This is a genomic window from Leptospira ilyithenensis (assembly GCF_004771005.1).
GTDB lineage: Bacteria > Spirochaetota > Leptospiria > Leptospirales > Leptospiraceae > Leptospira_A > Leptospira_A ilyithenensis.
In genome coordinates this window covers 115,343-173,013 of record NZ_RQHV01000043.1, presented here as the reverse complement: position 1 = coordinate 173,013, position 57,671 = coordinate 115,343, and the positions used below count along the sequence as shown (strand labels likewise).

Here is a 57,671-nt window from a genome sequence, read left to right as displayed (position 1 = left end):
AAGTAAACCGCAAACAATGGATCGAATCTGCGAATCACTTCTAGTTTTTTAGGAAGATCCAATTTATAAAAATCAGAATAGATGGAAGGTATGATTTTATCGGCTTCTCCCGGTTTGTTGGTGGTTCTCACCTTTAAACCCATTACCGTGAATGTTTCCGTAGAAACCAGAGGTTCGGAAAGATCTGTCATAAGAAAATATTTAAATTCCCCCGTTTCGCCTGCAATCATTTCCTGTATTTTTATTTGACAGATCCGTTCTCATGGGAAATCTGGTAAATACTCCTGGTGATAATGGAGAGAAGGCAATACCCGTTCCCATTCCGAACACGGAAGTCAAGCTTCTCATCGCCGATGGTACTATTGGGTTCGCTCAATGGGAGAGTAGGACATCGCCGGGTTAGCAATCATACCCATAAAAAGCCAGCCGAAAGGTTGGCTTTTTTATATCCAGATCGAATACCTGAGCGAACCCAATAGTAGTTATTGTAAAAAGTTGTTCGCGAAATGACAGACTTGCGACCCGTAGGGAGCAAGGCTCGGACACTCGCCCGCGGAGCGGAAAAGCGAGTGGGGGTGGAAGTAGGACATCGCCGGGTTCGTCATAATAGTTTAATAAAGCGAGATGTGAAAGTCTCGCTTTTTTTATGTCTAGAGGGCGGCAAGCTTTTCCGGCCGATGTCCTGGACTTTTCGCTATGTAAGCGAAGCTTACTCCGCGAAAGTCCTTTTCTCGCTCCCTATGGGTCGCTGCGAAATGTCGCCGGGTTAGCAATCATACCCATAAAAAAGCCAGCCGAAAGGTTGGCTTTTTTTATATCCAGATCGAATACCTGAGCGAACCCAATAGTAGTATTGTAAAAAGTTGTTCGCGAAATGACAGACTTGCGACCCATAGGGAGCAAGGCTCGGACACTCGCCCGCGGAGCGGAAAAGCGAGTGGGGTGGAAGTAGAACGAACTAAGGTTTGCTCTTTCACATAGAAAAAACTTTATGAATAATGAAATGGGTCTAGATCCGCAAGCGTTCGATGCTCCCCGCTTTTAGGATTGATTTGTTTATCCCCGCCCTGATTAGGGTGGGGTGTGAACCACCCGCCACCCAATGAGTCCCAACTAACATATTCAATCTGATAGGACAATCCTTCTTTGCTCTTTACCAAAAATTCTTAGGAAAAGTTCGCCTTTTTGCCAATGGACTTCTCCCCCGCGCAAGGCGACCAAAGGCCGCCGTCCGAAGGGCTGAAGCCGGCTAGGCTCCCGCCTGCGAAAGAGCCCGGTCGGTGCTACGGATCCAATGAATCTTCACCTAATAGATCCGACGCCTCCCAGCTTAATTTCTTTTTGCGATTTGTTCGAATTGTTTACGCATCATATGTATAAATTCGATTTCACCACTCATTCGATAGAGGCTAGCAGCGCCTTCGTAAATTACCATAACTTCCAATGCGAGTTTACCATGGTCTTCGGAAGAATTTTTACGTTTGGAGGAATGTTTTTTTAAAACGGAGATTACCGTTGCAAGCCAATGTTTTTTGATTAGGCGCAATTTGGATTCGAACACATTTCTGTCTTGTGTTGGTAATTGGGACGCAAAAGATCCGAAGGGACATCCGTAGTATTTTTTAGCACGCGCGGCTCGTTCTATCAAAGTTGTCCAATTGGTAAAAAAATCAGATAAAGATTCCGCCCGCTCTGACAAACGATCCAAAATCCCCAAAAATTCTTTTTCCTTAAAATCCAAGTAGGCCAAACCCAAAGCGGCTTTGGATTCAAAATGATAGTAGAGTGAAGGCTTTTTGATATCACAGGAAGTGATGATTTCTTCCACTCCCGTATTTACATAACCTTTGGAATAAAACAAATCCGCTGCTGAATCCAGAATTCTTTCTTTAGTATTTAACTTTGTCATAAATATTAAAAAATATCTTGCATAAAATATACCGAACGGTAGGTATAGTGTCAAGATAGTTTTTTGAATCTTGTAATAAAGGAAACAAAAATGGATCATCAAATATTGCCTGAATCGGTTAATAATCGTTATTATCTTGAAAAATCGATTTTCATAGAAGAGATAGAAGGTTTGGAACTCTGGAGATTGGGGAACGATCATTTTAACGAATTCAATGATTTTATCTTTCGGGTTTATGCGGAAGCTTTCGGTGAAAATGGAAATTTACCGTTTACCCGTTCCGATATTGTGGAACAAAGTTCGATCTATTTTCATCAAACGAAGGTTTGTGGGATCAAACATCCGAGCGGTGTGCTACTCGGAACATGGGGGTTGGTGTTAAAAAATCTTGAAAAAGATTTTTTTCCTCTTCCCATTGAGACAAGATATGGTTTGACACCGGAACAAATTTTGAAGAATGCAAATGCACCTTCTGCGCGTTATATATTCAACGGATGGAGAACTGCAATCGACAAGGAAGCCATTCAGAACTTAAATATACCCAAACAAAAATCCATTTTCATTTTTGATTTTTTACTCAGAGGCCTAACGAAAGATTTTGCGGGAGATGGCAGTTCGTATCTGGGGGTTTCTGAAATGGAAATGCTTGTTCTTAAATATCATCGTAGAGTGGGGATTCCTTGGATCATTCTGGGAGAACCGTTGCATTTTTGGGGTAGGGATAGATTCCCTTGCGCATTTCAATTGGGTCTTTTTGAAGATTATTTGAAAACAAATCATCCTGAGCGGTATAAATTCATTTATGGCAAATGAATGATGCGGATTTTTGCCTTTGTTTTTTGATTGAAAACAGAAAGGAAACTAACATCCTTTCTGTTATATGGATCTTGCGGTCGTTTTTTTCAAATCTAAAAAAATAATTCTTACCTTACTCGTTTTACTAGTTCTTTTTTCTGTTTCGGCATGCAAAAGTGAAAACGAAAAAGATGACGAGGATCTACTTTTAGGATTGGCTTCCCAGCAAAATACGAGCGTTAGTGGTCTTTGTAACAATTTTACCAACGGCACCTCTTTTTCTTTCGATGGAGTGAATCTCACTACCTCCTCGCAGAATTTGGTAGGAACCAGCAATGGGAATTTTTATGCAGGCGTTCTTGCCAAGGGATTAAAAGCAAACGAGAAGATCGTTTTTAATAATATCGCCGAAACAGCAACACCTTCCATCAATGTCTATTCCGGTTCTGTTTGCGAAATTTCCGATTCCAGCGCATCTGCTGCCGGAACATTTCTTTCTTCCGCAGAAGACAGCCTGACCGGAGTTCGCACTTATACTGTAGTTACCGCTGGAGATTATTTTTTCGTCGTGACGGGAACGACTGCGAATGTCAAAGCGATCACAGTAGTTCTCGAATAACATTATATAGCTTTTAGCATATTCCAAAACAGGGAACTTTTTTCTAAAAAAGAATATTTTTATCTATTTTCGTATAGTTGCATTCGCTATGAAACAAAAACTTTTCGGAGAATGGCTCGATCAACCTAAACCCTGTTACTAAATATCTCCACTTTGCTACTAGTACAAGTGGTACAAACTAAGGCACATCTTTTTATCCGTAGGATTCTATGAACGATGGCAGAAAATCGTCTTCGTTTTCACATCATATCAAGTGCAAGCTGCGACGGATCTATTTCAAAAATGAATAGATTATGATCTTTTTATATTTAGTTTGATTCTGAAAAAACAGAGGATATACCATGAAAAACTCACTTATCAAACTAGGAATCTGCGTTGCATTGATTTCTGTTCTAGTTGTAAATTGTAAGAAAAAGAAGAGGATGACAATTCTCCTGCAACTCTTTTGCTTCTTTACGTCAACGACCAAACTTCCGGAAATTGTACTACAATTACCAAAAGTACTTCAACTACCGGTTTATACTCAGTTAGTTTAACTCCGGTTCCAAAAGCAGGCTGCAGTTTGACTTCTCAAACAGCTGTAGACACTTCAGTAACTAACTCAAGATACACTTTGATATCGAATCTTGTAACAGAATCGGCGGCAACTTTAACAGCGATTAAAACAGCAAATTCTACTTTCCCTGCTATTACCGCTCTTAGCCCCGCTTCCTTGTCTGATTACCAAACCTATGTTAAAATGGCGTTCGCTGCTTCACTTTTGAGCGGAACATCTACAACGAACGTTACTTCCGGAGCAATTACTGCTGCTACCGTTACTACAACTAACAGATGCACTTCGTTATATGAAGCTTTCTAAGATTTTTTTAAAATCTTGAACGGAAAAGCCCGGGATACCTGGGCTTTTTTTGCTATTTACTATGATCATTTTCTATTTCTTTTATGATGAAAATAAAATTTATAATTATACTTTGTTTCTCTTTCTTCCTTTCTTCGCACTGAAAGAATTCAAAATTCCTTTCTTTGTTGTAACTGATGAATTTGAAACAGGCGTCCCTCGGGATTTTTTGTGGATACGGGGTAATGAAATGAATCCGAGTGAATCCATTTTGTTATTCAATGAATTCTGGAATGAAAAGGGGAAACAGCCAAATCGTAGGGTTTGGTTTGCTCCGGGAAACCTGAAACTTGTTGAAAAATTAGACGAGAACGATGACGAATTTTGGGAAACCACGATTTATTTCAATAAGTTTGCGATGCCAAAGATGCTCTCTGGAATTATTGCAAGAATTGAATATGATTTGAATGCAGATAAACTAATCGATGTTTGGATATTTCCTGGGGAAAGAATCGAATGGTCTACAGATCCTGCTAAAGAAATTCCGGGCAGGTTTGTCTTATTGAACACGATAGCAAACCAAGATTTAGCCTTGGAATTTTTTCGTAAAAAAAAATTTCTATTTTTGGAATCGGCAATGCGTTGAATCCGAGACAAAGTTGGTTTTTGCATCCGGAACAAGTTAAGAATGAAAGGAATCGTGCCATATTCAATTTAAAATAATTTTATTAGAGGAAGGAATTCAAGAGAATTCTTTTCTGTGAAGTAGTATGTATTGCTACGTTCTTAAGGTTGAATTTTATTTTTCTTTCTTTTCGGTATTCCTATTTTTCGTTTTTAATAGCATATCAAAACAGTCCAAATAGTAGTAAAATTTTCCTGATTCATTTGTTATGGAAAAGGGGGAGAATTTCTCCTAACAAGGAACATATATGAAATTTAACCGAAATCTAGCTTTCATAGCCTTAACGGCTATACTTTTTGGGGCAAATCTTTCTGCCCAAGGCAAGGTCGAAGGAAATGCATTTCGACTCAAAGGAGGTCTTTTTCTAGGATCTGTTCAGTCTGATTTGGAAAAACGTTACCAACTTGCAAATATCATTGGCGGTCAGCTTGATTTGGATTGGAAGAACCAAGGCGGCTTGGGACTTTTTAATCAATTCGGGGCCGAATATTATCATGGAATCAATGCGGGTGTTTTAACTCATATTGTAGCGGGAATTAACTTCAATAGGTTCCCGAAAAATTATGAATGGAATTCCGTGTATCAAACCGGAATAGGATTGAAGGAGGGAGAATATTATATGGGTTTCACTGACTTTACGTTTGGTGCCGTTCTTTCTCCGCAAACTAACTTGCGTATTGTGCCGAAGTATGTCATTCGAAACTATCGTCATTCATTACAAACATCGTCCATCTATCTGGGAAGCCCTCTGGGAATCGGCGATGAAACCTTATCTGCAAGAGGAACTTCCGGATTGCTCGGTGTTGGTTTGGAATACGATGTCAATCCGACTGTGACCGTATTTGCCGATGTGCTTGTATACGGGCCTTTTTTAATCCAAGGTTCGGGAGCTTATAATAGGGAAGGTCTTACTACGACAACGGGACTTGCTACTTACGAAACAGGAAGTGGTGGATTCCAGATGTCTAGCACTAAGATAGCTGCAGGAGCCACGGTACAGGTGCTAAGCGGTCTTCGTGTTTTTGCCAGCTTGGATAGCGAATCCATCAAAACTAAGTCTACTTCTCCTATCGGAGTTTCTGTTTCCGCAACGCCTTCGGGTGCCGCCTCCGCCGGAATCATTGTTCCTACCGTTGTGGAAGCAATTGCTTTTGGAAGTGAAAAGAAAACGGAAATCTTTGGTCTCAAATTTGGAGTCACTTACGACATCAATTTAAGCGGAAAATGAGAAACTTTTTTTATAAATGGAATTGACATAGGAGTATTATCCAGGCATCTGGTAAATACTCCTGGTGATAATGGAGAGAAGGCAATACCCGTTCCCATTCCGAACACGGAAGTCAAGCTTCTCATCGCCGATGGTACTATTGGGTTCGCTCAATGGGAGAGTAGGACATCGCCGGGTTAGCAATCATACTCGTAAAAAAGCCAGCCGAAAGGTTGGCTTTTTTTATGCCCAGATCGAATACCTGAGCGAACCCAATGGTATAGTAGAAGTTGTTCGCGAAATGACAGAGTTGCGACCCATAGGGAGCAAGGCTCGGACACTCGCCCGCGGAGCGGAAAAGCGAGTGGGGTGGAAGTAGGACGAACATGGGTTAGGCATTATAAGTTAAAAAAGACAAACTTATTTGTAAAAATTTTCTTGGAAAGGGAAATGGACTGGAAAAAGCACATAATATGTGCTAGTAGGAATGCATTAGGTGGCGGGTCTAGTTCCATTTATAAATACGTAACTTCCATATGATTGCCGCTGTTTGTAACTTGTAAAGTCCCTTAGCCAAAGCAAAACTCCAGCACAAGAAGTGCAAAAAAACAAATCTCCCTTATAAAAAAACTTGCTCTATCTAAATTGATTAGGTTGTAATGGCTGTTACTGTGGATTTCTTGCGGAAAATAACAAAACTATTATTGGTTAGAAATTCATTTTTGTTTCTCTTTTTATTTATAAGTCCTTCTTTTCTTTTTGCAAATTCGGATATAGTGGTCGCAAGCTTTGAGTGGGAATTGGAGCAGGAGGCTTTGGAATCCCGATCTTCCGGTATAAAAACAGATATTGTTGATTCTGTAAACTTCACTTCCGTCACAAAACAGACGTTTATCACAACTGAAGCGAAATGGGAAGACAAGGAGCAGGATTTTCTTTTGAATATGATCGTTCTTCAGAAGCAAGTCCTCAGGGATTTCCAGAGGGAAATGGTTGGTTTTAAATCAACTTATTCCATAAATCCCCTGCGCCTCCTAAAAACTAACCCTATTTAAACGACCCCCTCCCCCTGCAAGGGATCGAAGCGAGGCGACGTAAGGTCGCCGTCCGAAGGACCGAAGCCGAAAGGCGTAGTCGCGGAAGAGCCCGGTCGGGGGTCCGATCAAATCTGATTCATCTAACACATCCGATGCGCCACACCAAAAGCAATATGTCAATCTCTCCATTTTTCCATTAAAGCAAACGAATGTTTCGCGCAAAGGAGCGTGGAACTTAGAACGCATTACCTGGTAAAGACCCAATTCGGCGGAATCCCGATTCGAAATACATCACCGAGGATTAGAATTCCATTTTGCATCCGCCAAAGCTCTATCTTTTCTGCGGTTTCCTTTTTAACTTTTTTGTTAAATGCGGAGGAAACTTGGTCCAAATACCAATCTCCATTGATTCGCAGCAGTGAGAGAGTGCACCTTTCCGGGATTAAAATCCGATAGATATAATATTTTCCCGCCAAGATGTCCGAATCGTAACTGAAAACACAATTGTGTTGGGCTTTGGATTCATCAAACAACTGTTTTCTTGTGCCGACGGGAATCATCCAATTTTCTCCTTCGGTCGGTGGGGAAGGATAGATTTCGTCGTGACCTGTAAATTCGTTTTTTCCAATGAGATAGATCATCTTTTTTTCCAGTTCGTACAAATGGGCAAGGGAATGCACTTTCCACTCCGGACAAAACCGTTTCACTTCCTCATAAGTTTGAAATACAGACTGATATTTGTTATTCTTTGAAGAAGAGTCAGGAAACCGAAAAGAAAGATCCTTTAGAAAGAGGATGTCCCATTTTTCCTTCCATCCTCTTTTTTGAGCGAGCCCAAAAAAATCAAAGAGAAACCGATTGAGAAATACTAGATGATGGAATGCTTTTTGGTAAATGGAGATGCGATATAACTTCCGAAATGCGGGAAGGTAACCCTCCAGAATGGCAGTTTCCGTTATCTTCCCCAGAACATTCACTGAACTAGGCAGAAAGCCAAAATAAACTGCGATTTTTTTTCTTTTGTGAAAGGGTAAATTTTCCCTGGCCTTGGCAAAATCCTCAGGGACTGAACTGAGGATCAATTCAGGATGTTCCAGACAAAAAGCCAATGCAGGGATCATAGTCTGAATTTATATTATTTTTGCAGTATTGTCATGTTTTTATATTCTCCGTTTTAAAATTTTTTTGCTTTTTCCCATACAAGTGTTCGGAACGATGGGCATAACCAAAGGAGGATTATGTGATTAATTTTAACAAATCTACATATATTATTTTAGCACTCGTTATCGGACTTACCGTTAACTGTAGTACAACGGCAAAGCGAGTGGGTGATTTTCAGGCACCAAACTATAGTTCGGTTAAATTAGGCGACAAATTTGCGGTTTCTTATTTACCGGAAGCGGAAGCAGAAATAAAAAGTAACAATATTTTCAATGAAAATAGTTTTCTTGATTATTATAAATCCGCATTAAAAGAAAAAGGCGTAATTTCCGAAAAAGCGAAGGAAACGATCGAAATCAAAATCAATGATGCCAGATTTCGTTCCGAAGGAGTTGCTATTTGGATCGGTAGTCTTGCAGGTGCGGATTCCATCGATTTGGATCTGACAATCAAAGATGCAAAAGGAAAAGTGATCGACCAACATAAAATTGAGATCTCTTATGCTCTCGGCGGCCTTGTCGGCGGACAAAATACCGTTAGATCTGGTTATTTTTATAAGAAAATCACCAACCTAACATTGCAACAATTAGGTTATCCTGTAGATTAGTTCAATACTTTCTTTTTTTTGCAAAGCCCGAACTGTAACAGGTTCGGGCTTTGCCATAGGTAAAACCATGTTTGGCGGGAGCGAACGCTGGATCCCGGAACAGCCCGACCATTGACAGTTAACATGTGTGAAGTGGAGCCAATCGGGAGCGCTCACGTTCCGCATCAGAAAGTTTCCTTGATTTGTAAAAAAATCTTTTTTGTTTTCGTGAACAGTCGTTCATTCAAACTGATTATGTCAGTTTGATTTCACTTTGTGAACTCCGTTCATTCGATTTATGCGAGAATTCCGGTGTTTCAGCCTGTTTAGTCATTTGCCATATATCATTTGTTATGCTATATGAAATCAGTCAAAAAATTTCTTCTGATTTAAAATGATTATATTTTTTTTAATACTTGACCAATGCATTTGTTTAAGGAGAATTAAAACTTTTGTTAAGGAAACTATTTTTTACCCAGTTTCCAGAAATCATATTGTCGTTTTTATATATTTTATATTGTTAATTATAAATGATGAAAAGAATCTTTCTCCCGTTCCAAAAAATAAAGATCCGAACCAAGATGATTCTAATTGTTACAGGTGTTGTATTTTTATGCGTAGGTCCCCTTTCACTCATCATTCTCTATCGTAATCAAGCGATCTTGCTTGACAAAACATTTGAAGTTTGTTTGAACCTTGGAGACAATATTTCCAATCTCGCCACGGAAGAGTTGTTGATCAATGAAACGTTTGATGCAACAAGCACTGCCTTATCCCGTTTAAAAACATCCCAGCTTTCCGGGTTGTTGGATGCCTATGTAGTCAATATAGACGGACGTTATGTTGCAGAAATCAATGAAAACCATTTAGGCAAACCCGTTCCTCGGAATGAGTTGGATTATTATTTCAGTTTGAAAAAACTCGATTTCAAAGAGGTAGAATCCCCGAGCGGATCCATTCTTCGTTTCACTTATCCCATTTTTATCGAATACAGGGACAAAAAAATCCGCGTGGGTGCAGCTATATTCGAGTTTGATAAAGAAGAAGTTTACGCACCCGTAGTTCAGACAAGGACTACCATCATTTTAGGCGCAAGTATTTTGTTTTTTATCGGAATCATCATTGCGGTTTATAGTGCTATCTTTTTTTCAAGGCCCATCCAAGAACTCACCGCCGGAGCCAAATTGATCGGATCGGGGGATCTGAGTCATCGGATTTCCTTGCAAAATCAGGATGAAATCGGTGAACTTGCCAATACTTTCAATCGGATGACTTCGCAGATTCAGGACTTCACTCAAAATCTGGAGAGCAAAGTAGAACAAAGGACGGAGGAACTGAACCAGAGTTTGAAAGTGGTTCAGGATTTAAAGGAGAGACAGGACGGGGATTATTATCTCACCTCACTTTTGTTGCAACCTTTGCAGCCTAACAATAATAACTCAAAAACGGTCAAAACGGAATTTCTGATCGATCAGAAGAAAAAATTCAGTTTTAGGAAATGGAAGTCCGAGATCGGAGGAGATATTTGCATCACAGATACTATTTCATTGCAAGACCAGGAATATACAGTATTTATCAACGGTGATGCGATGGGCAAATCCATCCAGGGAGCGGGCGGTGCTCTCGTATTAGGTGTCGTATTCAATGCGGGACTTATGCGCTCGCGGATTACAAAAAATCAGAAGGTATATCCTGAAGTTTGGTTGAAAGAAAGATTTTTGGATCTTCAAAACGTATTTCGTTCCTTTGAAGGTTCGATGTTCATTTCTGTCTGTATGGGGCTTGTAGAAGCAAAAACAGGCGTTATGTATTATATCAATGCGGAACATCCCTGGACTGTGCTCTTACGAGATGGGAAAGCTTCCTTTTTGGAAGAGGAGCTTACGATTCGCAAATTGGGAACCCCGGATATAGAAGAGAAATTTTTCGTTCGGATGTTTCAACTGATGCCGGATGATGTTGTTATCACCGGATCCGATGGAAGGGATGATTTTGCGCAGGAGGAAGACGATCCGGGTTACGAGACTATCAATACGGATGAGATGCAGTTTTTGTACCGTGTGGAAGAAGCGGGAGGCGACCTGGAAGGAATTTTCAAAGGGATCAAGTCCAAAGGCTTTTTAATAGACGATCTTTCTCTTTTGAAGATTAGTTATGACCCTGACATAAGCGAGGCAAAATTTTTTCCGACACCGGAACTTCCTTCCGGTCTTACGGATACGCATCAATTGCTGAGCGGCGGAAATACGGAAGAAGCCATTCAATCCATTGAGGAGTTGTTCAAAGAAAATCCGAATTTCTCCGATCTGTTGAAACTGCTTGGAAAACTATATTTTGAAACAAAAGAATATTCCCGTGCGGTGGAATGTTTGAATCAATTCATTGATATCAATCCTGCAAATAACGAATCCGTTTATCTTCTTTCTTTGTCTTACAAAAATCTGAATTTAATGAATGAAGCCGCAGATGTGGGCGAAAGGTTGTACCTTCGAGAACCTCTCGATTTCAACAATCTGATCAGTCTGGCCGAAATCTATTTTGAGTTAGGTGTTTATCGAAGAGGGGAGTTTTTGATTCAGAAAGCTTTAGAGTCGAATCCGGATGATCAGGTCGCTTTACAAATCCAAACAAAAATCGAAAGTCTCAAAAACACTCTCACTCCCGAAGAGATTCAAAAAGTTCCGAAACCGCTTGTGGAAATCCGAAGTCTTACATCCGTGATTGAATCTGCGGACAATTTGTACGCAGAAAAAAAATACAAAGAAGCATTGAGCGAATACAAGGAGGCGTTAAAACGTTCCCGAGAAAATCCGTTTCTGCTTTTCAGAACTGCCAATTGTCTTTCTTTATTGGAGCGAATGGAAGAGGCGATCGAGTTTTATTCCACCTCTCTCGCACTGGTGCCGAACAATCACCATGCCAGAAATAATTTAGGAAGTATTTTCTTTCGTCTTCAAAGGTACTCCGAAGCGAGAAACGAATGGGAGATCGCTTTGCAGATGAAACCCGATTTCAAAACGGCACGCATCAATTTGGACAAATTGGAAAAGTTCATACAAGAAAATTTGATTCAGGTAGAATCATGAACTCATTCTTGCGTTTTAAAAAAATCAATCTATGCTTTGCCGTGTCCGCAATTTTTTTGTTTGTATTTTTATTCGAAAAAAAATCTCTTTTTTCGATTCCGGTCGCAAACAAGTCCGGCGGTTATGTGGAAGTTCTATTGTCTTTGGACAATACAATCTACGAACAGAGCTTATACGGAATTCAATCCGTAATTGATTCCGAAGTTCGGATCACTTACTTGAATATTTTAAATGAAGAACAGGGGGCCTTGGCAAAATATTTCCGTGAATTGGAATCTTCAGATGTTCCTCTTTTGATTGCAGTCGGTCCTTTGGCGGCAAAGACGGCGAAAGAAAATTTGAATAAGACACCGATTGTTTTTACCATGGTGAATTCTCCAAAATCTTTGGGTTTGGAATCGGGCAGGCTTTGCGGTGTAAGTATGGACGTATCGATCCAGGATTTTTTTCAAACCTTAAAAGAAATCAATCCCGATGCGAGAAATGTGTATTCCGCTTATTCTACAGAAGAGGGAGGATACTCTGCGACTGAAGGAGAATATGAGGATTTAAAAAACAAACTCCTGTTCAATGCCAAAAAGACTGCAAACGGCGCGGAGTTTTCAAAATATTTGGAAACGATTTCGGAAGAAACAGACGGATTCTATATGGTAAGCGATCCTATTTACGATCGCAAGAATTTTGAGATTCTTTCCGCGTTCTGCAAAAAACACAGGATCGTTTTGATGACACCTTTTCCATCACTTGTCAAAACGGGAGCGACTTTTGGGATTAGCCCCGATTATACGAAGATAGGTGTACTGACCGGTTCCATGGCGAATCGAATCTTATCGGGATCTTCCCATTGTAAAAAAGAAGGAGTGATCTGGTCGGATCAAACTTCCTTTTATCTTAATGAGGAATATGCAAACGAATCAGGTCTAAAAATTCCCCAATCCATTGCCGATCGTGCGAAACTTACCGGTTTACTTGCTGCGGGAGTCAATTTACTCAACGATGATAAATTGAAAGCCGCCAAATCCGTGTTTGAGTCTATTTTGAAAAAAGATGCAAAAAATCCATCAGCCATTTCCTATTTGAATCTGATTGTTGAAAAGATGACCGGAACCAAAACAAAGGAGCTCATGGCTTCCGCGAAAAAATATTTCGATGAGGGAAAATATTCCCAGGCAAGAACCGAATACCAGAAGGTATTGCAAATCAATCCGAATATCATTCCCGCTAGAGAAGGCATCCAGGCGACTCTGTTAACTCAAAGCGAACAGGAAAGAGCTCAGGCAAATTCTTTGTTCCGCAATGACAGACCTTACGATGCGATTAAAATGGCTCTTGCTTCCATCCGAACATTACCTTCCAATTTGAAGGCTGTTTCCGATCTTGCCGGCTTCAGAAACAACCAATTTTCCAAGATCCCTGAATACTTTAAAGAGGGCCTAACGGAATACAATAAAAGAGAATATGAACTCTCCATTAAGATATTTGAAGATATCCTGTTAGTCGATCCGGGTGACAAAAAGGCGATCGAATATCTTCGTCTCTCATACAAAAAAAGAGACGCGCTTCGTTTGATGACTGAGAAATCGAGGGATTAAAATGCAAATTAAGAATCTGGCCCTAGTTTCATTGTTTTTGTGTATTCTGACGCATTCCGTTCACTCACAAGATCCAAAGGTTACAAACACTTCCAAATTGATCCAGGTTTCCGAATTTGTTCCTTTGGAATCCACAAATCCGAATCAGAAATTGGCAACCCAGGTATTTGAAACTCTCTCTCAGGAATTACGTGAAAAAAATTATACTGTAGAAAAAAGTCAAGGTTCTACTTTAAAGGACCGCCTGACAAAGGCTAAGGAAGAAAATGTTTTGTTTCTTATCGAAGGTTTTTATGAAAAACAAAACGAATCTTCCAGTTTGAATCTTTATGCGCAAGCTTATGATCCTTCTACCGGCTTTGTGGTTGATGCTTTCAATGTAACGGATGAGATCTTTCAAACAAAAGAATTGAATATCAATTCGGCGGATTTGCTGGAACCTGATTCGCAAAGGATCCGGAAGTTTTCCAAAAAATTGGCGCAGCTTCTTCGCTCCAATTCCCGGAAAAAAGAAAATCGGGAAAATATAGAACAATATATTTTGAATTCCAAAATCAGTTCTAACAATAAATTTGCAATCACATCTGATGAAAAAGCATCCGAAGATGCAGCCGCACAAGTATTCGACCTGCTTGCAAACCAGGTCACTACCTCCGCGACGAAGATTGCCAGAAAAACGAGTGAAGCACCAAACATCGTTTCGGTGATCTCAGATAAGGAAATCAAAGATTACGGAAGGATCAGTCTCAACGATATATTATACCAGCTCCCCGGATTTTCTCCTTCCATGGACTATGACAGAAGGACTGTTTCCTCCCGGGGAATTTATGAAGGTTGGAATAACAACCACCTAATGCTACTTATGGATGGGGTCCAGTTCAATGACAATTTGTACGGATCCGCCTATACATCCGAGATTACTCCGGTCAGTCTGATCAAATCTTTGGAAGTGATCCGCGGTCCCGGTTCCGCTTTGTACGGTTCCAACGCAACGAATGGAGTCATCAATATCAATACCTACACGGGTAAAGATTTGAAAGGAGAAATCAGAACGCGTGTGCGGGCCGGCGATAATGGAACCAGGATTTATGATTTTACAACGGGAAATACAGGACAGATTTTTTCCTATGTAATGACATATAACAACTATTCTACGAATGGGAATGGTTACCAAAGTCATGACGGTTCCGGCAGAACGAATGAATTCGGATACCTCAAAAAATTCACGACCAACGATGCAAGAGGAAACGATTATGTGTTCCTTCGTCTGGATGGGGAAGGTGCATTAAAAGGTCTTTCCATTCAATACCATCGCCAAAATTGGAATTTTCAAACGGGACACGGATGGCTTTGGAGGATTCCTGATGTAAAGGAGAACATGTCCGAGTCGAGGCAAATGGCCTCCGTAAAATACACAAGCAACATCACTGACAAACTAACACAGGAATATGTGCTTCGTTACCAGGAACATAATATCAATTGGAATATGAGATTTGCCGAGAATGGAGCTTATGATGGTTTTTATCCTGCAGGGATGACGGAATATTTGAAAACGGGAGCAAAGGATATTTTGTCGAGGGGTCAGTGGACATATATTCTTCCCAACGGGGGGAGTCTACTCGGTGGTGTGGAAGGAACGATTTTCAAATACGGAGGAGACAAAGAACATTATAGCAATATCAATGTAAACAATTCCGTAGACGGATTTCCCCCTTTCAGTGCTGACAACGGACAAAGGAAACTTGGGTCTTGGTTGGAATGGATCAAAGACAAACCGATTCAAAAGGGAGCCGCCTTTGCTCAGTTAACTTCCGGAAAGGTATTCAATCGTTTGGTGGAATTCACATTAGGGATGCGGTATGATGAAACCGTCATCCATTACAGGGGAATCGACCAACCCAAACAGGACAGTTTGGGGAACCCTGCATCTCTTTTCATTAACCCCGCTGATCCTAATAATTCCCCCAATACACCTTACATCAATGAGGCGCTTGGTCCCCCGTTTATTCCGAATGAAAAAAGAGTATTCCGAAAAACGAACCCGAGGCTTGGGATTGTGTTTTTTCCTTCTTCCAATCTGACCATCAAAGCAATGACCGGGACTGCATACAGGGAACCTTCTGTAACGGAACTTTTCGGAGCGAATACATTCTCGCTTGCTTCCAATCCTAGAAAATTAAAACCCGAAATCATACGTACTTCAGAATTGGCAATAGACTGGCTTGCCTTCAAGTATTTGAACCTGAGAGCAAATTATTTTTTGACACGTTTTGAAAATCAAATCGCTTATAGCGTTGCCAATAACAATTTAAGCACGAATATTTATACCTTGGTCAATGACGGTGCGGAAATGGAAGCTCTGACCTCTTATAAAATGATTTCCGGGTTTGCCAATTTTTCCGTTGTTAGACGAAGGAACGAACACATCCAGGACAGTACTGTGGCAAAGGAACCGAATCAGGTAAGTTGGGTGCCTGCGCAAACTGCGAATGGCGGAATCAATGTTAAATGGGAAAAATTGACGTCTTCTTTTTCCATACACTGGCAGGGTAAAGTGAGAAGAAGGGCAAGTGATCTGGGTTCCATCGATCCGGTTTCGGGTTACGGGCCGTTCGACCCGAGTACGTTTGTGAAAAACGATGTAAGTACCTATCAGCCGATTTTTTACGGATCACAGTACCCCGTTCACCGTTCCAAATCCGTACCGGAATGGGTCAGTATAAATTTCAGAATAGGATATCAATTGATGGAGAATGTTAACTTTGCCTTTTTCATATCGAACCTTTTGAATCATTACCAACCTCTGATCAAGAACAATCTTTATCCGTTCGACTATATCAATGAAGGAAGAAGATTTATGTTTGATCTAAGTGCTACTTTCTAATAGGATAAGGACCGGGGATGGCAAACTCATGAGCATCAGTGAAAGACAATTGGAGTTGATCAAAGAATCCGCTCATTTATTGGTAAGGGAAATCAATCTGACAAATGAAGAAGCGATTCAGCTGATCTCCCGATGTATCAAAAAAGAATTAACCAAAAGAAATATCACTATGGAGATGTTAAACATCAGCCCGAAACCGGATAGAACTTCCTTTATCCGTGCGGTTGTGCAACACGTGCAAGATGCCATTCAGGAAAATCCTTATTGGAGAACCAAACATTTGAACAAATCGATCGAAAGTTTTTATAAAGTTTTGCACGATACCTGGACAAGGGAATAAAAAGATATAATCATTGTTATATGTATGGTGCCTATATTCGTTTTAAGCGCTCGGGAAGAGCGGAGTATTTTTCCAGTTCGTCATCTATCTGGTACCAATTAGGTTTGTTTTGAACGAATATATGTTGGGTAGGTAGATTTTCCGTTTTCAAATCCTGATCTAAAGTTCCTATCGTGATATCAATGTATTTGTTCTGGGTCGTTCTTCTGTAATACAAACTTGATCAGCAAACACTGCAAAACCCTCTTTCCCCATCCGTCCATACCGTAAGTTGCACCGTGAAATTTGCGGCATATGGAACAATGGCAATGGCTGGGATTTGTTTTGAATTTGGCGAATTCATATCTGATTTTGCCGCATAAACAGGATCTGCTGTAATTTGAGTCCATAAATTTTGATCGCCTTTTTTACTTATCTCTCGTTTTGTATTGAATTTCGATCATTAAGATATTGAGTTTTAAATTTGTCATTTTGTTTCCGTACTTCTGCTTCGGAAATAATCAGTTGAAAGATTGAAAAAACACTATTCAATGCCAATGAGCCAAAGGAGAAAGGAATGTTTCTGAAAAAAATAAATAAGAATTTTATCTTCTTATTGTTATTATTATTTCCATTGATGATTTACGGACAAGAAACTCAAACGAGTGTTATGCCGGAAGCGGCAGCACCGAGTCTGGATAAGGCTGATACCGTTTGGATGCTTGTATCTTCCGCTTTAGTATTTTTTATGATTCCGGGCCTTGCTTTGTTTTACGGCGGGATCGTCCGGTCCAAAAATATACTATCCACAATGATGCATAGTTTTGTGGCAATTCTAGTGATGACATTGCAATGGACTATCTTCGGATATAGTTTTGTGTTCTCAGGTTCCAGTCCTTATTTCGGTGATTTTAGTCTTGCTTTCCTTGAGGGAGTCGATCTCAACACTTTGGAAGGAAGCATTCCCAAATACGTTCATTTTTTATTCCAAGGCATGTTTGCACTTATCACACCTGCGTTGATTTCCGGTGCCATTGCGGAAAGGGTAAAACTTTCGGGATACGTAGTGTTTATATTAGTATGGGCGACTCTTGTTTATGATCCGGTCGCTCATTGGGTTTGGGCTTCAAACGGTTGGCTCTTCCAACTGGGGGCACTTGATTTTGCTGGAGGAACCGTGGTCCATTTGATTTCAGGGATTGCAGGCCTTGCCGCAGCTTTGGTCATTGGCAAAAGAAAAGGAGAACCCGGATCTCTGACTCATCCGAATAACATGACTTATACTTTGATCGGATCGGGACTATTGTGGTTCGGCTGGTTCGGATTCAACGCAGGCTCGGGCCTTGCAGTCAATGGGGTTGCTGCCCGTGCATTTTTAGTAACTTTGATCGCACCTGCGGCGGCAGGAACAGTGTGGCTACTCATTGAATGGTGGCACACTAGCAAAGCGACTGCATTAGGCGCCGCTTCCGGGATCGTTGCAGGACTTGTTGTCATTACTCCCGCTTCGGGATTTGTGGGAGTGCAGGGTGCTTTGATTATGGGTTTGCTAGTGTCTCCTGTCTGTTATGCGGCGATTTATTTGAAAGGTCGATTTGGATATGACGATACTTTGGACGCTTTCGGAATCCACGGTGTGGGCGGGGCTTTCGGAGCAATCCTTACAGGTGTATTCGCTTGTTCGCTTGCGGAAGGTGTAACCCGAGGTGGCCAAATCTACGTTCAATTTCTCAGTGTGATCTCGACAGGTGCTTATTCTTTTGTAGTTTCATATGTATTGGCACTTGTGATCGATAGAACCATCGGTTTTAGAATTGATGAAGAAAAGGAAATCTCCGGTTTAGATCAGGAAATCCACGGAGAAAAAGGATACGATATCTAAGGAGAATTTATGAAACTAATTATAGCAATCATTCAACCGCATAAATTGGAAGAAGTCAAAAATGAATTAACCAAGAGTGAAATTTACAGACTTACTGTCAGCGATGTCCAAGGATACGGGCAACAAAAAGGAAAAACTGAAATATTCAGAGGTCATGAATACCAAGTGAACCTACTCAGAAAAGTCCGTTTGGAAATCGCAGTCAATGATGAGTTCGTCAAACCGACCATAGACGCAATTTTGAAATCGGCAAAATCCGGAGAAGGCAAAATCGGAGATGGAAAGATTTTTGTAATGCCTGTGGAAGAAGTGATTCGAATCCGAAACGGAGAGAGGGGCGGAAAAGCGATTTAATCTTTTTTTATTTCAGGGCACAATCCAACTGTTAGGTTGTGCCCTTCCTTCAAGCTAGGAAAGTATTTACAAATTCCAAAGGAATTTCGGGCCGGGCAACATTTGAGTTTCCTCTGCCCCTATTTCTTTTTTGACCAAATCATTTGTCTTTTGGGACATTTTGAAAACCAAATCTTTGTTTTCCGGTAGATTCGCTATATTTTTTCTTTCCATCGGATCATTTTGGGTGTCGTAAAGTTCCAAATCATTGTAGTTTTTCAATTCTTCCCAAGTTTTGGGAACATGATGGTCTAACGGTCTAAAATACCTGGCAAATTTATATCTTCCGTCAAAACAACCCCGCATGGAATGCCTTTTTTCCATACCTTCCAGTATCGGACCATTTATCAATTTTAGTGTCCGCAAAATACCCGTTTGTTTATATGCATTTGCGACGTGTTTTGCGGTAGAAGCCGATCCGAATACCCTGCTGTCCCATTGATACAATGCAGCGTCTCTACCTGTGCTATCATGGGCATTCTTTGCGGAGGAAGTCATGACTTTAGCAAGATTGTGGCCTTTTAGATTCGGGTAGTATTCCTGGATTTCAGAGTCCTGTAATCCGGCAAAAGAAAGAAGAGTGGGAGCAATATCAATCTGCGAAGCAAGTCCGTGAATTTCTTTTCCGTTTTTGATATCAGGGTGCCAAACGGCAAACGGAAGTGAGGCGCTCTCTTTGTATATTGTGTTTCCCTTTCCTCTGAGTCCGTGAGCTCCCGATAGTTCTCCATGATCGGATGTAAATATAACAACGGTATCCGACCAGGAGGAAGTTTCGTCCAGAGTATCATAAACAGTCCCTATGTGATCATCCACATCCCTTAAACAATTGAGATAGTAATTTTCGTAATTAAGCCAAGCCTCTTTGTCATCCAAGTGGATTTTACCAAGTGTAACATCCATTACATCGCGGAATATGCGGTGAGCATCCGGTTTGTCTGTTTCTCCCTCAATACCGAAATTCGGTAATAATGGAAAACCCAGATTCCGATTATATAAAGGGGTATCCGGAGATTTTGCAATTCTTTCACCTAACATTTCATTGAATACATAGGTCTCCAATTGTTTTTCGGTTGCCAAATAATACATGATGTCATGCGGGTTTAAAAAATTTATACAGGCAAACCAAGGTTTTGTTTGATTTGATCTCGATCGGATAAATGAGGATGCCATTTGCGCAGTCGCTTTGTCTTTTTTGTGTCCGCCTTGAACTCCCTCCACTTCATAAGCCTGGTCGCTATACTCAAAGCCGTATGAAGAGAAAATGGATCTTATTTTGTCCCTTCCTACAGGCTCCATAAATGGAATATGAGTCAAGTGCCATTTCCCGAAATAAGCGGTCTCATATCCCAGGTCCGACATCATAGTTCCCAGGGTGGGAACATGATCATAAAGGTCGTGTGCAAAAGGGATGGGAACATTTTCATACACCCCGTTGTGTTGGTAATGAAGGCCGGTGTAAATATTTGCTCTAGCCATGGAGCAAAGGCCCGATACATTCTGCATGTTTGAAAAAAGACTGGCTCTTTCGTAGAGCCTTTCTCTGTGTCTCAAGCTCAAGCCTTGCGGCAGTAAATTGGAATGCCGTTCCTGGTCCGTGATGATCAGCAGGATATTTGGTTGTTTTGTTTTCCTTTCGGCTATTTTCGCACGGTATCGTCCGGTTTTTAGCAGAGAAGTGGTATTGCAATTTAAAATTTCCAGTGCAAGTAGTCCGGCTGTTCCCGTCAAAAACTCTTTCCTTGAAATCTCCATCTCACTTCCCTGGAGGCTCAAATAAAAATAGATCCCTCATAAATGAGAATGTTATCAAATATGAAATAAATATCAAATCATTTTTGTAAAAACATTCTAATCGATTTTGCCATTTTTTTATTCGAAGCGCAGATATTTTGAAATCAACAGATCTTCTTTGAAATGTTTCGGATAACAAATCGAGAGCAAATCAAATACCAATTTTGCGATGTTTTCCGAAGATATCTTTTCAACAGGAAAACTCACTATATCTAAAGTCTCGTCGGAAATAACTCCTTCTTCGATTTTCAAATCGGATGAAATGCAATTGATCAGACGCTCATGCCAATTTTCTATTGAAATTTCGTCTTCCCATATGCTGAAATGATAACAATACATATGCAATCCTTCTTCTTCATCAAATTCGAAATGAAAGAATAAATCTTCGTCTTCATTTGCTTTTAATAATATCTCTATCTGGTCGGTATTTTCCCAGTCGTTTTGTTTTAGTTTGTCTAATTGCAATTTTAAAGATGAGAGTGGGTTTCGAATTTCTTCAATCGGCTCCACTTCTTCAAAATCTTCCGTATTTTCATCATCATCATAATTGAAAGAACTCATAATTTTACTTATTTAATTTTTTTCAGGATAATAAGAAAAGAATAAAATCCTTATTTTTTTAGATTAGGCAGGATCTTACGGAGGACCAATGCAAAACAAATCGAAAACAATCGCGATGATCGGGGCGGGGATTATGGGAAGCGGAATGGCGGCAAGACTACTCATTCACGGGCATAAAGTCCGTCTTTACGCCCGGTCTCCTGAAAAACTGGATCTGCTTCCTGAGGATATTAAAACAATTGTTAAAGGTCCTAGTGCCGAAATTTTTGATTCCATTTCGAGCGCGGTAACAGGCGCGGATCTTGTTGTTCTTTGTCTTACCGAAGACGATGCTGTGCGTAATGCTTTTTTTAGGAACGGTTTATTGGATGTCCGACCGAATCATATCATTGATACTGGCACTACTTCTCCCGAACTTACATTGGAAATGTTCACATCGGCAAAATCCCAAGGGATTGTTTTTTTTGATTCTCCTATGACAGGAAGCAAGCTTGCGGCACAAAGCGGACAGATTTTATTTATGACGGGCGGTGATCGAAAGGGGATAGAAGAGTTGAATTATTTCTTTGAAGCTTGCGGTAAAAAGACGATTCACTGCGGGCCTGTCGGAAGTGCGCAAAGAGCGAAAATAGCATTGAACATGATACAGGCGGGAATGTTTCAGGTTTACATGGAAGGGTTTCAATTGGCGACAAAGGACGGGATTTCCGCTTCCACATTTTTTGATATCCTGAAACAATCGGCAGCGTCTTCTCCTTTATTGGAATTCAAACTGGGGAATGTTATGCGGAAAGACTACAGTGCTCATTTCACTTTGAAAAATATGAATAAGGACAGAAATCATGCCATGCAAAGGGCGAAAGAATTGAAGGCAGTGCTTCCTCTTTCTTCCGCGTTAAAATCCATTTATGAAGCGGGAATGGGACAGGGTTTGGAGGATGAGGATTTCTGCTCTTTGGCAAAAGTGAATGAGTTGTTAAACGGAAATGAGATCCGTCCGTAAAAATTATTTGACTGTTTTGTAGAATCTTATATTAATTTCTTCATATGAAACGACTTCAGAAAGTATTGCTTTTTTCGATCTTGATTCTAATCGTTGTTTTGCCGTTTATCAATGATAAGGAGCGGGTTTCGTTGGACGAGGCCTACCGCAAAAAAACAGGATCTACGTTTTTGGAAACACCTGACGGTTTCGTACATTATCAGTTAGGTGGAAATCCGAGCGGAGAAGTCATTGTATTTATTCATGGATTTTCCACACCTCTTTTTATCTTCGAACCTCTGGCAAAACTTTTGGAAAAGGAAGGATACCGTACTCTTCGGCTCGATTTGTTCGGAAGGGGTTTATCGGATAGACCGAATACAACTTACAATCCCGATTTATTCAAACGCCAGATTTTAAATACTCTCGACGGTTTGAAAATCCGGGCTCCTATTAATCTTGTAGGAACTTCCATGGGGGGAATTGTAGTCAGTCGATTCGTTTTGGATGAACCCGAGAGAGTGAAGCGACTTGTATTGATTGCACCTGCCGGTTTTCCAATGAATTTGCCGCTCGTCGGAAAGATCGCACGACTTCCTTGGATCGGAGAGTATTTGATGAAGACTTTGGGAGATAGAACCTTACTCAAAGGAACTAAAACCGGTTTTTACAATATGGAAAAGTTTCCTGATTTCAATCGGCAGTTTTCGGAACAGATGGAGTTCAAAGGTTTTAAGAGAGCGATACTTTCGAGCTTGAGAAATATGAAATTGGAATCCTTTCTTGAAGAATATAGACTGTTAGGTGGAATGAAAATTCCCAAACTGTTGATCTGGGGAAGGGAAGACAGAGTTGTTCCTTTCTCAAATAGCCGGCTGGCATTGGAAGTATTGCCGGATACTGTATTTTTTCCTCTGGATGCTTTGGGGCATGTTCCCCATTATGAAGCGCCTGAAGTTGTGGCAAAAGGACTTTTGGCATTCTTGAAAAAGAATTGAAAGCTCTAAACCAGGACCGATCGCATGGATAAGGACACAGATTGTTGTTTGTATCGGCAAAGGCCGTATTAGTTTTGTTTGCCTTCGACAACTTGCAACAATACTACGGCAGCCAAACCGAGTTTGCGATTGAGATGTTTCCCGCTATCCATTGAAAAGTCGACTTTCATTTGAGGCAAAAAAGGATTCCATGTTTGTTCAACAAAACCAACAGCCTTGTCGTTCAAATAGAATTGAAATTTTTGCGGAAGGAAATTGATCAGATAACGGCGTATCAATGCGAGGATCCAGTTGTCTTCTTCTATTTTTCCAATCACCGTATCGTTCGAATCTAAAATTTCCCAAGCGTCCATAACAAAGGAAGACATCATTCCTTTGCGTCGAAGTGCTCCTATTTTTCCTCCGCTGACGGAGTCGGTTACATCATAAGTTGCTCCGAAGTCTATTATGTTTCGGGCACTGATTTTCAGTAAAGATTTGGTTTCCGTTTCATCACTGAAGACGGTAATGTCTTCTTTGAATTTGAATGCTTTTTGTTTTACGAAAAGTAAGAGCGTGGTTTTCTTCTCGTCGAAAATACGGATTGTATTTCCAAAAAGTTTGAAAAACACCATCTTTGCAAAATATTTGTCGTTATTAAAAGCATCCATGCAAACTCTCCGAATGATTACTTAAAAATTCAATCTCCTATATTTGGCACTCATCGAATTCAATGTCAATCTTTTAGATCGGTATACCGGCGAAGGAGCGGTGGTTTTGCAAAATTATTTCTTTTTTAGAATATTCCTTCTCACATAAGCCGGATCGATTTCATCCAATGGTTTTGCCAACTCTTCCATATTCGGTTCGTACATCGTCATTGTATAAATTCCGTCTCCGACATAGGTTTTAAAATGATTGTCCCAATGAATGGTCAGGTATTTTTCTTTGTCTTGTGAGATTGCCCTGTCGATATCTTCGTTTAACGACTCAAAGCTTGTATTTTCTATTTCGATGGGAAAGTCCGTGTTGTGAAGAAGTGCAAGTAAAACTAAGAATTTTGCGGAGTGTTTTAGAATCTTCAGGCTAAAAAGCATATCTCTCAGTTTTAAAAGATATAGATAAGGTCGCGTATTTTTGGCTATGATCAGTTTTTGTTCGGCTTCGGACAGATCTCTGAGTGCAAGTCGTAGAAAGGCATTTGTTTCCGTTCTTTCTTTTCCTTTTGCAACCCTTGCCAATCGATTGATTTCGAAACGGATAAATAGAATGTTTTTGGTTAATATCCTTTCATAGAGAATCACCAAAAGCCTTTGAGTCGTTCGGACACTTTCGTATGCTCTTCCGTAATCACCGGCAGTGTGCAGACTTTGAAATTCTATATAATGTTGGATGCATCTTTTATAAAGTTTTTTTTCCTCTTCGTCGCCAAAGTTGGAAACGGAAGAATCGATTGATTTGAGGATAAGTTGGTTTTCTTCCGCACCGAATGCAACTTGTAGGTTTCCTTTGCTTGAATAATTTTCAGTTCCGGATATAAAAACTGAGATTAGAATCAAGATTTGAAAAACTTTTTGCATAGGAAAAACCGTATCATCTAATTTTCGGATGTACGGATGCTAAAAGATACAAATAAGAACTTCGGTTCTTTTCTTGCGGCTTATGTCTCTCGGAAAAGAACTGATTAGGATCAGCTTGCAAACTTTGCCGGAATCGATCCGACATTTAACAACCAAATTTGGCATCCCCAATGCAATTGAGAAATCCTTTCTATGCTTCTGAATAGATTTTCTCTCTTTGAACAGTAAAGAGTGTAAGCGACAAATACCAGAAATATTAACCCTGATAAGATTGTAATTGTTTGAATCGAAGAGGGAAGATTGCTTTTGTAAATCCATGTATAATGGATTTCGGTGATTGAAAAGACGGAGAGAAGGATGCAAAGTATTGATTTTTTAGTCAAACTCCCGTTAAATGTATCTGCATCGACAGTTATATTTTTTCGAACCAAGTTGCGGATTTGTATTCCTTTTTGTTTTGAAAAATCGTATATATGGCTAAGGTGGTCTGGTAAAGTGCAATAGGAATAGTCTTATGTTGGATTTGTCAGAATCAAAAGGACTTGGATCGTAAGAGTATCCATTAGATGACATTCCATTAGCACAAGTGAACGTCATGCAAAAAAACTACGGATTGAAAATGATGATGTCTGTTTTTAGCTGAATGTTATTTTTGGTCAAAGAATCATAGCTCGGAATAGGGATTTTACCTTATGCAAAAAAAACAGAAACCATCCATAGTCTCCGTCGTCAATCTTTCCAAGTCCTATCCTTCCGGCTTTCAGGCTTTGAAGAAAGTAAATCTGGAAATCGAAGACGGAGAGATCATTGCTCTTTTGGGACCGAACGGTGCCGGCAAGACCACACTAATCTCTGTTATATGTGGAATCGTAAATCCAAGCGATGGCTCCGTGATTGTCGACGGCAAAGATATTATCGCAGATTTTAAAGAAACACGTTCACGGATCGGCCTTGTACCTCAAGAACTGAGCGTTCATTCCTTTGAGTCGGTTTGGACTACCGTGAGTTTTACGAGGGGGCTTTTTGGAAAAGCACCAAATCCAAGTTATCTGGAAAAACTCTTGAAATCACTTTCTCTATGGGAAAAAAAAGACGATATGATCATGACTCTTTCCGGAGGAATGAAAAGAAGAGTTCTCATTGCAAAAGCACTCTCGCACGAACCGAAGATTTTGTTTTTGGATGAACCGACAGCCGGTGTGGATGTGGAACTACGCAAGGACATGTGGAATATCGTTCGCGATCTTCGAAAACAAGGCGTAACCATCATATTGACTACTCATTATATCGAAGAAGCGGAAGAGATCGCCGATCGGATTGCAGTGATCAACAAGGGAGAGATCATACTTGTTGAAGATAAAAAGCTTCTGATGCAGAAGTTGGGCAAAAAGCAACTCAGTTTGGATCTGACCATAGAAGTGAAAAAACTTCCGGCTGCTTTGAAGGGATACGAACTGGAACTTGTTTCCGGTGGCAAACAGTTGATCTATACTTATGATCCCCAGGCAAAGGAAAACGGGATCACAAATCTTCTTGATGTCTTGAGAAAATCGAAAATTCCCTTTAAAGATCTAAATACCACCCAGAGTTCTCTGGAAGAAATTTTTGTTCAGTTGGTGAAGGAAGAAAAATGAATTTATACGCAATCAAATCCATCTATATCTTTGAAATGTCAAGAACCTGGAGAACTTTGATGCAAAGCATCGCTTCTCCTGTAATCTCCACATCTCTTTACTTTGTAGTATTCGGTGCGGCCATCGGCTCACGGATTCAGGAAGTCAACGGAGTTCCTTACGGATCTTTTATCGTTCCCGGACTTATCATGTTATCTCTGTTAACTGAAAGTATCGGAAATGCATCTTTCGGGATTTATTTTCCGAAGTTTACCGGAACGATTTATGAAATCCTTTCCGCTCCCGTTACCATGTTGGAAGTTGTGATCGGGTTTGTGGGTGCTGCGGCAACCAAATCCATGATACTCGGACTGATCATGCTTGCCACTTCGGCTTTATTTGTTCCTTTGAAAATTGCACATCCTTTGCTAATGATTCTGTTCTTAATACTAACATCCGTTTCATTCAGTTTATTCGGGTTCATCATAGGAATTTGGGCGGATAATTTTGAAAAGTTGCAAATCATCCCTATGCTTGTGATTACTCCTTTGGTATTTCTCGGCGGAAGTTTTTATTCAGCCAGTATGCTGCCTCCCTTTTGGCAAAAACTATGTCTATTGAATCCGGTGCTTTATTTGGTAAGCGGATTCAGATATAGTTTTTATGAAATCTCCGATGTGAGCGTTTATGTAAGCCTTGCTGCTGTGTTTTTATTTTTGAGCATTTGTATGATTTTGGTTTGGCTGATTTTTAAAACCGGCTATAAACTGAAAAAATAAGAAAGAAAAGAAAGGCATCTATCCGAAGCTTTTTTGATTTATTTCCGGGAAACAAAGTTCCCGGAAAATCCCCGCCTTGTCTCTCTACTTCAGAACTTATCCCTCACTGTTGGTGATCCCCAAGTCCCCTGATTTGCCCAATTATGGCTTTTTTAGGAACTTTTTGTTTTAAGAACGGTGATCAGAAAAAAGCCGACAATTGTCGGTTATTTTTGTTGCCATAATTTTTCCATCGTTTAGCATTTATCCCTAATTTGATCCCGGGTCCGGTTTGGGGTGGGAAAATGCGAAAACAACCATTTAAGAAATCAAAATTTGGAGATAGCATATGAATTCTAAACAATACCCTCTCATCCGAGGGATCATCTACCTAACACTTGTTTTATTTGTTCTGACTTGTTCGGACAAAAAAACTTCCCAGTCCCATCTGCTTGGTCTTGCAGAAACCGGCAATAGCTCTTCTTTAGGAGACGGATTATCCGGAAATGTGGGAGGTACCACAAAAGCGGTTTCCCTTGGTTCGTCTCCTTACTTGGTAGGAGCAGGGATTTATGATATCACAGGCCCTGCAGCAGAAGTAGGTATGATGGGATTTGCAGAATCGGCGCAAAAGACGGAAGGGATTTATATGCGTCTTTGGTCCAGAGCCTTTATCATCGGGGACGCTTCCAAACGGGTGGTTTTTGTCAGTGCCGATTTGGCGATGATATTTCAATCTATAAAACAAGGTGTAAGCAGTAAGATTGCTTCGGACTCGGAACTATCTCCTTATTATAATGAATCCAATGTTTTGCTTTCCGCGACCCACACCCATAGCGGGCCTGGAGGATACTCACATTATTTTTTATACAACGTAACTACTGCGGGATTTATCAAACAAAACTACGATGTGATTGTAGATGGTATTTACCGTTCCATCAAATTGGCTCATAAAAACCTGGTACCGGGGAAGGTTTTCGTAGGGCAGGGGGAACTAACTGATGCTAGCAAGAACAGATCTTCTGTCGCTTATGACAAGAATCCTTTGGCAGAAAGAAACAGTTATTCCTCCAATGTAGATACTACCATGACCTTATTGAAACTGGTGGCGGAAGACGGTCGTGAAATAGGAACGGTGAATTGGTTTGCAGTCCATCCTACAAACGTAGGACCAACAAACAAATTGATAGGTGGTGATAATAAGGGATTGGCCTCTTATACATTTGAAAAGTTGAAAGGAACCAATTATTCATCCGACAATACATTCGTCGCGGCATTCGCACAATCGAATGCGGGGGATGTGACTCCAAATCTATGGGGACCTGCGGATGGGGTTCATGATTTTGAAAGACAAGACATCATTGCCGGAAAACAATTCAATAAAGCGCTTTCACTTTATTCAGCCGCTTCAACTCAATTGACAGGCTCTGTTGACTTTCGCCATAGTTATGTGAATTTTTCCAACCTATATGTCGGCTCCGTGGGGGCTACCACATGCGCTGCCGGAATGGGTGCATCTTTTGCTGCGGGAAGTACGGAAGACAATGCAGTGTCCGTTGACTTTTTCGATGAAGGGGTCACTGTGGATTCTTTGGACTGGAATGAAGACGCAAGATCCGCATTTCTTTCCAGTTTTCTCGGAGGAGCACTGGGAATCATTTGGCCCGCTTCCCTCAGCGAGTCGTATAAAACCTGTCATGCGGAAAAACCGGTTCTCATTCCTACTGGTGTTGCAACCTTTGATGGGAATCCCTGGACCCCTCCCATCATTCCATTACAAATCATAAAGATCGGAAACCTGGCTATTTTGGGAGTTCCGGCCGAAGTATCCACTATGGCAGGGCGTAGACTTCGTTCGATCGTAGCAACCGAGTTAAATGGAATAGGGTATACCGTCATAGCAGGACTTTCCAATGCTTACACATCTTATTTGACTACAAGAGAAGAATATTCTTCCCAACAGTATGAAGGTGCTTCCACTCAATTCGGACCGAACACTTTGTACGGTTACGAACAGGAATTTGACAAATTGGCAATTGCCTTGCGTCAGGGCACTGCTGTTCCCGCAGGTCCTACTCCTCCGGACCTTACCAATTATCAGGCTACTTTCCAAACAGGTGTCGTATTTGACGATATTCCTTTGTTTAAAAGTTTTGGAGATATAGTCACTCAAACATCTCCTTCGTATTCCAGCGGTGCTACCGTAACAGCTGTTTTTTGGGGTGGTCACCCTAAAAACAATCTTCTTACCAGAAGCAGCTTTGTTGATGTGGAAAAATGGAACGGATCTACTTGGGTGACCGTAGTTCGCGACTTGGATCCAAGCACCAGGTATAAATGGCAAAGGGACGGAATTGCTTATTCAAAAGTAACCGTTACCTGGAAAACCACTTCTTTTCCTACCGGCACTTACCGAATCCGTCACAGAGGACATTGGAAATCCGGTTGGACAGGAGCAATTTCTTCCTATCAGGGTGTGACGAATAGTTTCTTAGTACAATAGGAAATGATTTTTTCCTGACCTTTTTTAAGGTCAGGAGCTTTTTCTTTTTGATACGGAATTGACTGTGAGAGATTCTAAATGAGTCTGATCGTATGGATAAATTGGTCGACGCATCGTTATCCCCTGAGCTTGCTTCCCGTCCTTTTAAGTTTACAAGCCGCCAAGGTAGAAACAGACGCACTCAATTGCTTACCATTGCACTCGAGTTTTTGAGGGAAAAATCTCCTGAAGAAATCAGTTTCGCTGGTATTTGCAAAAAAGCAAAAATTCCCAGACCCTCCGCTTATCATTTTTTCCCCAATGTGGAAGCCATATTTCACGGAATCAGATTACTCCATGCGGAAATCCTGATCGAAAAATCCCTTTCCCTTGAAAATGAAACGTTTGTTACATGGAAAGATTACATTGAAAGATCGATTGAAGTGGCAGTCGAAGTCACTAAAAAGGAAAAAGCATTTCCCCGATTGATTTACGGTTACCGGGTGAGCCACCCGGAAATGCGCCAAGTAGGACAGGAGTTGGATTCGAGACTTGCCAATCTGGCGAAGGTGGGTTTGGATGAAAGATTTGTAATCCCTACTTGGAAAGAAGCTGATCAAGTTTTTGCAGTCGCGTTTTCCATTGCGGATTCTCTTCTCAAACATTCTTACAGAAGTTATGGTGATTTCACTTCTTGGATGGTAGAAGAAACCAAAAAAGCTACGATTTCCTATTTGAGTCAGTACTTGCCGGAAAACTGCAAACGAAGGTAACTTAACTTTTTAGTTTACGAATAACAGCTTCGTCATAAGCGGACAAGCTCTTTCAAAAATAAGATCGCAGGTTTTTCTTTCTCTTCTTCGAGGCTTTTTATTTTTTTTACAATCGCATCATTTACCGGAGTGCCTATTCCCAATGTTTTGGATTTTGCTACGATCTGTCCGTTAAGTTCGTCTATCTCTGTTTTGCGACCAGCGTCTAAGTCTTGTACCATGGACGTTCGGATACGGTAGTATTTGATTCCGATTGCAAACAAAATGATATGTCTTAATAGAAAGGGAAGCGCTCCTTTCCCGTCGCCTAATTTTCCGACAGATACTGAGCCAGGAACCACTTCTTCCTTGATTCCGATCTTTTCCATGACATTCCGCACTTCCGTAAGAACGCGGATAGCTGCTGATCTTCCCGATTTCTTAAAGAACAATTCCCCCAAGGTCAATTGACAACTTGCGGAAAGACCATTGATAACCGAATTGATTCCCAGCTTATGCCATCGAAAGCCTTTTAAATTGGAAGATAGAATCACCGTGATATAGGGTTCGAGAGCTTGTTTCCAAAATGGTTCCGGAGTGGTTTCATCGGCACCACCGAGGATCAGTGCTCCCGCATTCGATTGAAAATAAACTCCGTCCGGTAGTTTTTGAGTGTTCCAACCCACAACACCGCCTAATATTTGATTTGCGGAAATAGAAACGATTTCTTCGGGCAAACCGTTTTGGATCAGCACAAATCTGCCTCCCTTCGATAAAAGAGGAATGGATTTTCGAATGGAATCTTCCAGATTTGCCGACTTGGCACCTAAGATGATATAATCAAAGTTATCTTTGGTTTCTTCCAAAGTGGAAACGATTCCTTCGAATGAAATTTGCTCCTTCGGGCCGGAGCTGTAACGGTACCAAAGAGGATTTGCTAGTAGTTCCGATTTTCTTTTTGCATCCCTAGTGAGTACAAAATAGGGAACTTTATTAAGGAATAGTGCACGTGCGATGCTTAGAGTGATTGCACCCATTCCCAGGATGGCGATTTTAGGAAAAACGTTCTGAGTCGTGTTACTAGTTTGCATGGCGAATCGAATGGAAAGATTATACGGGCCCATTTATCCGGTTCAATGAAAATTTTTATGGTTCGGTAGGAATTGGCATTTTCCATAGAAGGAACAATGAGGTGAGGATTGAATTATGTTTTCTGAATTGATTTTCTTTTGCAACGAGTTGGAAAATTTCATCTATAAAAACCAAATCCAGGAATTTTCCGATGAAAACGACGATGCCTATTATGCGGAACAGTTTTTGGGAATGATTCATAAAGAATCCTTGAAAATCCCTCAATCCGAAAAATTGAAATATCCCAAAGTTCCTTGGGACAAAATGGATTCTTTTTGGGCGAAAGATCTTACCCGTGCTTATGAATACATTGATAAAAAGATGTTATATTCCATTTGTGCTTATGAAATTCCCAAGATCAAAAAAGAATTAAAACCTAATTAGAGTTAGAATTAAAATGCATGTGCAAAATCAACGAACATCTGAGTGTCTTCTTTTGATTTTGCCACATCAATCAGTATCACCGTTGCCTGGTTCCAAATAATTCTCAGTCCCTGTCCCCATGAAAACTTATATCCTTTCAAACCGATATTTTTTTCAGAATCCCAGACTCTGCCATAATCGTAAAAAGGAACCAGACTGAATGTAAAATGTTGATCACCTAATGTAAGTGTTGCGAATCTCCATCTCAGTTCAAAACTTCCGAAGCCGACCATAGTTCCGACAAACCTGTCTTGTCTGTATCCTCTCACTGTTTGTAAACCTCCCATTCCCGTAAATGGTCCGTCGACACTCCACATATAACGAATCTCGGAAAAAGGAGTTCCTGAAGAAGAGTAGGAAGCCGCTAACCTCGTGGCAAATACCAGTTCTTCGAAAACGGATGGAAATATTTTATAAAAGTATTTTGTCTGAAAAAAAAGCTTATTATAATTGAAACTTGATCCTGTTCTTTTGGAAACATTCGCAATGTTAAACTCAACTAAAATTCCACTGTCCGGGTCAGGTTCAAAATCCCTTGTATCATAAGCCAAACCGGTTCTGAAGTAATTGGCTTGGCCGCCGTTGTAGCCGATTATTTTTCCTTCTTTGTAATCTTCCGTGAGTTTGGAATCGCTGTTCGGAACGGCAGTTTCCCAAATGGAATTGTCTAGTAACGGATCTTTTGAAGGATTCCATCCTTTGTCGGAATGACGGATTATATTCTTTGAGATTTCGTTTGCTGCAATCCATTTCCAAGCTTTCCAGAAAGTATAATCTACACTGTTAAACAATGTAGTGGAATTGAATGTATATTGATTGTATCCTTGATCGGAATATTTTGAGTAGATTTCTCCCGATGAAGCGGGAGGTCTCATTAAACTTTGTGTGTTTTCATAATCATTATAATTGGCGCTGCGAAATTCTCCGTAACCAGGTTGATTTCTGGGACGTTGGGTTAAAGCTTCTAATGATTTTTCACCGACACCGAAATATTGTGAATTGGGATTGTAATCCCAACCTAGACTTGTTTTCCATCGGAATGCCGTCTCAAATAAATAGGGTGTGTCTAGTGAAATGAAATAATTTCGAACTCCTTCGTTTGTTTGAAATAGTTGGCTGGATATTTTATATTGATACGGTTGGTATTCGAAATATTCATCCGTCTTTTTTCCGTTGAAAAACAGATTTGCTCTGATACCACCGCCTTGTCCACGAACCGGATCGGAACTAAAGAGAGGAAGCGCATTGAAATAAAATCCTTCTTTTTTAAATGCAAGTTCTTCCGCATCCAGTTTTTTATCTTCATGAAGTTCGATTCTTTTGTTTTTCTTTTCTTCTTCTGCATGCAAAAAAAAAGGAAAGATGCAGATTGGAAAAATAAGGAATATAATCCTGTTCGCAAATGCCATTCATTTAGTTTTCTAAAAGGTTTGTGCAAATCCGACTACTTTAAAAAAATAAATTGATAAAATAACGAAAGGAATTCTACAAAATCTTAACATAATCTTAATACATTGATTCGAATTTATTTCTACTGTTTTGAAGGAAGTAAAATCGAAATTGTGTTTCCAGTGACTATATTTTGCATAATCGTTTCACTGAGTCCGGTTCCGCAGTTGGAAACGGACACGACTCCGAAATCTTTTTCATGAGAAGTTCGTATCAGTATCTCTTTCCCTTCGGGGAAAATCTGATTGCATTGGAGATAAGGTTTCTAAGTATCGTTGTGACTGTTTGTTTGTCGCAAAATACGGATTCATTGCTTAATTCTTTTTTGATGGAAAGATGTTTGTGTAACGCCTGTTTTTCGTGATAACGAATGGACTCGGATACCAGATCTTCCGGATTGTTTTCGGAATATTGCAAACGCAGTTGGTCTTTTTGATTCTTCGGAAAGAATTTTCAAAGAAGTTTTGAGCCCTCCGATAGAACCGCGCAAATCATGCCCGATCACGGAGAAGAAAATATTCTTCATTGCATTTGCATCAATGAGTTCGGTTTCCAAACGTTCGTTTACAAGCAGGACGAATGTAACGATTAACAAGAATATTACGGCCATCGTAACGAGCAGATAGGACGCCATGGGAAGATCCCATACTCAGGTAATCCGTTTCCGGGTTGTTTATTCCGTAATAACTGATCAGTTTCATCCTATCGTTCGCGTTTGCAACGACTACGAATGTAATGATACCGAGTGTAAGAATCAAATAAGTTGGCCAGGTAGGGAGTTTCGATTCTTTCAGTTTTTGAATCCCATGTGTGGTGAAAGTAAAACTAACCAGAATGAACGTATTTCCGCCGATGATGTAATCGGGAATGATGTCTTTTAGTCCGGCGAGAAGCGAACCAAGTGTCAGAAATAAAATTCCAAAAAGCCAGATGGAAACGCCTTCGTATCTTTTTTTTGTTTCAAACATTGTCCAAAGCTGAAGAAATGCAATTCCGCAGATTGTGGCATAACAAAAGTATAAGGTGCGTATATCCAAATAAAAATTCAAGAGTGTAACTTGTGAGTGCAAAGGATAAATCTTAGATGAATCGTAAAGTAAAAACTGAAATGCAAATTATTGATTGCAAATGGGTATGCTAAATGATTCGCTTAAGTCTTATTTTTCATTTGCCCTTCGGGCGTTAAGGTAGGTAAATTTTGCACGGACAGATTGAACAGATCGAAGATTTATGGATTAAGGGAAAAATCATTATCAATCGAATCCGTTTTGGACTAGTGATTCTTTTTACATTGTCTTTGGCTGGTGCCAAAGATTCATTTCAGCCCGTTATGTTTCAAATTCATAGTTGGGCAACCGTAATTATGGCGATCTATTGTTTAGTTTCCTATATTTGGCAAAAAAAAGGCAATCCTCCCGATTTGTTTCACAAATCACTCGTGATCTTGGATATCATCCTTCTTTCTCTTACGATCATCTTGGATTCTGCCCTCGGGACGGTGGAAGCAAAGTCGGCCTTGTCCAATATTGTTGTTTATTTCATTTATTTTTTCATTTTAAGTTATTCGGGATTTTTGGGAGACAGACGATTCGTTCTAACTACATCTGTTGTCGCCGCCATAGGAGCAAGCATCGGGCTTTTTGTTGCAGTGAAGATCGGAGGAATTCAGCTTACTGAAAAACCGAATCTTTCGTCGCAGCCGGGTTATGCGGGACTATCTACAGAGGTTCTGAAGCCTGTTTTTATTTTTACCGGCGGGTTGATCATATCCGTACTTGTAAATTTATTCAATAAAATAGGAAGGATCGGGTCTGTCAAAGCGGAAGAGGCGAAAAAATTATTGGATAGTAGCAATGCCAACAGAGATATCATTAAAAACTCTGCGGAACAACTGGAACATTCCATAGGTGCGTTTAGCAATTACGTATCCAATACTTCGAATAAATTGGAATCGCAGGCTGCATCACTTGAAGAGATCACGGCAGTCATCGAAGAACTTTCCAGCTCTTTTATTTCCAACTCCAATTCGATTGAAGACCAAAACCAAAAAGTAAAGAAATTATCCGCAGATTCCAAAGAGTTGAAATCAATTGTGGAAACTATTTTTCAGTATAGCAAGGATTTGGTGAAGATCGCGGAAGAAAACAAAGCCGATACGGAAAACGTAGCCCATGTTTCTGAAAAAACTAGCAGATTTTTGGAATCGATTCATTCATCTTTCGATAAAGTGGACGAAATCAACAAAATCATGGCTGAGATCGGAGACAAGACCAACTTACTGGCATTAAATGCATCTATTGAAGCGGCACGGGCAGGAGATGTCGGCCGGGGTTTTGCTGTCGTTGCAACGGAAGTAAGTAAACTCGCCGACTTCACTGCAAAAAATGCGAAAATCATTTCGACTGTAGTCACCGAATCCAGAACCTATATCCGGGAAGCCACAAATGCATCAACTAGCACCGGTAATCTGACGAATTCGCAAATAGGAAAACTTATTCATACATTGGAAAAAATCACTGCCATGAATCAGATGTATGACAAACAAAAACGTATTATAGAAAACTTTTTATTGGAACTGTCCGACATCGATATACTTTCATCCAATATTTCCATCAGCACCACCGAGCAAATCCTGGGCCAGAAGGAAGCGAGCAAAGGGATCCAATCTTTGGAAGTGGAAGTAAATGAAATATCAAGAACCTCTCGCGATCTGGAAGACAATATACATTCCATCCGAAAACAATCGCAAGAGTTGCTCTTGATGAGTAAAAACTAGGCTATACTCCAATGCCGCTTTTTCTTTGTCCGAATAAAAGGATGTTTCTCTCCAGGCATTGAGTAGATAGATTCTTTTTTCTTCTTCTCCCGCCTTTCTCGTGTCAGATGTATGCATGTCTATGCAAAAGGCACAACCGTTGATTTGAGAAACACGGATTTTGATCAGCTCATAGAGTTTCGGTTCGATTCCGCTGCTTTGGGCAAATTCTTCGTTTTTCAGCATAATTTGAGATGCTTCAGGATAAGCTTTTGTGTGATTAAATCTTGGGTTTATTGTATTTTTTCCTGAAAGAAAGACGAAGGCCGCATGCGGTTTGTGACAGCTAAAGGAAAAAATAAGAAGGATTTTTATAAGAACCCGAATTTTTAGAAATTAACGGAACCTCCGAAATAGACTCCTTTCAATATTTCAAAGTTTCCCGAACGGATCGGTTGCGAAACGGCAGGGACTCCCGTTAAGGAAAAATTATTTCCATTCCATTGCGAATTTAGATAGATAACATTGACTTGGTGCAAGTCAAGATAACTAAACTTGGATTCGATCTGATTGTATCCTATGTAGAACTTAAAATTTTCAAAAAAACGATAACTCAAAGATAGATCCAATTCATAGCCCCGATAAATTCCTTCCGTTCCTGCAGTGCTTATGGGCAAGAGAAAGGTTTGTGAACTGAGAATCGGATCTTTTAAAAAACGATTTCCTTGTGTATAAAAACCATCCAAACCGATTGAAAATTGAATATCAGATGTGATGGAATGAACGGATTTGATCGAAAGTTGCGGTCCGTATGTGAAAAAATATTCCTGGAAAGCGCCTTCACTTACATAACTTCCGTATTTGTATTTATTAATATTTCTAATTCCTCCTCCAGTATAAAGACTCCAGCCTTTCCCTATGGAAAATTTCCTATAAGCGTTTACTTCCAGTTCAGATCGCGTTACTGGCGTTATATATTCCCTGGTCATTGAAATTTGATTCCCCTCTGTTCGTAGAACGACGCTATTCGGATTTACGATTTCCATTTCAAAATAAGAAATTTCCAGTCTGTAATTTTTTTCATAGTTATCATAACTGAATACAAACGGTATCAAAACTTTCGAGTTTTGGTTGAGTTTTCCTGCGCTTACGGGTCGGTTTGGATCTGGGGTCTCCGTTAGAGAAGTGTATTCATAAGGAGTGAAGTGATAGGTTTGTCTTTTGAGAAAAAATTCGAAGGAAGATATTTTTTCCTTTTTGCTGCCGGTTTCCGTTTCTTTTTCTTCGCAATAGAGTGAGCTCACGGTCCAGGCGAATAAAAAAAGAGAGACCAAAAAGTAATAAACTCTAAAATTCATAGACTGGATATACTCTTGACATAAAATTTTAAGATAGATAGATTTTCTTGTCCATTGAAATTCAGTGGAGGCAAAAAGGAAGGAATTGAGTCATGAGCGAAAAAAAGAAAATTTTGATGCTAGGTGCTTCCGGAGCTGTGGGAACGGAGACTTGGAAAACATTGTTTTCCTCGAGTATGATTTCTCATTTGGCTTTTTTAGGCAGGAAAAAAATAGAAATCGCAAGTTTGGCTGAATCAATCACTCTTATACAACATAACATTGATATTTTGAATCCTTCTTCTTATTCGGACTATTTGCCTGAATATGAAACGGCAATATGTACGCTAGGAGTAGGTGAACCTTCCAAAATGAGTAGGGAGGAGTTCGTTCGAATTGATAAGGATGCTGTTTTGGATTTTGCCAAAACATGCAAGTCGAAAGGAGTAAAACATTTTTTACTTTTAGGTTCGGTAGGAGCCGATAAAAAATCGTCCTCTTTTTATTTGAGAACCAAAGGTGAAATAGAAGAAGGACTTCGTGCTTTGCAATTTGATGTGTTAAGTTTATTCAGACCTTCCATGATATTGACACCTAATAATCGTTACGGAAAAATGCAGGCTGTGGTTTTATTTCTTTGGCCGAAAATAGGTCCTTTATTTTTCGGTGGTTTTTCCAATTTGCGCGGGGTAACGGTTTCCGATTTAGGTAAGTCGATTGCACAAATTGCTTTGACTGAAAAAATTCCTTCCGTTCCTAAAACTACGGTCTATCAATGGAAAGAATTTCAGGAATTAGCAAAGATTCCAGTTATTTAAAGGAGCAAGTAATGCTTTCCGAGGAAATGTCATATCACATACGTTATTTGGAATCCAGACTTTCCAAATTAAAAAAGAATCCTGAATTGAATTCCTATCAAATCCCGGTCTATGAAAAAATCATCCTATATGCCAAACAAGGAGGATCTTATGAAGAGTATTTGGAACGATTGGGAGAGTTCGCCGATTTTTTTCCGGTAGCTCGTTCCGAACATTTGGATCGTTACAAATCGATCATAGAGCTGTATGAATCCCTCGGTTTGAAGGAATTTTCCGAATCAGCAAACAATAAATATACGACAGCAAAGTCTTGCCAAAGTTATTCTGATTTGGCAACAAAACTTCCCATAGGAATGGGATTGGAGAATATCGCTTCAGAACGGTTGAACTCTGCTTTTTTATTTTTAAACTATCTCGCAGAATTGCAAATCAAGCCTGAGAAGAAAGATAAATTGCATTTCGCTGCACTTGTCAAAGAGGAATGGGAAAAAATCAAAAACTCTGATCCGGAATTCGGTTTCGAATCTTTTTTTCAAAAACCTTATTTGTATATAAACGTATTTCCGAAGGACAAACTTCTTCAATTGAAACAAACATTCGAAAAAACAATAGGGAGTGTGATTTAATATGGAAGAGGGTTTGCGCGGCTTAATCGACGGATATAAAGCTGGGATCAGTCCTTATATAGATCTTCTTCCGAAAGAAAATAAAATCGCTTTGGAGGCGGAAGCTTTAATCCGAGAGATGGAGGAACTGGCGGAGAAAAACTCTTATACTGAATTTATGGAAAAGGCATCCGCCAAAGATCATTTCAATCGGATCATCGGCTACTATAGCAAATTAGCGCTGGAACAATCCAAACTATCTCCCAGAAGAACTACGATTCCCACTCCTTCTGAGATTGCAAAGGGATATCATCTTGCATATGAGTCCTTACCTAAGGATACAAATTTATCTGAAACCAAAAAGGTATACGAGAGAGTATTTCAATTGGAAAAGGAAAGCAGGACTGGTCCTGAGTTTTTGTGCAAATTGGAAGAAGAAAACTTGTTTTTGGAAATGTCCAGATCTCACTTAAGTGAAGTAATGCGGAATGGTCTGGAAAAAATGCTTCAAAGCGGAAGCGATTTTTCCTCCGATGGGAAAGGGGTAATATCCAATCCTCAGATGGAACATTACTTCCAACGAATGCAAAAACAAATGAAAGAGGCAGGTTCCCTGATGGAACTTGAATTCAACGCACTCCTCCGTGCGGAAGACTCCCGATTTTCCAACCTATGGGATAATACTTTTTTAAATGTAGTTTTCAATGCATTGATGAACCCTCTCGTTTCTTGGAGAATGAATCCTTCGGAGAAACTTAGAAAGGAAGTTGAGTCCGCCTATCTTTACTTAAATGAATTTTGGGGATTGGATTGGGACGGTTTGTTCGGGATTTCCAGAGTATCCGAATTTTTTGAAGCCACAATCTTCGGAGGAAGCGGGGGACAATTGAAATCGCAAAATATACATTCGGCGACGGATTTGAAAAAGGATCTGGAAACCTGTTTGGTCAAATGTTTAAAAGGAAAATCATTATTAGGTGATATAGATCCTGCAAAGGCAAAAGTTTTTTTCAGAGGAAAGGAAATTCAAATGAAAGAAATTAAACATGCCCTTAGTGATACGAAACTACCGTAAGGAAAGCCCTGGAGACTTTTTCCCCAGGGAAAAATGACCCTGATTACCTGGCAATCATCCATTTTCCTGCGATCTTTCCCAAATTGAGGGGAAGAGCCGCTCCTTTTTTCGCAGTAAGAATAGGATCTCCTTTAGCGGTTGTTAATGTTCCGATCATTCCGTTGCAAATGGTTCCGAATTTTACATTTTTCTTTTCCAATTTCCAGGTAGATCCTATTGCTTTGATCATTCCTTCCAATGCTTTTTTTTCTTCTTCCGGTTTATAAGGGAAGTATCTGGTTTCGGAAGTGTCTTTGGCTCTAAATTCGATGAAAGGATATATCTGTTTGAAATCTTTGCTATTCAATGCTTTTGAAAAAGAATCTACAAATTCCAAAGCCGATTTTTGAGTGTCAGAGTTCCATTCTATTTTTTCTGCCGACTTCCAAAGGTTAGATGGAGGAAGAAAAGGGGGAGTGAATTCAATTGTTTTTTCCAATGGTAAAGTGGAATCTTCTTTTTCTTCCCATTCGAAATTGGAAACCTCCTCCCCTTCATCAGGAAATTGGCCTTGTTGCCCGATGAGCAAACGAACGGATGCTTTTTTTCCAAAAGAATCTTCTTTATTATCTTTACTTTTACGAGCGGAAATTTTGATTTTGATTTCGTTTTTTCCGGGAACTGTCCAAAAGTTTACATCCGCTTGACCGGAAATATCGCTTCCTTTTGAACTCGTAACCGTATAACCGTTGTATGTTACATCCAGGTTGATCGAATAACCTTTATACAATATTATATAATAACCTGAGCTTGGTGGTTTTTCCGGAGCGGTGTCTTCCTCTGCGAACAGCAAGCTAGATACAGAAAGACCGAATAGCAGAACGGCTGATAAAAGAATATTCTTCATGAAAACCTCTATTTGGGAATTGGAGAAATAAATTGACCTAAAAATTTTAAAAGTCAACCGGATTTAGACGTGTGAATTTCAGATCGTCCTGAGACAAAAAGGCGAACTTTTTAGAATTATTTTATGCGAAAGCAGGATAAGGTTTGTGAAATCGACCGGGATGTGGTAGGGGTTTGGGGAGCGCGGCTTCCCACGATCCACACCTCCCCACCCTAAGATCAGCTTTGCTGATGATCCTTCGGATACTTCTCGCTTCTATGGGCGCTCGAAGGGGCGGGGGCTCTCCCACCCTACGGAAAATTATGTCTCTTTTTCTCTTCTCAGTCGTAAGGCATTCAATACCACTGAGACGGAGCTCAAGGCCATGGCGAGGCCGGCCACCCAAGGTGCAAGCAAACCGGAGGCCGCAACAGGGATTCCGATTGCGTTATAGGCAAAAGCCCAAAATAGATTTTGTTTGATATTTCGAACGGTTGCTTTGCTGATTCTCACAGAATCAACTAATCTTTGTAAGTCACCTTTGATGATCACGATTCCCGCTGTTTCCATCGCAATGTCTGTTCCGTTTCCCATCGCAAAACCAACGTCAGCTTTGGCAAGTGCCGGCGCATCGTTGATCCCGTCTCCTGCCATTCCAACTGCGCCCATTGAATTCTGAAAATTTGAAATGAGATCCAATTTTTGGTTCGGGTTGAGGGATGCATGGATTTTTGAAATCCCTACTTGATCGGCAATTAATTTTGCATTTTTTTCCAAATCCCCGGTCAATAACACTGGTTCAATGCCAAGTTCTTTCAAAGCAAGGATTGCTGTTTTGCCCGACTCTTTGATTTTGTCTTCCAAGCCAAATAGGGCCCATAGGGAACGGATACCGTCTAATTTTCCCCAGACGATGGACTTTCCTTTTTCTTCCCAGGATTTACCGATTTCAAGAAGTTCTTCGGGAGGTTTGCCGCCGCTTGTCAAAATATAATCTAGTTTTCCGGCTAATATGAAATCGTCTCCCACTCTTGCGCGAATTCCCCCCCCGGGTACCGATTGAAAGTCTCTTGGAGGGATGATGTATATTCCTTTTGATTTTACAAATTCTACAATTGATTTTGCTAACGGATGTTCGGAGGCAGATTCAGCCGAAGCAATCTTTGAGAGAATCTGATCTTCTTCTTCTCCGGAAGTTTCGTAATCTGTGACAATCGGATTACCTTCCGTCAAAGTTCCCGTTTTATCAAACGCTACTACTTTCAAATGAGCCGCAGTTTCCAAACTTTCTGCATCTCGAATTAAAATTCCTGACTTTGCAGCTTTTGTCGTGCCTACTAATAAAGAAACAGGTGTGGCAAGCCCCAAAGCACAAGGACATGCGATTACTAGTACTGCGATCGCTTTTTCCAAAGCGGAACCGATATTTCCAGGTTCTAAATAGAAAAACCAAATTAAAAAATCAATTAAGGCGATACACACAACTACGGGAACAAATACGGATGAAATCCGGTCTGCCAGTTTTTGAATGGGAGCTTTGGAGGTTTGCGCTTCCTCTACGGATCGAATGATGGATGATAGAACGGTTTGATCTCCGATTTTTGTTGCTTTGAAGATCAACGAACCGTTTCCGTTGATCGTTCCTCCGAGCACCGGGTCTCCGATTTTTTTCTCAACAGGAAAACTCTCTCCGGTTAACATGGATTCATTGACATCGGAATGTCCTTCCGTAATAAATCCGTCCGCGGAAATTTTTTCTCCGGGACGGATTTGGATGATGTCTCCCGGTTTTAAAAATGCAGAGGGAACTTCTTCGAACGAATCTCCTTTTTTGACCGAGGCAAAATTTGATTTTAGACCTAACAATGATTTAATTGCTATCGAGCTTTTGTTTTTCGCAATTGTTTCCAAAAGTTTTCCACCTAATAGAAAAGTCAAAAGCACTCCGGAAGTTTCGTAATATAGATGAGGCAGAGATAAGTGTTCCGTATGAATCGGGTTTGAACTTCTCTGCAGATACCAAAGAACGGTAGCCACCAAGCTGTAACCGAATGCTGCCGATGTTCCCAGTGCAACCAAAACATCCATATTGGCCATCTTGTTTTTTAAAGAGCGATAAGCTCCTTTGTAAAAGGGAAAACCGATCCAAACTTGAACCGGTGTGGCAAGTGCAAGTTGGAATAAAGGAGACAGTAGCCATTCTGGAATCGGAATAAATGATAAAGCCTTGAAATGACCTACCATTGTATAAAGCAGAGGGATAGAAAAAAGACAAGAAATGAAAAATCGGGTTTTCAATCGGTTCTTTTCTTTTTCCTGCTCGGATTCATGATAGGAAGGATCGGATGAATCGTGCTTTGCCGCCTTATAGCCCAAAGACTCTACGATTTTTATCAGATCCTCATTTACAACTGTTGAGTCATGTTTCACGAATGCGCTTTCCATTGCAAAGTTGACTCTTGCTTCCTTGATTCCGGGAGTTTTCTGCAATCCTCTCTCGATTCGAAGAGCGCAGTTGGCACATGTCATTCCATAGAGATCCAGAGTAATGTTTGTTTGTTTTTCCGAAATTTCCATAAATGAATCTCCTTAACAGTGAAAATGATCCCGGATGGTCTTATTTCATTTTCAACCTTCCTATGATGGGAAGGTCAAGATGAATGTTGGAAAAAATACGGATTTTTCTAAAAAAAATTTAACTTTCTTTTCTCAACCTTCTAATCATAGGAAGGTTGAGAAAATCCATTCATTTGTAAATCGGGAGGATTGGTCATGAATATTGGAGAAGTGGCAAAGGTTTCGGGGATCAATTCCAAAATGGTTCGTCATTACGAATCCATCGGACTCATCCCTAAAGCATTCCGTGCGGAATCGGGCTACCGGGTTTATTCCGAGAGCGATGCGCATATTTTGAGATTTGTAAAAAAAGCGAGAAACTTAGGTTTTCCTTTGCAGGATATTAAAAAATTGGTCAGCCTTTGGCGTAATAAGTCAAGAGCAAGTTCACAGGTAAAAACTCTTGCGATGTTACATTTAAAAAATATGGAAACTAAAATTCAGGAATTGCAGGCGATGGTTTCCACATTAAAACATCTTACCAAACATTGTCACGGAGACCATAGACCGGATTGTCCGATACTTACAGGACTCGAAGATTGAGTTTGTCGTTAATGTCTCATTTTTACAATTCCGATTCTTAGATTCGGATTACCCTTATTTTTTAGAAACTCTTCCGTCTTCCGGTCTTGATGCGAACCAAGTGACTCCTTTGCATATTGCAAATAGTTATGATGGATTAGGTGAGATTTCCGATTTGTTACTTGAATACGGAGCCAATCCGAATCGAAGAGGCCGGTTGGGAAAAAGGTATTTGATGTAGGCGGATTGTTTTTATCTTGAAGTCTTCCAATGCATTTTTATCCTTTTGGAAATGCTTCGTCTTTATCTTTTCTTTGTATTGGTTTTCGGTGTGTTATTTGTTTTTTCCCATTGCACTGAGGATTCAAAAACCGCTGATCTTTATTTTCCCGAGTCTCTTCCCGCTGAAGTCTCCGTCAAAACGACTTTGGGAAAAGAAGAAAATCTGAGAAAGCTGCAGTCCGTTTCCAAACAAAAAGGAATGAGCCTTGAGGAGTGGAAAGATTCGGAAAAAAACAAAATCGACGATTCTCAGATTAATCGTTATTATGCGAAAGAAAAAACAGGCCCTTCCGGTTTTGACGTTTCCATCGATATGATTGATAGCAAAAGAGAAGGGATCCGCCGCAGACTTGCCTGGACACGTATTTTTAAAATTGCGAATGTATCCGTTTCTTCGGATGAGTCTTTCTATTTTCCAATTTCCAAAATCAATTTGAAAAATGCGATCACAACAGGCAATTCCGATCACCCGAAATGGACGATTGTCGAGTGGAGTGACTTCAATTGCAGTTTTTGTCGGAAAAGCCATCCCGCATCCGCGGCAATCCGTAAAAAATACGGAAAGGATATTTTGTGGATCAGAAAGGACTATCCGTTGGAGTCTGAAACTAAAGAAGGGCTCTTGGCATTAAGCGTTATGCGATGCATATATTCCGAACGTCCGCCCCTTTATTGGCAAAGCCTGGATTCTGTTTACGAACTTAAATTTTTTTCCTTAACTTCGATGAAAAACAAACTGGAGGCTAGTTCCGTTCCGGGGAATCTAATAGAATCTTGTACATCGGAAAAATCCCTTTCCCGATTTGAGGAAGTCGTGCGAAAGGACCATTCGGAAGCCGTGTCCATTGGTGTGGGGGCGATTCCTACGATTCTTGTAAACGGAAGATTTATCGTGGGAGCGCTCGATCTTGTTTCTTTTGAAAAAATCCTGAAAGCAACTCTCCCTTCCAAATAAATTTCTTGCCAATTTCTAAGGAGAGGTATCCCCTAATGAAGCCCATATTTTTCTACGAGGTTGCAGGATTTATGCGATTCTTTAAAATCATTCCCTTCTTATTTGTTTTTTTATTCACAATTGCTTGTGGTAAAAAAATTCATTTTTCGATGGTCACGGCCACTTCCATGGACAACGGGCTTCCGTTTCTGGTGTTAGATGGTAAACAGTGGAACGCGGAACCTGGCGCAGAGTTTGTAAAAGTTCATTTTTATGCGGATGAACCTTTTTCCTTGAGTAAAGTAAGTTTCGAATCTTGTAACGGAAATTTTAAAGATCGTGTCGCAGCTTACGTTAACTTTGATGAGGTGTATGGAAGTACGGATGTTGAAAAATCAAATGCGGAAGTTGTTTTCGAGCCTGTCGTGCAAGCGCGTTCCGTTACCCTGAATTTTCAAAGAAACTTGGACGTATGTTTGAAACAGGTTAAATTTTTCGATGAAAAGAAAAAAACATACAGAACATATACTCCCGAAATTATAAAAGGCACGGCAAAGGCGTCGGAAACCGCAAGTCCTGAAGCAAGTTATAACGTCCTAAACCTGTTTGATTCCAAATATGAAAATGCTTATGCCTCCGTAAAAGGCGGGAAAGGTGTGACCCTTAACTTTGATTTCGAAAAAGAGCAGGAGATCACAAAGCTGAAATTTTGGAATGGATACCAAAGATCGGACGTTCATTGCATCAAGAACGGACGGATCAAAGATTTTATTTTAACGGGTGACAACGGTTATTCGGCAAAACTTTCCGTTGAAGATTCCATGGGAAGTCAGGAGGTTGCACTTCCAAAACCTTTTGAAGGCAAAAAACTGACTCTTACCGTAGACTCGTTATACGAAGGTTATTCGGAAAAGGGCTTCGTGTTATCCGAACTTCGCTTCGGAAATGACGACGGTTGGTTTGCACTTGATACTCTTCCAAAATCGAAAGATCTTGCCGCAAAAAACTTCGATTATTTCACAAAAGCTTCCTTGAGAAAAGTACTGAACCGCGGTTTGACAGGACGTGAAATAACTGAAGTTGTGGAAGGAGCTGTCACCGATTTGCCGGAAGGTGCTTCCCCTGAAATGCAAGTGGAAGAGAATGTTGACCCACCTTCTTCCTCGGACTGGACCATTCGTTTGCGTTCCGACGGAACTTTTTTCCTCGAAGGATCCACTTTGCGCACCAATTACGAAGAAGGTCAGGAAAAATCACAGAAATTTTACGGTATGGGAAATTATGAAGTGAAGTCTACGGAAGGCGGCAAGATCGACTTACGCATATTTGGTTTTCTTAGAAAACAGGCATTCACAAGCTTTTTGGACTACGGAGAAGGAGATTGTAACGGTTGTGGTAGAGATTGCAATATTGTAAAAAACTCCGACCCGAACAATACTGAAAAAATCTTCCAAGAGTTCATTACCTTACAAGCACGCGGAAAAAATTATTATCTGACCAATACGAAACAACAGAACTTGGATTTTTCCACGTTGGAGTTAAGTCTGGAATAATTCATCCAATGACCCTACTTTCTTATCTGTTTCGTTTTTTAATTCTTTCCCTTTCTCTTTTCGCTTTTTGCGGGGAGGGAAATCAGGATTCACATAACCATAGTCAGGTTGTATCCGTTCCTGGCACTCCTACGAAGAGTAATTCCGTAGAGATTGAGATTGGTTGGCAATATACCCAGATTCCTTTGAAAATGGAAATCCGGGAACCATCCGGTTCCCAAAGTCTGGCACTTTGGACGACCGGTTCTGTTGCCTTCGGAAAGAACGCTCCTTTTTCCACACCAATCCCCGATTCTAAAATTCTATTAAAGCCGGGTGCGAAAAAACAATTTTTACTGGTTATGAAAAATGAAACCAAAGAACCGGTGTATTTTTTCGCCGCTCCTCACCAGGCTCACCCCGTAGAACATAGTTTTGGTTTTAAGTTCAAATGTTTATGCGTGAACCATGCTTTTACGGTTCCTCCGGGAGAGTTTTGGTACAGAGTGGTGGAGATCCGATTGAGTCCTGAATTTCTCGGGGACAAATTAACTCTAACACATAATGTCATCGGCATTACAAAGGAACGAATGTTAGATTTTGAAAAGGGGTCTGCAAAGTCCTTTACTACGGAAATGGATTGATGAACATTTGCTGAAATGCTTCGTTTCCTATTCATCTGCTTTTTTCTTTTGGCATGTGCGGGCATTACTGCGCAAACAAATGAAGAGGTAAGGCGGTTAGAAAGCGGTTGGACATTCACGGATTTCCGGAGGAATGAGACAAAACCCGTTCAAGTAGGGAAGGGATTGGTCGAGCAAGGGTATTCCGTTCCCGTCCGAGGAGTATACCGATTGGAGGTAGATATTACCGAATCTGCCGTTTACACCCAAGGGATTTTTTTGGACAGGCTTCATTCCGTGGACAGCACCTACTGGAACGGAAAGCCCGTCGGTTCCACTGGGCGATTTAGTCCTGACTACTACCCTTATTGGATCAGCTCCCGTTTTTATTCCATTCCCGCAGGTAGTATATCTCTCGGAAAAAATATTTTAGAAGTTCAGATAGAATGCAGAGAAGTGGAATTCATGTGTGGGATCTTTCGGAACATTCCCCGTATGGGTTCGTATGAAAGTATAAAGGATGAATTGATCTACGAAGATTTGAGGCAGTTGATATTTGCATCACTCTTCTTCGGGATTTTTATACAGCAGGCAATCAGTTATATTTTGAACCGGTCTTCTCATGCGGGATTGTATCTGGCTGCGACCGCGATCTTATTTGTAACTTGGAGAATTCCCATTTTGCATAAGATTCATTTTCTGGATTGGGATCCTGAGCTTTTGGTGAGAACCTTATTTTTTTCACAGTGTATGTTTCCATGTACGATTATATTATTTGTTTATTCTCTTTTTGAAGAAAAACCTTCCCGTATCGTAATTTCACTTCTTTCTCTTGATGTGATCATTGCGTTCATACAATTTTTTCCGTTGAAACCGGATTATAGATTTCAATTTGTATATCTTTGGTATGTTTTGCTTGCTTTTAAAGTTCCTTTGCTCATTACACTTCTTGCCCGATTTTATAATAAAAAATCAGAAGCAATCGTAGTTTCGATAGGAGCCTTGGTCGCAACCTGTTTCGGAATCTTGGATATTGTTTCGGATTTGGCCATCGGAAAAAATCAATACTTAAGCCAATATGGTATCTTTGCATTTATGTTCAGCGGAATCCTTGCAATAGGAATTCAAAATGCAAGGACGAGAAAGGCATTAAAAAATCTGAATGAGTCTTTGGAGATGATTGTAGGTCAAAGGACTCAGGAACTTGAAAAACAATACCGTATTCTCAGCGATGAAATGCACATGGCGGGAAGTTTACAATCAAAGCTGATACCGAGTATGCAGGGAGATGTTTGCGGACTGAAGGTGAATTCCGTCTATATTCCTATGGAAAAAATAGGCGGTGATTATTATGATTTTTATATTCACGATCAGGACACCGTTATGTTTTTGTTATGTGATGTTTTGGGGCATGGGATACCTGCGGCATTGATCGCTTCCATGTTGAAAATCAGCTTTTTAGAACTTGGCCCCAAACATAAGGAGCCTGATCGGCTTTTGGAAGAATTGAATCAAAAAATGATCCCGGTAGTGGACAAAAACTACATTACGGCTCTTGCATGTAGTTTCGATTTGAAATCAATGGAAGTAAGGTATTCAGTGATGGGACATCCGAATCCCATTTTTGTAAGCGGGGAAGGAAAGGCTCCCGTTATCCTTGATGGGAAAGGGCCGATTCTCGGGTGGATCAAAGAAGCAAAGATTCAGTCTTGGAAAATGAACCTGTGCCAGGGAGATCGTTATTTTTTCTACACGGACGGAATTACGGAAGCCCAAAACTCTTATAAGGAACTTTTCGGAGAAGAACGCCTCTTGGAATTATTGAGCGACGGACGCAACCTGGAACCTAACCTTTTAAATAAAAAAATTTTGGATTCGGTGAGGGTTTACTCTCCCAAACTTTCGGATGATCTTACTTTTTTCACTGTGGAGATGCCTTGATCAGATTTTTTGTACCGGACTGGCTTCGTCGTCTGATTTACATCGGGGTCACGGAAGATCTGGATTTTGAAACCGTTTTACGACTTCAAATCACCAATTTTGCCGCAGCATTCGGGGTAGCATCTAATATCAGTTATTCTATAGTTTTTGTTTTGTGGGGATTTCCCGGCGGCATTTTGCCACCTCTGCTCAACCTCGGTTTTATCTTTTTCATCGGCCTTCCCATCTATCTCAACTATATTCGCAAATACGATTATGCAAAATTTTTACTTATGCTTGCGTTGTCTTTGGATTCGTTTACAACTACCGGTTTGTTTTCCGGAAATCTTCTCGGCGGACATTATTTTTTTCTGATCTTTGCTTTGCTTCCGTTCGTAATTTATTCTTATAATGCAAAGATCACCAGTATCTCCTTTTTTATTTTGAATTTATTTTTCTTTTTTTATATCGAATACCTTTCCAAGCCTCCTTTCCTTGCGACAGATAGTTCTTTTTATTTCGTAGGGATTCAGAATTTTTATAGGATTCTGTCTATCTCTATCTGTTACTTCGGTATAGCTACTGTTATGCTGTATTTTTTGAGAAATACTTTCCGCAACCAATCCGAATTGCAAAGAACAAATGCTTATAAAGACAAGATATTTTCCATACTTGCCCACGATTTGAAAGGCCCGATGGGAAGTATGGGGACTTTTCTGGGTATCCTTATGGAGTCCGTGGAGAGGCTTTCTCCCGAAGAAATGCGAAAAGGTTTGAAAGAACTTCGTAAAAACTCGTTTCAAAGTTATGTGATCCTGGAAAATCTTTTGGATTGGGTGAAAAATGATTCTCATCGAATTCATTTTTTACCGGATTATATTTCGATCTCTGCGATTGTTACCGGTACCATTGAGTTATTACAAATTCAATGTGCGGAAAAAAATATCCAATGGGAACTGAATTTACCTTTCTCACATTTGCCTTATGCGGATGAACGAATGACGGCAACTATCATGCGTAATATTATATCCAACGCGGTGAAATTTTCCAATCATTCGGGCTATGTGATTGTTTCCAGTTTGGAAAAAGAAACCGAATTCGAAATTTCCGTAGAAGATTTCGGAGTGGGAATTCCTTCCGAAAAACTCCAAAAAATTCAAAACAGGTTGCAACCCGGTACGACTTTCGGAACGGCAGGAGAAAAAGGAACCGGAATCGGATTACTTTTGGCCATTGATTTGATTGCACAACAAAATGGCCGCTATACACTTTATAGTGAGGGGAAAGGAAGCAAATTTACTCTTTTTCTCCCTAAGTCTCCTTAATTTCAACTTTCTTTCTAAAATGATCGGAGGCAATTTGTGTTTATGCCTTTTCTATCAAGATACTTCACTTGGCTAAAAAAAAACGCTCCCGAGGGACAAGTTGAAGTTTATCCTACTGTATTAAACGACTTTTCCACCAATATTCCGGGTATATTCATCATAGGGGACCTAACGGGCATTCCATTGTTGAAGTTTGCTTCGCATAGCGGAGCGAAAATTTGGGATTTCATCCCTGAGACAAAAAACGAATTACTTGATGCGGTGATCATCGGTGCTGGCCCGAGCGGTGTTTCCTCAGCATTGGAAGCCGAAAAATTAGAAAAAAAAATCGTTCTCCTGGAAGCCGGCAAAGCATTTCAAACCGTTCATAGTTACCCCAAAGGCAAACCGATTTTTGCCGAACCTAAAGATTTCAAAGTCGGATCCTCTCTTCCTATCTTCGACGGAACCAAAGAGTCCCTTCTTGATCATTTAAATTCCGTTTTGCGATCACATAGCATTCCTTTGCTGGAAGGAGAGAGGGTGAATTCCGTGATAAGAAATTCCGTCGGATTTACGGTCGGGACAGAATCCGGAAAAAAGTTTCATACGAATCGAGTCATCATTGCTATGGGAAAATCCGGCGACCCGAGAAGGCTGGGGATCCAAGGTGAGGATCTCCCTCATGTTTCTTATCGTTTGATTGATCCAAAAGATTATTCTCATAAGAAAGTGGTAATTGCGGGAGGAGGGGATTCTGCAGTCGAAGCTGCCATTTCCGTTTCGGAATTTGCCGAATCGGTAACGCTTGTTACCAGGGGAAAAGAACTGACCCGACCCAAGCAGGAAAATATAAAAAAATTGGAATCTCTCTCGGAGAAAGGCAAGATTCAAGTTTTAAAAGAATCCAACTTACGTGAAATCGGAGAATCCAATGTGATCTGTGCTACTTCCTTCGGTGCAAAAAAGATTCCCGCAGACGATGTTCTGCTTTTGCTAGGAACGACCCCTCCTATTCCTTTTTTAAAAAAGTTGGGAATCCGAATTCAAAGTTCAAAATCGATTCGGGATTGGATCGGACTTATTTCCGTTTTCTTTTTTGCGATGACAGCTTACTTCGGTAAGGCGTCGTTCTATGGATCCGGTTGGTTTTCTCCTTTGGCAAGTGCGAGTGCCGGAGTATTTTTGATATCTTCCGTTTTATGGCTTTTCTTCTGGACAAAGTCAAATGGAATCCGATTTCCTAAGGGATGGCAGTTGTTTCGGAACATTTATCTGATCTTTGCCAGTTTTTATTTTTTGTTTGTTTATTTTTCGGCAACATACGGCGGTTATTTGTTATTTGAAAAATATCCAAGCTTTCATTATACTTTCCTGTATTCCATGACCATTTTGGTATTCGGGCTTAGGCGTATTACCGTCAAACAGACTCAATACATTAAACTGCAAACCTTCAGTTTGATTTTTGTTCAGTGGTTTTTTCTGTTTTTACTTCCCGAAATCATTTTACCTTTTTTGGGCAAAGCGGGATATCTGGGAGCAAAGGACGGGTTTCTACTGACCCAAGTATTTCCCGGAGAAGCATATTGGAAGGCCTACGGATTTATACTTGCATGGCCCCTCAGCATGGGTGTGTTATACGATGGCGGAATAACCAATTTCTGGCTTATCTACGGTTTGGCATTCAGTTTCGGAGTGATTCCGTTTTTAGTTTATCATTACGGCAAAGGTGCTTATTGCGGTTGGATCTGTTCCTGTGGTGGGCTTGCCGAAACATTGGGCGATGAACAAAGGGAAAAGATGCCTCATGGAAAATGGGCTTATCGGTTGGAACATTCCGGGCAATGGATTTTGCTGGTAGCATCCATCATCACTTTATTGAAGTTAATTGGCGTATACGGAAAATCAATCATTCCCAACCTGATCAATGCGGAGTATGTTGCGGATTCCGTCAAATGGATCTACGATTTGGTAGTGGATATAGGACTTGCCGGAGTTGTAGGAGTGGGTTTTTATTTTTTCTTTTCAGGAAGGATTTGGTGCAGAATGTTCTGCCCTCTTGCCGGCCTTATGCATATTTATGCAAGGTTTAGCAAGTTTAGGATTTTCTCTGAAAAGAAAAAATGCATTTCCTGCAATATTTGCACGAAGGTATGCCATCAGGGAATTGATGTTATGAGTTATGCAAATATCGGTCGTCCCATGGATAGCGTACAATGTGTTCGGTGTTCCGCTTGCGTTTCCAGTTGTCCGACTCAAGTTTTAAGTTTCGGAAAACAAAATATTTTCGATCAAAGTTTTGATAAAGTGAGTGCTACTTTATAATTTGATTTTCAACTTTCTGTTTTGTTTTTGCCAATATGTTTGAAATAAGGGAGAGGTCCATTTTGATTTCCCTATTTTTTTTTGTTTCAATTCATTTTCGCATTTTCTAATGAGCTCCAGATGGTCTTTCAATGCTTTGATTTGAATCTCGTTTTTTTTTGATTCCGTCAAAGTTTCGTTTGTATAAGCAATCAATTGGGATTCCATCGGTTTTGTTTCCGGCACAACAATGGCCCTGACCGTCTGGTAATCGAAATTCGCTCTTCTTGCTATTTGTTCATGTTCGACCCATAACGAAATATCATTCGGAGTTTTAGGATTCAGAGGACCAGGATCTATGATCGTCGTTGTTCCGAAGAAAAAAGGTTTAAATACGCTCAGACAAGGTGTGGATGTGCCAGTGTACCATATCCGAAGCGGATCATTGCTTTTTGCCGAAGTATTCCATTCTACTACCAGTGATCCGTTCGTTTGGTTTGGTGTGATGAGACCGGTTGCATGCAGACATAAAGAGCCCATACTTGCGGAAGAAACTTCAAATTCGGAATCCTGGGTGGCATGAGAGCGTAAAACATCCATTGCGCCTTTGGCAGTATAATTTCCTTTTATTTTGTAACTTGCATTTGCATTGGTCTCATGCAATTGTCTTCTTTTTTTGCATTGACCCACTCTTGTGAAAAACCAATCGGAGAAAACTCTGTTAAATGAAAAATCTTTTCCTTTCATCCGATAATCGGCTTTGATCGCTTCTTCTTCCAAATTCTTACTGGACATGGTGTAATCCGACTCAATGGTCAATCCGTTCGAGATCGCATAGAACTTGACAATCGGTTTTGCCACCCAAAGCCGATCGGCCGTTTCCAGTATAAAGCCGTCCGACCTATCCGCGATGATAAAACTATTATGATAGAAAAACGATCTGTTTTCGTAACCACCACAGGCATCTTGCCCGTATTTTTCCAATAATTTAGTAATAAGACCTAATGCCTCTTTTGCGGTCTTGCACCTTTCGAGTGCTAAGCGGAGTAAGTCCATCCCTGTGAGACCGTCGTTTTTCCTTTTGATTTTGAAATTTGTGAATACAGCTTCATTTCCGATGGCAAGTCCGTATTCGTTCACTCCCATTTCTGCTCCCCACATATGAAACGGTTTGGATAGAAATACTTCGTTTGTGATTTCTACTTGAGGAACGGAAATAAATGTACATTGAACGGAACTTCCCTTTTTATAATTTTGTTTGGGAATATGAAGGATCAATTGTGTTTCGTTTGGTTCCCGATCCGAGTTTTTTGCAAAAATTCTTTTTTCCGTTCCTGTAAATAATTCGGTCGCGAGAGAAGTATCACACATTCTTCGAATGTGATTTGTTTTTAAAAAATAACAAGATCATTTCCGTTATTTTTGACTTAAAACCGGGATATGGATCAATTGGAAAATCATGGCATTATATGTTTAATCAAATCGAATCTTTTTACAGAAACGGTCTCTCCGGTTCTGAAATCTCAACTTTGAGAATGAAACACGGATTCAACGAGCTTTCCGGCTCCAGGAGGAAAAACGGTATCTTCCACTTTTTTGCCGTCCTCGGTGAACCGATGATATTTTTGCTTTTATCAATAGGTATCGTTTACTTTTTTATAGGTGATTCCGGCGAAGCTATCCTGCTTTTATGTTCGGTAGTTGTAATCATAACGATCACAATTTACCAGGAAACGAGAACGGAAAATGCTCTGAATGCTTTGAAAAATTTGGCAAGTCCGAGAACCAATGTGATTCGTGACGGGGTTGTGAAACGTGTTGACGGACGTATTTTGTTGCCGGGAGACATTATAATTTTAAATGAAGGAGACAGGATCCCCGCTGATTCCAAGATTTTGTTATCAAACCACCTAACAGTGGATGAATCTCTTTTGACCGGAGAATCCGCAGTCGTTTTGAAGGACAAGGGAGACTTTATTTTCAGCGGTTCTTTGGCAGTTTCCGGAAACGCGATCGGTATTGTAGAAAATATAGGAGACAAAACAGAAATTGGCAAAATCGGAAAAACTATCGGAGAAGAAAAAACTGAAAAGACCATTCTTGAAAAAGAAGTACGAGTTTTGGTCAGAAGGATATTCTTTCTAGCTGTGATTCTTTGTTTGGCGCTTGCTTCTTATTTCGGAATTTGGCAGGGGGAATGGATGAAGGGAATTCTTTCCGGTTTGACTCTCGCTATCGCCTTGGTTCCGGAAGAACTTCCTTTGGTATTGACCATATTTTTTGCCTTCGGAGCATTCCGGTTGAGCCAGAAAAAAGTACTGACTCGAAAGTCTTCCATCATTGAGACGTTAGGTGCCGCTACGGTTTTATGTACAGACAAAACGGGAACCATCACTCAAAACAAAATGACGATCAAATGTTTGACTAGTGAAAACGGAGAATCCTTCTATTTGGATAACGATTCGGAAGTTCCCGAGAGGTTCTATGATTTGATCAGATACGGAAACTTTGCCTCTAAAAAAGATCCGTTTGATCCTATGGAAAAAGCATTTCTGAAAATGGCGGACTCCTATCCTGAAAAATTTTTACATTCGGAAGGAAATTCAATCAAAGAGTACCCTCTATCTTCCGGATTTTTTTCGATGACCCAGGTCTGGCAAAAAGGCGGATCTGAAGATTATATTGTGGCAAGTAAGGGCGCGCCTGAAGCTATCTCCATCCTTTGTGGTATGGATACGATCCGCACGAATGAAATCCTGGAAGCAGCAAAAAAGTTTGCAAATGCAGGTTATCGAGTGTTAGCTGTTGCAAAAGGAATTTTTCGGGGAGATGAGCTTCCTCAATCTCAAAATGAATTTGCATTTGAGTGGGTCGGACTTGTCGGATTTGAAGATCCCATCCGTGATTCTATACCGGAAGCGGTTCGTATGGCCGAAGAAGCGGGAATCAAAGTGATTATGATCACAGGCGACTCGGGAGAAACTGCAAAAAGTATTGCGAGGCAGATCGGATTGGAATCTCCCGACATCGTAATCACAGGTAAGGAATTAAAGGAAATGGACGATTCCCTTTTAAAGGAAAAGATTCTTCGGGCAAACGTCTTTTCCAGAGTGACTCCCGAAGATAAATGGAGGATCGTCCGTGCCCTTCGCGCGCAAGGTGAAATCGTTGCTATGACCGGAGATGGTGTGAATGACGCCCCTGCACTGAAAGCTGCACATATCGGAGTGGCGATGGGGGAAAGAGGAACGGATGTTGCGCGGGAAGCTTCCGATGTAGTCTTGTTAGATGATTCTTTCTCTTCCATACTGGATGCAGTCTCGGAAGGTAGAAAGATCTATGACAATATCAAAAAAGCTTTGGCTTATATCATCGGAGTTCATATTCCCATCGTAGGGGCTTCGTTTTTGCCCGTATTCTTTCATTGGCCGAGTATGATTTTATCTGCAGTCCACATAGTATTTTTGGAGCTTGTGATCGATCCCACTTGTACTCTAGTTTTTGAAAAAGAAGAGTCTGAGAAAGATTTATTAAAAAGAAAGCCCAGAGACATATCCGTTCCCTTACTCAATAAAAATCTATTTATCATCTCGTTTTTACAAGGGTTATTGTCTTTATTTGCTGTAATCTCTGTTTATTGGATAGTGATTGTCCGTGACGGCTTCAATCAAAATCAAAAAGCAAGTACGGCTGCATTCGTAACATTGGTATTTTCTAATTTACTCTTGATTCTGATTAATCGTAATTGGACTGAAACCGTTTGGGAATCTTTTCGAAAGAAGAACCGTGCCTTGCCATATGTTGTGGTCGGGACATTGATTGTACTTCTTAGTTCTTTGTATGTTCCCTGGTTACAGACTTTGTTTCATTTCGTACCTATGGGCCTCGTCGATCTATTGATTTGTTTTTCCGTTTCTTTTTTCAGTGTAATATGGTTCGAAATCGGAAAGTTATTATTTAGAAATAAGAATTGAAAAATCCAAATTTTCCTCTGCAATAGTCGTGCAATGAAACCGATACATCTAAGAAATGGGTCTTACCTATGATTGAACTTTTTTTTCCGAAAAAACATTCCGCACTTTGTTTGAATTCCGCATTTTTCGGTTTTTTTGCACATACTGGATTTGTAAGAGGGTTACAAGAAATAGGATTTCAGCCCTCGGTCATCACTGGCTCCAGTGCGGGTGCTCTGATCGGCGCTCTATTTGCATCCGGTGCGGATATGAAAGAAGTCCAGATGATGATTTTGGGTTTAAAAAAATCCGATTTTTGGGAAGGCAATTCCTTCACTCAAATAGGTAGATTGATTAAAAAAGGATTCAAAGGATATAGCGGGATTCTTACCGGCAAGTCTACAAGAAAATTATTATATCCTTATCTAGGAAAAAAAACCTTTTCCGAACTCCCGATGAAATTAGGTGTCGCAGTATCAAATCTAACAAAAGCTAAAAGGCAACTCGTCGCGGAAGGAAACGTATTGGATGCAGTGATGGCGTCCATCGCATTTCCTTTCTTATACGAAGTTCAGAACGTAAAAGGAGATGATTTTTTAGACGGAGGAATAGGCGATGGGGAGCCTATCAAAGAATTGATATTGGACCCAAGTATAGACAGAATCATCATTCATCAAATTAATAATAATAAACCTCTCGCTTCTTCCGTTATCAAACGAGCCTTGGATTCT

Annotated in this window: 50 protein-coding genes, 2 rRNA genes and 1 pseudogene (2 of these 53 running past the window's edge); 35 read left to right on the top strand and 18 right to left on the bottom strand. The window is 40.3% G+C overall.

Annotation, left to right across the window (positions count from 1 at the left end; all coding sequences use genetic code 11):
- Window positions 1-191, bottom strand: partial view of a GyrI-like domain-containing protein gene (locus EHS11_RS09265; RefSeq protein WP_135764104.1) — the 5' portion only. It extends 274 nt beyond the left edge of the window; the window shows 191 of its 465 coding nt (coding positions 1-191); its start codon is at window positions 189-191; its stop codon lies beyond the left edge, outside the window.
- 92 nt (window positions 192-283) lie between these two features.
- On the opposite strand from EHS11_RS09265, the gene rrf (EHS11_RS09260) reads away from it, so the two are divergent.
- Window positions 284-400, top strand: a 5S ribosomal RNA gene (gene rrf, locus EHS11_RS09260).
- A gap of 930 nt (window positions 401-1,330) precedes the next feature.
- On the opposite strand, the gene EHS11_RS09255 is transcribed toward rrf (EHS11_RS09260), so the two are convergent.
- The gene (locus EHS11_RS09255) at window positions 1,331-1,909 is read right to left on the bottom strand and encodes a TetR/AcrR family transcriptional regulator (RefSeq protein WP_167884400.1); all 579 of its coding nucleotides are present in this window, start codon (window positions 1,907-1,909) and stop codon (window positions 1,331-1,333) included.
- Between the two features lie 90 nt (window positions 1,910-1,999).
- Here EHS11_RS09255 and EHS11_RS09250 point away from each other — a divergent pair, with 90 nt between their 5' ends.
- From EHS11_RS09250 to rrf (EHS11_RS09225), 6 genes are all read left to right on the top strand, one after another.
- On the top strand, window positions 2,000-2,722 hold the full coding sequence (locus tag EHS11_RS09250) for a hypothetical protein (protein WP_167884399.1): 723 nt from the start codon (window positions 2,000-2,002) through the stop codon (window positions 2,720-2,722).
- 67 nt (window positions 2,723-2,789) lie between these two features.
- Window positions 2,790-3,323, top strand: coding sequence for a hypothetical protein (locus EHS11_RS09245; RefSeq protein ID WP_167884398.1), 534 nt, complete (start codon window positions 2,790-2,792; stop codon window positions 3,321-3,323).
- 445 nt (window positions 3,324-3,768) lie between these two features.
- Complete coding sequence (locus tag EHS11_RS09240; protein ID WP_135764100.1) at window positions 3,769-4,182, top strand: hypothetical protein; 414 nt, start codon at window positions 3,769-3,771, stop codon at window positions 4,180-4,182.
- A 61-nt stretch (window positions 4,183-4,243) separates the two neighbouring features.
- Window positions 4,244-4,807, top strand: a complete 564-nt coding sequence (locus EHS11_RS09235; protein ID WP_135764099.1) for a hypothetical protein — start codon at window positions 4,244-4,246, stop codon at window positions 4,805-4,807.
- Window positions 4,808-5,093: 286 nt separating this feature from the next.
- Window positions 5,094-6,074: a hypothetical protein gene (locus tag EHS11_RS09230; protein ID WP_135764098.1), complete on the top strand. Its 981-nt coding sequence runs from the start codon at window positions 5,094-5,096 to the stop codon at window positions 6,072-6,074.
- A 60-nt stretch (window positions 6,075-6,134) separates the two neighbouring features.
- Window positions 6,135-6,251, top strand: a 5S ribosomal RNA gene (gene rrf / locus EHS11_RS09225).
- Between the two features lie 1,084 nt (window positions 6,252-7,335).
- On the opposite strand, the gene EHS11_RS09220 is transcribed toward rrf (EHS11_RS09225), so the two are convergent.
- Window positions 7,336-8,211, bottom strand: coding sequence for a PcfJ domain-containing protein (locus EHS11_RS09220; RefSeq protein WP_135764097.1), 876 nt, complete (start codon window positions 8,209-8,211; stop codon window positions 7,336-7,338).
- 119 nt (window positions 8,212-8,330) lie between these two features.
- Here EHS11_RS09220 and EHS11_RS09215 point away from each other — a divergent pair, with 119 nt between their 5' ends.
- The 5 genes from EHS11_RS09215 to EHS11_RS09195 all read left to right on the top strand — a co-directional run bounded on the left by EHS11_RS09215 (window position 8,331) and on the right by EHS11_RS09195 (window position 16,739).
- The gene (locus tag EHS11_RS09215; protein ID WP_135764096.1) at window positions 8,331-8,858 is read left to right on the top strand and encodes a hypothetical protein; all 528 of its coding nucleotides are present in this window, start codon (window positions 8,331-8,333) and stop codon (window positions 8,856-8,858) included.
- A 560-nt stretch (window positions 8,859-9,418) separates the two neighbouring features.
- Complete coding sequence (locus EHS11_RS09210; RefSeq protein WP_246047728.1) at window positions 9,419-11,923, top strand: tetratricopeptide repeat protein; 2,505 nt, start codon at window positions 9,419-9,421, stop codon at window positions 11,921-11,923.
- Complete coding sequence (locus EHS11_RS09205; protein ID WP_167884397.1) at window positions 11,920-13,515, top strand: ABC transporter substrate binding protein; 1,596 nt, start codon at window positions 11,920-11,922, stop codon at window positions 13,513-13,515. The genes EHS11_RS09210 and EHS11_RS09205 overlap by 4 nt, the downstream gene beginning before the upstream one ends.
- A 1-nt stretch (window position 13,516) precedes the next feature.
- Window positions 13,517-16,399 carry a TonB-dependent receptor plug domain-containing protein gene (locus EHS11_RS09200; protein ID WP_135764094.1) on the top strand — a complete coding sequence of 961 codons (2,883 nt, stop codon included), beginning with the start codon at window positions 13,517-13,519 and terminating at the stop codon, window positions 16,397-16,399.
- Between the two features lie 28 nt (window positions 16,400-16,427).
- Window positions 16,428-16,739, top strand: coding sequence for a hypothetical protein (locus EHS11_RS09195; protein WP_135764093.1), 312 nt, complete (start codon window positions 16,428-16,430; stop codon window positions 16,737-16,739).
- A gap of 179 nt (window positions 16,740-16,918) precedes the next feature.
- Here the strand turns inward: EHS11_RS09195 and EHS11_RS19800 are convergent, their stop codons facing one another.
- Entirely contained in the window at window positions 16,919-17,128 is a 210-nt protein-coding gene (locus tag EHS11_RS19800) for a GFA family protein (protein ID WP_167884396.1), read from the bottom strand.
- A 227-nt stretch (window positions 17,129-17,355) separates the two neighbouring features.
- Between EHS11_RS19800 and EHS11_RS09185 the strand changes: the two genes are divergently transcribed.
- Both EHS11_RS09185 and EHS11_RS09180 read left to right on the top strand, forming a co-directional pair.
- Complete coding sequence (locus EHS11_RS09185) at window positions 17,356-18,600, top strand: ammonium transporter (protein WP_425460570.1); 1,245 nt, start codon at window positions 17,356-17,358, stop codon at window positions 18,598-18,600.
- 9 nt (window positions 18,601-18,609) lie between these two features.
- Window positions 18,610-18,954 (top strand): P-II family nitrogen regulator, encoded by a 345-nt coding sequence (locus tag EHS11_RS09180; RefSeq protein WP_135764090.1) that lies wholly within the window; start codon window positions 18,610-18,612, stop codon window positions 18,952-18,954.
- Between the two features lie 66 nt (window positions 18,955-19,020).
- Here the strand turns inward: EHS11_RS09180 and EHS11_RS09175 are convergent, their stop codons facing one another.
- Together EHS11_RS09175 and EHS11_RS09170 are read right to left on the bottom strand one after the other, a co-directional pair.
- Window positions 19,021-20,748, bottom strand: a complete 1,728-nt coding sequence (locus tag EHS11_RS09175; RefSeq protein ID WP_135764089.1) for a sulfatase family protein — start codon at window positions 20,746-20,748, stop codon at window positions 19,021-19,023.
- A gap of 117 nt (window positions 20,749-20,865) precedes the next feature.
- On the bottom strand, window positions 20,866-21,348 hold the full coding sequence (locus EHS11_RS09170) for a hypothetical protein (RefSeq protein ID WP_135764088.1): 483 nt from the start codon (window positions 21,346-21,348) through the stop codon (window positions 20,866-20,868).
- An 88-nt stretch (window positions 21,349-21,436) separates the two neighbouring features.
- On the opposite strand from EHS11_RS09170, the gene EHS11_RS09165 reads away from it, so the two are divergent.
- Both EHS11_RS09165 and EHS11_RS09160 read left to right on the top strand, forming a co-directional pair.
- Window positions 21,437-22,351: an NAD(P)-dependent oxidoreductase gene (locus tag EHS11_RS09165; RefSeq protein WP_135764087.1), complete on the top strand. Its 915-nt coding sequence runs from the start codon at window positions 21,437-21,439 to the stop codon at window positions 22,349-22,351.
- Between the two features lie 44 nt (window positions 22,352-22,395).
- On the top strand, window positions 22,396-23,328 hold the full coding sequence (locus EHS11_RS09160) for an alpha/beta fold hydrolase (RefSeq protein WP_135764086.1): 933 nt from the start codon (window positions 22,396-22,398) through the stop codon (window positions 23,326-23,328).
- 68 nt (window positions 23,329-23,396) lie between these two features.
- On the opposite strand, the gene EHS11_RS09155 is transcribed toward EHS11_RS09160, so the two are convergent.
- From EHS11_RS09155 to EHS11_RS09145, 3 genes are all read right to left on the bottom strand, one after another.
- Window positions 23,397-23,978 carry an LURP-one-related family protein gene (locus EHS11_RS09155; protein WP_135764085.1) on the bottom strand — a complete coding sequence of 194 codons (582 nt, stop codon included), beginning with the start codon at window positions 23,976-23,978 and terminating at the stop codon, window positions 23,397-23,399.
- 114 nt (window positions 23,979-24,092) lie between these two features.
- Window positions 24,093-24,866: an adhesin OmpL37 family surface protein gene (locus EHS11_RS09150; RefSeq protein WP_210413665.1), complete on the bottom strand. Its 774-nt coding sequence runs from the start codon at window positions 24,864-24,866 to the stop codon at window positions 24,093-24,095.
- 131 nt (window positions 24,867-24,997) lie between these two features.
- Window positions 24,998-25,318, bottom strand: a complete 321-nt coding sequence (locus EHS11_RS09145; RefSeq protein ID WP_167884395.1) for a hypothetical protein — start codon at window positions 25,316-25,318, stop codon at window positions 24,998-25,000.
- A 261-nt stretch (window positions 25,319-25,579) separates the two neighbouring features.
- Here EHS11_RS09145 and EHS11_RS09140 point away from each other — a divergent pair, with 261 nt between their 5' ends.
- From EHS11_RS09140 to EHS11_RS09125, 4 genes are all read left to right on the top strand, one after another.
- Entirely contained in the window at window positions 25,580-26,521 is a 942-nt protein-coding gene (locus EHS11_RS09140; RefSeq protein WP_135764083.1) for an ABC transporter ATP-binding protein, read from the top strand.
- On the top strand, window positions 26,518-27,279 hold the full coding sequence (locus tag EHS11_RS09135) for an ABC transporter permease (protein ID WP_135764082.1): 762 nt from the start codon (window positions 26,518-26,520) through the stop codon (window positions 27,277-27,279). Before EHS11_RS09140 ends, EHS11_RS09135 begins: the two co-directional genes overlap by 4 nt.
- Before the next feature lie 328 nt (window positions 27,280-27,607).
- Window positions 27,608-29,761, top strand: coding sequence for a neutral/alkaline ceramidase (locus EHS11_RS09130; protein WP_135764081.1), 2,154 nt, complete (start codon window positions 27,608-27,610; stop codon window positions 29,759-29,761).
- A gap of 92 nt (window positions 29,762-29,853) precedes the next feature.
- Entirely contained in the window at window positions 29,854-30,513 is a 660-nt protein-coding gene (locus EHS11_RS09125) for a TetR/AcrR family transcriptional regulator (RefSeq protein WP_135764080.1), read from the top strand.
- 32 nt (window positions 30,514-30,545) lie between these two features.
- Here the strand turns inward: EHS11_RS09125 and EHS11_RS09120 are convergent, their stop codons facing one another.
- Window positions 30,546-31,616, bottom strand: coding sequence for a ketopantoate reductase family protein (locus EHS11_RS09120; RefSeq protein WP_246047727.1), 1,071 nt, complete (start codon window positions 31,614-31,616; stop codon window positions 30,546-30,548).
- An 82-nt stretch (window positions 31,617-31,698) separates the two neighbouring features.
- Here EHS11_RS09120 and EHS11_RS09115 point away from each other — a divergent pair, with 82 nt between their 5' ends.
- A complete protein-coding gene (locus tag EHS11_RS09115) occupies window positions 31,699-32,007 on the top strand; it encodes a ribonuclease HepT family protein (RefSeq protein ID WP_135764079.1) in 309 nt (102 codons plus the stop codon).
- 8 nt (window positions 32,008-32,015) lie between these two features.
- Here EHS11_RS09115 and omp85 read toward each other — a convergent pair whose 3' ends face one another.
- The 3 genes from omp85 to EHS11_RS09100 form a co-directional block, all read right to left on the bottom strand.
- Window positions 32,016-33,455 carry an Omp85 family outer membrane protein gene (gene omp85, locus EHS11_RS09110; protein WP_135764078.1) on the bottom strand — a complete coding sequence of 480 codons (1,440 nt, stop codon included), beginning with the start codon at window positions 33,453-33,455 and terminating at the stop codon, window positions 32,016-32,018.
- A gap of 253 nt (window positions 33,456-33,708) precedes the next feature.
- Window positions 33,709-33,912: a HAMP domain-containing histidine kinase gene (locus tag EHS11_RS09105; RefSeq protein ID WP_135764077.1), complete on the bottom strand. Its 204-nt coding sequence runs from the start codon at window positions 33,910-33,912 to the stop codon at window positions 33,709-33,711.
- Window positions 33,913-34,031: 119 nt separating this feature from the next.
- A complete protein-coding gene (locus EHS11_RS09100; RefSeq protein WP_135764076.1) occupies window positions 34,032-34,565 on the bottom strand; it encodes a hypothetical protein in 534 nt (177 codons plus the stop codon).
- A 128-nt stretch (window positions 34,566-34,693) separates the two neighbouring features.
- Between EHS11_RS09100 and EHS11_RS09095 the strand changes: the two genes are divergently transcribed.
- Complete coding sequence (locus tag EHS11_RS09095; protein ID WP_342775434.1) at window positions 34,694-36,271, top strand: methyl-accepting chemotaxis protein; 1,578 nt, start codon at window positions 34,694-34,696, stop codon at window positions 36,269-36,271.
- Here the strand turns inward: EHS11_RS09095 and EHS11_RS09090 are convergent.
- Complete coding sequence (locus EHS11_RS09090) at window positions 36,188-36,496, bottom strand: carboxymuconolactone decarboxylase family protein (protein WP_167884394.1); 309 nt, start codon at window positions 36,494-36,496, stop codon at window positions 36,188-36,190. The two genes, EHS11_RS09095 and EHS11_RS09090, sit on opposite strands and share 84 nt — an antisense overlap.
- 143 nt (window positions 36,497-36,639) lie before the next feature.
- Entirely contained in the window at window positions 36,640-37,608 is a 969-nt protein-coding gene (locus EHS11_RS09085) for an LA_2444/LA_4059 family outer membrane protein (RefSeq protein ID WP_135764075.1), read from the bottom strand.
- A gap of 92 nt (window positions 37,609-37,700) precedes the next feature.
- Between EHS11_RS09085 and EHS11_RS09080 the strand changes: the two genes are divergently transcribed.
- Genes EHS11_RS09080 through EHS11_RS09070 form a run of 3 tightly spaced genes read left to right on the top strand, consistent with a single transcriptional unit; the run spans window position 37,701 to window position 40,085 of the window.
- Window positions 37,701-38,405, top strand: a complete 705-nt coding sequence (locus EHS11_RS09080; protein ID WP_210413664.1) for an NAD(P)H-binding protein — start codon at window positions 37,701-37,703, stop codon at window positions 38,403-38,405.
- The gene (locus tag EHS11_RS09075) at window positions 38,363-39,031 is read left to right on the top strand and encodes a hypothetical protein (protein ID WP_167884393.1); all 669 of its coding nucleotides are present in this window, start codon (window positions 38,363-38,365) and stop codon (window positions 39,029-39,031) included. The genes EHS11_RS09080 and EHS11_RS09075 overlap by 43 nt, the downstream gene beginning before the upstream one ends.
- 1 nt (window position 39,032) lies before the next feature.
- Complete coding sequence (locus tag EHS11_RS09070; RefSeq protein WP_135764073.1) at window positions 39,033-40,085, top strand: hypothetical protein; 1,053 nt, start codon at window positions 39,033-39,035, stop codon at window positions 40,083-40,085.
- Window positions 40,086-40,128: 43 nt separating this feature from the next.
- Here the strand turns inward: EHS11_RS09070 and EHS11_RS09065 are convergent, their stop codons facing one another.
- Both EHS11_RS09065 and EHS11_RS09060 read right to left on the bottom strand, forming a co-directional pair.
- Window positions 40,129-40,971 (bottom strand): hypothetical protein, encoded by an 843-nt coding sequence (locus tag EHS11_RS09065; protein ID WP_135764072.1) that lies wholly within the window; start codon window positions 40,969-40,971, stop codon window positions 40,129-40,131.
- Window positions 40,972-41,271: 300 nt separating this feature from the next.
- Window positions 41,272-43,527, bottom strand: coding sequence for a heavy metal translocating P-type ATPase (locus tag EHS11_RS09060; RefSeq protein ID WP_135764071.1), 2,256 nt, complete (start codon window positions 43,525-43,527; stop codon window positions 41,272-41,274).
- A 195-nt stretch (window positions 43,528-43,722) separates the two neighbouring features.
- Here EHS11_RS09060 and cueR point away from each other — a divergent pair, with 195 nt between their 5' ends.
- The 8 genes and pseudogenes from cueR to EHS11_RS09020 all read left to right on the top strand — a co-directional run bounded on the left by cueR (window position 43,723) and on the right by EHS11_RS09020 (window position 53,008).
- A complete protein-coding gene (gene cueR, locus EHS11_RS09055) occupies window positions 43,723-44,109 on the top strand; it encodes a Cu(I)-responsive transcriptional regulator (RefSeq protein ID WP_135764070.1) in 387 nt (128 codons plus the stop codon).
- Window positions 44,110-44,197: 88 nt separating this feature from the next.
- A pseudogene (locus EHS11_RS20405) lies at window positions 44,198-44,329 on the top strand (ankyrin repeat domain-containing protein); the annotation flags it as partial.
- A gap of 51 nt (window positions 44,330-44,380) precedes the next feature.
- On the top strand, window positions 44,381-45,325 hold the full coding sequence (locus EHS11_RS09045) for a DsbA family protein (RefSeq protein WP_135764069.1): 945 nt from the start codon (window positions 44,381-44,383) through the stop codon (window positions 45,323-45,325).
- Between the two features lie 35 nt (window positions 45,326-45,360).
- Entirely contained in the window at window positions 45,361-46,857 is a 1,497-nt protein-coding gene (locus EHS11_RS09040) for a discoidin domain-containing protein (protein WP_246047726.1), read from the top strand.
- Window positions 46,858-46,865: 8 nt separating this feature from the next.
- Window positions 46,866-47,480 carry an LIC11469 family lipoprotein adhesin Lsa20 gene (gene lsa20 / locus EHS11_RS09035; protein ID WP_135764068.1) on the top strand — a complete coding sequence of 205 codons (615 nt, stop codon included), beginning with the start codon at window positions 46,866-46,868 and terminating at the stop codon, window positions 47,478-47,480.
- 165 nt (window positions 47,481-47,645) lie between these two features.
- Window positions 47,646-49,400 carry a PP2C family protein-serine/threonine phosphatase gene (locus EHS11_RS09030; RefSeq protein ID WP_342775432.1) on the top strand — a complete coding sequence of 585 codons (1,755 nt, stop codon included), beginning with the start codon at window positions 47,646-47,648 and terminating at the stop codon, window positions 49,398-49,400.
- Window positions 49,397-50,704, top strand: coding sequence for a sensor histidine kinase (locus EHS11_RS09025; RefSeq protein ID WP_135764066.1), 1,308 nt, complete (start codon window positions 49,397-49,399; stop codon window positions 50,702-50,704). Before EHS11_RS09030 ends, EHS11_RS09025 begins: the two co-directional genes overlap by 4 nt.
- 42 nt (window positions 50,705-50,746) lie before the next feature.
- Entirely contained in the window at window positions 50,747-53,008 is a 2,262-nt protein-coding gene (locus tag EHS11_RS09020) for an NAD(P)-binding domain-containing protein (protein WP_135764065.1), read from the top strand.
- Here EHS11_RS09020 and EHS11_RS09015 read toward each other — a convergent pair.
- Window positions 53,003-54,358, bottom strand: a complete 1,356-nt coding sequence (locus EHS11_RS09015) for a carcinine hydrolase/isopenicillin-N N-acyltransferase family protein (protein WP_135764064.1) — start codon at window positions 54,356-54,358, stop codon at window positions 53,003-53,005. The two genes, EHS11_RS09020 and EHS11_RS09015, sit on opposite strands and share 6 nt — an antisense overlap.
- A 98-nt stretch (window positions 54,359-54,456) precedes the next feature.
- Here EHS11_RS09015 and EHS11_RS09010 point away from each other — a divergent pair, with 98 nt between their 5' ends.
- Window positions 54,457-56,961 carry a cation-translocating P-type ATPase gene (locus EHS11_RS09010; protein WP_135764063.1) on the top strand — a complete coding sequence of 835 codons (2,505 nt, stop codon included), beginning with the start codon at window positions 54,457-54,459 and terminating at the stop codon, window positions 56,959-56,961.
- A gap of 68 nt (window positions 56,962-57,029) precedes the next feature.
- Window positions 57,030-57,671: the 5' portion of a patatin-like phospholipase family protein gene (locus tag EHS11_RS09005; protein ID WP_135764062.1), read on the top strand. The gene runs 216 nt beyond the window's last position; 642 of the gene's 858 nt are visible here — the first part of the coding sequence; it begins with the start codon at window positions 57,030-57,032; the stop codon falls past the right edge of the window.

Excerpts from the sequence above, each read along its gene's own strand:
- EHS11_RS09185 (WP_425460570.1), top strand. The coding sequence starts at position 17,356 with ATGATTTACGGACAAGAAACTCAAACGAGTGTTATGCCGGAAGCGGCA.
- EHS11_RS09115 (WP_135764079.1), top strand. The coding sequence starts at position 31,699 with ATGTTTTCTGAATTGATTTTCTTTTGCAACGAGTTGGAAAATTTCATC.
- EHS11_RS09090 (WP_167884394.1), bottom strand. The coding sequence starts at position 36,496 with ATGCTGAAAAACGAAGAATTTGCCCAAAGCAGCGGAATCGAACCGAAA.
- EHS11_RS09180 (WP_135764090.1), top strand. The coding sequence starts at position 18,610 with ATGAAACTAATTATAGCAATCATTCAACCGCATAAATTGGAAGAAGTC.
- EHS11_RS09010 (WP_135764063.1), top strand. The coding sequence starts at position 54,457 with ATGTTTAATCAAATCGAATCTTTTTACAGAAACGGTCTCTCCGGTTCT.
- EHS11_RS09195 (WP_135764093.1), top strand. The coding sequence starts at position 16,428 with ATGAGCATCAGTGAAAGACAATTGGAGTTGATCAAAGAATCCGCTCAT.
- EHS11_RS09075 (WP_167884393.1), top strand. The coding sequence starts at position 38,363 with ATGGAAAGAATTTCAGGAATTAGCAAAGATTCCAGTTATTTAAAGGAG.
- cueR (WP_135764070.1), top strand. The coding sequence starts at position 43,723 with ATGAATATTGGAGAAGTGGCAAAGGTTTCGGGGATCAATTCCAAAATG.
- EHS11_RS09015 (WP_135764064.1), bottom strand. The coding sequence starts at position 54,358 with ATGTGTGATACTTCTCTCGCGACCGAATTATTTACAGGAACGGAAAAA.
- EHS11_RS09200 (WP_135764094.1), top strand. The coding sequence starts at position 13,517 with ATGCAAATTAAGAATCTGGCCCTAGTTTCATTGTTTTTGTGTATTCTG.
- EHS11_RS09085 (WP_135764075.1), bottom strand. The coding sequence starts at position 37,608 with ATGAATTTTAGAGTTTATTACTTTTTGGTCTCTCTTTTTTTATTCGCC.
- EHS11_RS09020 (WP_135764065.1), top strand. The coding sequence starts at position 50,747 with ATGCCTTTTCTATCAAGATACTTCACTTGGCTAAAAAAAAACGCTCCC.
- EHS11_RS09165 (WP_135764087.1), top strand. The coding sequence starts at position 21,437 with ATGCAAAACAAATCGAAAACAATCGCGATGATCGGGGCGGGGATTATG.
- EHS11_RS09235 (WP_135764099.1), top strand. The coding sequence starts at position 4,244 with ATGATCATTTTCTATTTCTTTTATGATGAAAATAAAATTTATAATTAT.
- lsa20 (WP_135764068.1), top strand. The coding sequence starts at position 46,866 with ATGACCCTACTTTCTTATCTGTTTCGTTTTTTAATTCTTTCCCTTTCT.
- EHS11_RS09220 (WP_135764097.1), bottom strand. The coding sequence starts at position 8,211 with ATGATCCCTGCATTGGCTTTTTGTCTGGAACATCCTGAATTGATCCTC.
- EHS11_RS09120 (WP_246047727.1), bottom strand. The coding sequence starts at position 31,616 with ATGGGCCCGTATAATCTTTCCATTCGATTCGCCATGCAAACTAGTAAC.
- EHS11_RS09155 (WP_135764085.1), bottom strand. The coding sequence starts at position 23,978 with ATGGATGCTTTTAATAACGACAAATATTTTGCAAAGATGGTGTTTTTC.
- EHS11_RS09160 (WP_135764086.1), top strand. The coding sequence starts at position 22,396 with ATGAAACGACTTCAGAAAGTATTGCTTTTTTCGATCTTGATTCTAATC.
- EHS11_RS09205 (WP_167884397.1), top strand. The coding sequence starts at position 11,920 with ATGAACTCATTCTTGCGTTTTAAAAAAATCAATCTATGCTTTGCCGTG.
- EHS11_RS09135 (WP_135764082.1), top strand. The coding sequence starts at position 26,518 with ATGAATTTATACGCAATCAAATCCATCTATATCTTTGAAATGTCAAGA.
- EHS11_RS09250 (WP_167884399.1), top strand. The coding sequence starts at position 2,000 with ATGGATCATCAAATATTGCCTGAATCGGTTAATAATCGTTATTATCTT.
- EHS11_RS09210 (WP_246047728.1), top strand. The coding sequence starts at position 9,419 with ATGATTCTAATTGTTACAGGTGTTGTATTTTTATGCGTAGGTCCCCTT.
- EHS11_RS09080 (WP_210413664.1), top strand. The coding sequence starts at position 37,701 with ATGAGCGAAAAAAAGAAAATTTTGATGCTAGGTGCTTCCGGAGCTGTG.
- omp85 (WP_135764078.1), bottom strand. The coding sequence starts at position 33,455 with ATGGCATTTGCGAACAGGATTATATTCCTTATTTTTCCAATCTGCATC.
- EHS11_RS09140 (WP_135764083.1), top strand. The coding sequence starts at position 25,580 with ATGCAAAAAAAACAGAAACCATCCATAGTCTCCGTCGTCAATCTTTCC.
- EHS11_RS09170 (WP_135764088.1), bottom strand. The coding sequence starts at position 21,348 with ATGAGTTCTTTCAATTATGATGATGATGAAAATACGGAAGATTTTGAA.
- EHS11_RS09245 (WP_167884398.1), top strand. The coding sequence starts at position 2,790 with ATGGATCTTGCGGTCGTTTTTTTCAAATCTAAAAAAATAATTCTTACC.
- EHS11_RS19800 (WP_167884396.1), bottom strand. The coding sequence starts at position 17,128 with ATGGACTCAAATTACAGCAGATCCTGTTTATGCGGCAAAATCAGATAT.
- EHS11_RS09125 (WP_135764080.1), top strand. The coding sequence starts at position 29,854 with ATGGATAAATTGGTCGACGCATCGTTATCCCCTGAGCTTGCTTCCCGT.
- EHS11_RS09175 (WP_135764089.1), bottom strand. The coding sequence starts at position 20,748 with ATGGAGATTTCAAGGAAAGAGTTTTTGACGGGAACAGCCGGACTACTT.
- EHS11_RS09130 (WP_135764081.1), top strand. The coding sequence starts at position 27,608 with ATGAATTCTAAACAATACCCTCTCATCCGAGGGATCATCTACCTAACA.
- EHS11_RS09230 (WP_135764098.1), top strand. The coding sequence starts at position 5,094 with ATGAAATTTAACCGAAATCTAGCTTTCATAGCCTTAACGGCTATACTT.
- EHS11_RS09065 (WP_135764072.1), bottom strand. The coding sequence starts at position 40,971 with ATGAAGAATATTCTTTTATCAGCCGTTCTGCTATTCGGTCTTTCTGTA.
- EHS11_RS09040 (WP_246047726.1), top strand. The coding sequence starts at position 45,361 with ATGAAGCCCATATTTTTCTACGAGGTTGCAGGATTTATGCGATTCTTT.
- EHS11_RS09255 (WP_167884400.1), bottom strand. The coding sequence starts at position 1,909 with ATGACAAAGTTAAATACTAAAGAAAGAATTCTGGATTCAGCAGCGGAT.
- EHS11_RS09070 (WP_135764073.1), top strand. The coding sequence starts at position 39,033 with ATGGAAGAGGGTTTGCGCGGCTTAATCGACGGATATAAAGCTGGGATC.
- EHS11_RS09045 (WP_135764069.1), top strand. The coding sequence starts at position 44,381 with ATGCTTCGTCTTTATCTTTTCTTTGTATTGGTTTTCGGTGTGTTATTT.
- EHS11_RS09060 (WP_135764071.1), bottom strand. The coding sequence starts at position 43,527 with ATGGAAATTTCGGAAAAACAAACAAACATTACTCTGGATCTCTATGGA.